Origin of the sequence: Pseudomonas sp. B2021, from assembly GCF_018135665.1 — a bacterium.
GTDB lineage: Bacteria > Pseudomonadota > Gammaproteobacteria > Pseudomonadales > Pseudomonadaceae > Aquipseudomonas > Aquipseudomonas lactis.
The window spans coordinates 3,345,707-3,402,811 of the sequence record NZ_SMOF01000001.1 but is presented as its reverse complement, the minus strand read 5'-3'; the positions used below and the strand labels follow the sequence as shown (position 1 = coordinate 3,402,811).

51 protein-coding genes (1 of these 51 running past the window's edge) are annotated in these 57,105 nt (G+C 61.2%); 21 read left to right on the top strand and 30 right to left on the bottom strand.

Features of this window, described 5'->3' with window-relative positions:
• From E1K68_RS15170 to dctM, 8 genes are all read left to right on the top strand, one after another.
• Positions 1-588, top strand: the 3' portion of a protein-coding gene (locus tag E1K68_RS15170) for a MaoC family dehydratase N-terminal domain-containing protein (protein WP_212614338.1). 231 nt of this gene lie to the left of the window's left edge; the window shows 588 of its 819 coding nt (coding positions 232-819); its start codon lies off the left edge, out of view; the stop codon is at positions 586-588.
• 28 nt (positions 589-616) lie between these two features.
• On the top strand, positions 617-1,780 hold the full coding sequence (locus E1K68_RS15165) for an acyl-CoA dehydrogenase family protein (RefSeq protein ID WP_003191034.1): 1,164 nt from the start codon (positions 617-619) through the stop codon (positions 1,778-1,780).
• Between the two features lie 11 nt (positions 1,781-1,791).
• Positions 1,792-3,159: an MmgE/PrpD family protein gene (locus E1K68_RS15160; RefSeq protein WP_120247991.1), complete on the top strand. Its 1,368-nt coding sequence runs from the start codon at positions 1,792-1,794 to the stop codon at positions 3,157-3,159.
• Complete coding sequence (locus tag E1K68_RS15155; protein ID WP_003191037.1) at positions 3,152-4,345, top strand: CaiB/BaiF CoA-transferase family protein; 1,194 nt, start codon at positions 3,152-3,154, stop codon at positions 4,343-4,345. Before E1K68_RS15160 ends, E1K68_RS15155 begins: the two co-directional genes overlap by 8 nt.
• A gap of 14 nt (positions 4,346-4,359) precedes the next feature.
• The gene (locus tag E1K68_RS15150; protein ID WP_003191038.1) at positions 4,360-5,175 is read left to right on the top strand and encodes a CoA ester lyase; all 816 of its coding nucleotides are present in this window, start codon (positions 4,360-4,362) and stop codon (positions 5,173-5,175) included.
• 219 nt (positions 5,176-5,394) lie between these two features.
• Complete coding sequence (locus tag E1K68_RS15145) at positions 5,395-6,378, top strand: TRAP transporter substrate-binding protein (RefSeq protein WP_034135545.1); 984 nt, start codon at positions 5,395-5,397, stop codon at positions 6,376-6,378.
• Between the two features lie 200 nt (positions 6,379-6,578).
• The gene (locus E1K68_RS15140; protein ID WP_137203818.1) at positions 6,579-7,211 is read left to right on the top strand and encodes a TRAP transporter small permease; all 633 of its coding nucleotides are present in this window, start codon (positions 6,579-6,581) and stop codon (positions 7,209-7,211) included.
• Entirely contained in the window at positions 7,211-8,491 is a 1,281-nt protein-coding gene (gene dctM, locus E1K68_RS15135; RefSeq protein ID WP_003191042.1) for a C4-dicarboxylate TRAP transporter large permease protein DctM, read from the top strand. The genes E1K68_RS15140 and dctM overlap by 1 nt, the downstream gene beginning before the upstream one ends.
• 47 nt (positions 8,492-8,538) lie before the next feature.
• On the opposite strand, the gene E1K68_RS15130 is transcribed toward dctM, so the two are convergent.
• Complete coding sequence (locus E1K68_RS15130; RefSeq protein ID WP_003191044.1) at positions 8,539-10,173, bottom strand: methyl-accepting chemotaxis protein; 1,635 nt, start codon at positions 10,171-10,173, stop codon at positions 8,539-8,541.
• A gap of 226 nt (positions 10,174-10,399) precedes the next feature.
• On the opposite strand from E1K68_RS15130, the gene E1K68_RS15125 reads away from it, so the two are divergent.
• Positions 10,400-11,230, top strand: coding sequence for an undecaprenyl-diphosphate phosphatase (locus E1K68_RS15125; RefSeq protein ID WP_212614206.1), 831 nt, complete (start codon positions 10,400-10,402; stop codon positions 11,228-11,230).
• Positions 11,227-11,610 (top strand): DUF1294 domain-containing protein, encoded by a 384-nt coding sequence (locus tag E1K68_RS15120; RefSeq protein ID WP_003191046.1) that lies wholly within the window; start codon positions 11,227-11,229, stop codon positions 11,608-11,610. Before E1K68_RS15125 ends, E1K68_RS15120 begins: the two co-directional genes overlap by 4 nt.
• On the opposite strand, the gene E1K68_RS15115 is transcribed toward E1K68_RS15120, so the two are convergent.
• Together E1K68_RS15115 and E1K68_RS15110 are read right to left on the bottom strand one after the other, a co-directional pair.
• Entirely contained in the window at positions 11,599-11,955 is a 357-nt protein-coding gene (locus E1K68_RS15115) for an MmcQ/YjbR family DNA-binding protein (protein ID WP_073453291.1), read from the bottom strand. The genes E1K68_RS15120 and E1K68_RS15115 overlap by 12 nt on opposite strands.
• Complete coding sequence (locus E1K68_RS15110; RefSeq protein WP_003191049.1) at positions 11,952-12,860, bottom strand: LysR substrate-binding domain-containing protein; 909 nt, start codon at positions 12,858-12,860, stop codon at positions 11,952-11,954. Before E1K68_RS15110 ends, E1K68_RS15115 begins: the two co-directional genes overlap by 4 nt.
• 125 nt (positions 12,861-12,985) lie before the next feature.
• On the opposite strand from E1K68_RS15110, the gene E1K68_RS15105 reads away from it, so the two are divergent.
• Complete coding sequence (locus E1K68_RS15105; RefSeq protein WP_034127345.1) at positions 12,986-13,597, top strand: FMN-dependent NADH-azoreductase; 612 nt, start codon at positions 12,986-12,988, stop codon at positions 13,595-13,597.
• Between the two features lie 191 nt (positions 13,598-13,788).
• Entirely contained in the window at positions 13,789-14,826 is a 1,038-nt protein-coding gene (locus E1K68_RS15100) for a dienelactone hydrolase (protein ID WP_034135546.1), read from the top strand.
• Here the strand turns inward: E1K68_RS15100 and E1K68_RS15095 are convergent.
• The 3 genes from E1K68_RS15095 to E1K68_RS15085 form a co-directional block, all read right to left on the bottom strand.
• Positions 14,820-15,992, bottom strand: a complete 1,173-nt coding sequence (locus E1K68_RS15095; protein ID WP_003191055.1) for an MFS transporter — start codon at positions 15,990-15,992, stop codon at positions 14,820-14,822. The two genes, E1K68_RS15100 and E1K68_RS15095, sit on opposite strands and share 7 nt — an antisense overlap.
• Positions 15,993-16,398: 406 nt before the next feature.
• Complete coding sequence (locus E1K68_RS15090) at positions 16,399-17,985, bottom strand: ABC-F family ATPase (protein WP_003191057.1); 1,587 nt, start codon at positions 17,983-17,985, stop codon at positions 16,399-16,401.
• A 142-nt stretch (positions 17,986-18,127) separates the two neighbouring features.
• Entirely contained in the window at positions 18,128-19,366 is a 1,239-nt protein-coding gene (locus E1K68_RS15085) for an MFS transporter (RefSeq protein ID WP_003191061.1), read from the bottom strand.
• A gap of 154 nt (positions 19,367-19,520) precedes the next feature.
• Between E1K68_RS15085 and E1K68_RS15080 the strand changes: the two genes are divergently transcribed.
• Complete coding sequence (locus E1K68_RS15080; RefSeq protein WP_212614207.1) at positions 19,521-20,333, top strand: class I SAM-dependent methyltransferase; 813 nt, start codon at positions 19,521-19,523, stop codon at positions 20,331-20,333.
• A 318-nt stretch (positions 20,334-20,651) separates the two neighbouring features.
• Here E1K68_RS15080 and E1K68_RS15075 read toward each other — a convergent pair whose 3' ends face one another.
• A complete protein-coding gene (locus E1K68_RS15075; protein WP_120247994.1) occupies positions 20,652-21,038 on the bottom strand; it encodes a TIGR03067 domain-containing protein in 387 nt (128 codons plus the stop codon).
• A 340-nt stretch (positions 21,039-21,378) separates the two neighbouring features.
• Here E1K68_RS15075 and E1K68_RS15070 point away from each other — a divergent pair, with 340 nt between their 5' ends.
• Positions 21,379-22,704, top strand: a complete 1,326-nt coding sequence (locus tag E1K68_RS15070) for a Wzz/FepE/Etk N-terminal domain-containing protein (RefSeq protein WP_003191065.1) — start codon at positions 21,379-21,381, stop codon at positions 22,702-22,704.
• Between the two features lie 253 nt (positions 22,705-22,957).
• Complete coding sequence (gene lpxO, locus E1K68_RS15065) at positions 22,958-23,857, top strand: lipid A hydroxylase LpxO (protein ID WP_212614208.1); 900 nt, start codon at positions 22,958-22,960, stop codon at positions 23,855-23,857.
• Positions 23,858-23,875: 18 nt separating this feature from the next.
• On the opposite strand, the gene ligD is transcribed toward lpxO, so the two are convergent.
• Together ligD and E1K68_RS15055 are read right to left on the bottom strand one after the other, a co-directional pair.
• Positions 23,876-26,416: a DNA ligase D gene (gene ligD / locus E1K68_RS15060; protein ID WP_212614209.1), complete on the bottom strand. Its 2,541-nt coding sequence runs from the start codon at positions 26,414-26,416 to the stop codon at positions 23,876-23,878.
• 24 nt (positions 26,417-26,440) lie between these two features.
• Positions 26,441-27,280, bottom strand: coding sequence for a Ku protein (locus E1K68_RS15055; protein ID WP_003191069.1), 840 nt, complete (start codon positions 27,278-27,280; stop codon positions 26,441-26,443).
• A gap of 185 nt (positions 27,281-27,465) precedes the next feature.
• Between E1K68_RS15055 and E1K68_RS15050 the strand changes: the two genes are divergently transcribed.
• Together E1K68_RS15050 and E1K68_RS15045 are read left to right on the top strand one after the other, a co-directional pair.
• A complete protein-coding gene (locus E1K68_RS15050; protein WP_003191071.1) occupies positions 27,466-27,777 on the top strand; it encodes a hypothetical protein in 312 nt (103 codons plus the stop codon).
• Positions 27,778-27,789: 12 nt separating this feature from the next.
• Positions 27,790-28,947 (top strand): PQQ-dependent sugar dehydrogenase, encoded by a 1,158-nt coding sequence (locus tag E1K68_RS15045; protein WP_034135553.1) that lies wholly within the window; start codon positions 27,790-27,792, stop codon positions 28,945-28,947.
• 176 nt (positions 28,948-29,123) lie between these two features.
• On the opposite strand, the gene E1K68_RS15040 is transcribed toward E1K68_RS15045, so the two are convergent.
• Positions 29,124-29,603: a nuclear transport factor 2 family protein gene (locus E1K68_RS15040; RefSeq protein WP_003191073.1), complete on the bottom strand. Its 480-nt coding sequence runs from the start codon at positions 29,601-29,603 to the stop codon at positions 29,124-29,126.
• Positions 29,604-29,657: 54 nt separating this feature from the next.
• Entirely contained in the window at positions 29,658-30,221 is a 564-nt protein-coding gene (locus tag E1K68_RS15035; RefSeq protein WP_003191075.1) for a TetR/AcrR family transcriptional regulator, read from the bottom strand.
• Between the two features lie 125 nt (positions 30,222-30,346).
• On the opposite strand from E1K68_RS15035, the gene pssA reads away from it, so the two are divergent.
• A complete protein-coding gene (pssA, locus tag E1K68_RS15030; protein WP_003191076.1) occupies positions 30,347-31,690 on the top strand; it encodes a CDP-diacylglycerol--serine O-phosphatidyltransferase in 1,344 nt (447 codons plus the stop codon).
• A gap of 71 nt (positions 31,691-31,761) precedes the next feature.
• On the opposite strand, the gene efeO (E1K68_RS15025) is transcribed toward pssA, so the two are convergent.
• From efeO (E1K68_RS15025) to efeU, 4 genes are read right to left on the bottom strand one after another with little or no spacing between them, the layout of a single operon-like run.
• Complete coding sequence (gene efeO / locus E1K68_RS15025; RefSeq protein WP_212614210.1) at positions 31,762-32,577, bottom strand: iron uptake system protein EfeO; 816 nt, start codon at positions 32,575-32,577, stop codon at positions 31,762-31,764.
• 25 nt (positions 32,578-32,602) lie between these two features.
• The gene (efeB, locus tag E1K68_RS15020; protein ID WP_120248198.1) at positions 32,603-33,907 is read right to left on the bottom strand and encodes an iron uptake transporter deferrochelatase/peroxidase subunit; all 1,305 of its coding nucleotides are present in this window, start codon (positions 33,905-33,907) and stop codon (positions 32,603-32,605) included.
• Positions 33,908-33,921: 14 nt separating this feature from the next.
• Positions 33,922-35,124 carry an iron uptake system protein EfeO gene (gene efeO / locus E1K68_RS15015; RefSeq protein WP_003191079.1) on the bottom strand — a complete coding sequence of 401 codons (1,203 nt, stop codon included), beginning with the start codon at positions 35,122-35,124 and terminating at the stop codon, positions 33,922-33,924.
• 10 nt (positions 35,125-35,134) lie between these two features.
• Positions 35,135-35,980 carry an iron uptake transporter permease EfeU gene (efeU, locus tag E1K68_RS15010; RefSeq protein ID WP_212614211.1) on the bottom strand — a complete coding sequence of 282 codons (846 nt, stop codon included), beginning with the start codon at positions 35,978-35,980 and terminating at the stop codon, positions 35,135-35,137.
• Positions 35,981-36,148: 168 nt separating this feature from the next.
• Here efeU and E1K68_RS15005 point away from each other — a divergent pair, with 168 nt between their 5' ends.
• The gene (locus tag E1K68_RS15005) at positions 36,149-37,171 is read left to right on the top strand and encodes an AraC family transcriptional regulator (RefSeq protein ID WP_169911997.1); all 1,023 of its coding nucleotides are present in this window, start codon (positions 36,149-36,151) and stop codon (positions 37,169-37,171) included.
• A 147-nt stretch (positions 37,172-37,318) separates the two neighbouring features.
• Here the strand turns inward: E1K68_RS15005 and E1K68_RS15000 are convergent, their stop codons facing one another.
• The 5 genes from E1K68_RS15000 to E1K68_RS14980 all read right to left on the bottom strand — a co-directional run bounded on the left by E1K68_RS15000 (position 37,319) and on the right by E1K68_RS14980 (position 44,749).
• Complete coding sequence (locus E1K68_RS15000) at positions 37,319-38,734, bottom strand: TolC family protein (protein WP_212614212.1); 1,416 nt, start codon at positions 38,732-38,734, stop codon at positions 37,319-37,321.
• Entirely contained in the window at positions 38,731-41,910 is a 3,180-nt protein-coding gene (locus E1K68_RS14995) for an efflux RND transporter permease subunit (protein ID WP_212614213.1), read from the bottom strand. The genes E1K68_RS15000 and E1K68_RS14995 overlap by 4 nt, the downstream gene beginning before the upstream one ends.
• A 12-nt stretch (positions 41,911-41,922) precedes the next feature.
• Positions 41,923-43,164, bottom strand: a complete 1,242-nt coding sequence (mexE, locus tag E1K68_RS14990; RefSeq protein WP_003191088.1) for a multidrug efflux RND transporter periplasmic adaptor subunit MexE — start codon at positions 43,162-43,164, stop codon at positions 41,923-41,925.
• Between the two features lie 217 nt (positions 43,165-43,381).
• Positions 43,382-44,278, bottom strand: a complete 897-nt coding sequence (locus tag E1K68_RS14985; protein WP_003191089.1) for a LysR substrate-binding domain-containing protein — start codon at positions 44,276-44,278, stop codon at positions 43,382-43,384.
• 87 nt (positions 44,279-44,365) lie between these two features.
• Positions 44,366-44,749 (bottom strand): TolC family protein, encoded by a 384-nt coding sequence (locus tag E1K68_RS14980; RefSeq protein ID WP_275959718.1) that lies wholly within the window; start codon positions 44,747-44,749, stop codon positions 44,366-44,368.
• Between the two features lie 106 nt (positions 44,750-44,855).
• Between E1K68_RS14980 and E1K68_RS14975 the strand changes: the two genes are divergently transcribed.
• Together E1K68_RS14975 and E1K68_RS14970 are read left to right on the top strand one after the other, a co-directional pair.
• On the top strand, positions 44,856-45,173 hold the full coding sequence (locus tag E1K68_RS14975; RefSeq protein WP_003191097.1) for a helix-turn-helix transcriptional regulator: 318 nt from the start codon (positions 44,856-44,858) through the stop codon (positions 45,171-45,173).
• Positions 45,166-46,455 (top strand): type II toxin-antitoxin system HipA family toxin, encoded by a 1,290-nt coding sequence (locus E1K68_RS14970; RefSeq protein ID WP_212614337.1) that lies wholly within the window; start codon positions 45,166-45,168, stop codon positions 46,453-46,455. Before E1K68_RS14975 ends, E1K68_RS14970 begins: the two co-directional genes overlap by 8 nt.
• A gap of 487 nt (positions 46,456-46,942) precedes the next feature.
• Here E1K68_RS14970 and E1K68_RS14965 read toward each other — a convergent pair whose 3' ends face one another.
• The 10 genes from E1K68_RS14965 to E1K68_RS14920 all read right to left on the bottom strand — a co-directional run.
• Positions 46,943-47,518: a TetR/AcrR family transcriptional regulator gene (locus tag E1K68_RS14965; protein WP_003191099.1), complete on the bottom strand. Its 576-nt coding sequence runs from the start codon at positions 47,516-47,518 to the stop codon at positions 46,943-46,945.
• Between the two features lie 11 nt (positions 47,519-47,529).
• A complete protein-coding gene (locus tag E1K68_RS14960) occupies positions 47,530-49,170 on the bottom strand; it encodes an AMP-binding protein (RefSeq protein ID WP_212614336.1) in 1,641 nt (546 codons plus the stop codon).
• Positions 49,171-49,239: 69 nt separating this feature from the next.
• A complete protein-coding gene (locus tag E1K68_RS28070) occupies positions 49,240-50,532 on the bottom strand; it encodes a PAS domain-containing protein (RefSeq protein ID WP_212614335.1) in 1,293 nt (430 codons plus the stop codon).
• 18 nt (positions 50,533-50,550) lie between these two features.
• Positions 50,551-51,795, bottom strand: a complete 1,245-nt coding sequence (locus tag E1K68_RS14950) for a GTP-binding protein (RefSeq protein WP_003191102.1) — start codon at positions 51,793-51,795, stop codon at positions 50,551-50,553.
• A complete protein-coding gene (nthB, locus tag E1K68_RS14945) occupies positions 51,792-52,448 on the bottom strand; it encodes a nitrile hydratase subunit beta (RefSeq protein WP_003191103.1) in 657 nt (218 codons plus the stop codon). The genes E1K68_RS14950 and nthB overlap by 4 nt, the downstream gene beginning before the upstream one ends.
• A 50-nt stretch (positions 52,449-52,498) precedes the next feature.
• Positions 52,499-53,083: a nitrile hydratase subunit alpha gene (nthA, locus tag E1K68_RS14940; RefSeq protein ID WP_169911992.1), complete on the bottom strand. Its 585-nt coding sequence runs from the start codon at positions 53,081-53,083 to the stop codon at positions 52,499-52,501.
• A 75-nt stretch (positions 53,084-53,158) separates the two neighbouring features.
• A complete protein-coding gene (locus E1K68_RS14935) occupies positions 53,159-54,673 on the bottom strand; it encodes an amidase (protein ID WP_003191105.1) in 1,515 nt (504 codons plus the stop codon).
• A gap of 169 nt (positions 54,674-54,842) precedes the next feature.
• Positions 54,843-55,709, bottom strand: a complete 867-nt coding sequence (locus tag E1K68_RS14930; protein ID WP_003191106.1) for a transporter — start codon at positions 55,707-55,709, stop codon at positions 54,843-54,845.
• A gap of 84 nt (positions 55,710-55,793) precedes the next feature.
• Positions 55,794-56,852, bottom strand: coding sequence for a phenylacetaldoxime dehydratase family protein (locus E1K68_RS14925; RefSeq protein ID WP_212614334.1), 1,059 nt, complete (start codon positions 56,850-56,852; stop codon positions 55,794-55,796).
• 42 nt (positions 56,853-56,894) lie between these two features.
• Positions 56,895-57,105, bottom strand: a 211-nt coding sequence (locus tag E1K68_RS14920) for a hypothetical protein (RefSeq protein WP_212614936.1), incomplete at its 5' end; no start/stop codon positions are given.

Genomic DNA, 57,105 nt, shown 5'->3' with positions numbered 1-57,105 from the left:
CGCATGTGGGCCGGTGGGCGCCTTGAGTTTTTGCACCCACTGCGGGCTGGCGAGGCGGCCACGCGCGTATCCACCATCACCCAGGTCGAAGAAAAAACTGGGCGCACCGGTTCACTGTTATTCGTCACCGTGCGCCATGACTACTCCCAGGGCGGTCGCCTGGCCATCCGCGAGGAGCAGGACATCGTCTACCGCGAACCTACGCCACCCAAGGCGGGCAGCGGCGACGCGCTGGCCCAAGGCGAATGGACAGAGGCGGTCGAACCGACGCCGACCTTGCTGTTCCGCTACAGCGCCGTGACGTTCAACGGCCACCGCATTCATTACGACTACCCCTATGTCACGGGCACCGAAGGCTATGCCGGCCTGGTGGTGCATGGCCCGCTGATCGCCACCTTGAGCCTGCGTGCGTTCTGCCGGGCGCACCCCGAAGCGACCCTGCGCCGCTTTGCCTATCGCGGTGTGCGCCCACTGACCGCGCCACAGCCTTTTGAGGTCGGCGGGCGCATCACCGCAACCGGCGTCGCAGACCTCTGGGCTGGCAACACTGAAGGCCTGGCGCAAAACGCTCAGGTGCATTTCGAATAACCCAATAACAACAGGCGGAGAGCCGTTAATGAATGCCCACGACACTGAAGAACTCAACGCCATCCGCGACGGCGTGCGTGCCTTGTGCGCCGAATTCGATGCCGCTTACTGGCGCAAGATCGATGAAGAAAAGGGCTTCCCCGAAGCCTTCGTCAAGGCGCTGACCGACGCCGGTTGGCTGTCGGCAATGATCCCCGAGGAATACGGCGGTTCCGGCCTGGGCCTGGCCGAAGCCTCGGTGATCCTTGAGGAAGTCAACCGCTGCGGCGGCAACTCGGGCACTGTGCATGGCCAGATGTACAACATGTTCACCCTGCTGCGTCACGGCAGCGAGGCGCAAAAACGCTTCTACCTGCCCAAGCTTGCCAGTGGTGAATTGCGCCTTCAGTCGATGGCCGTCACCGAACCCACTACCGGCACCGACACCACCAAGATCAAGACCACGGCGATCAAGCGCGGCGACAAATACGTGGTCAACGGCCAGAAAGTCTGGATCTCGCGGGTGCAGCATTCCGACCTGATGATCCTGCTGGCACGCACCACGCCCTTGGCCCAAGTGCAGAAAAAATCCGAAGGCATGTCGATCTTCCTGGTGGACCTGCGCCAGGCCATCGGCAACGGCCTGACCGTGCAGCCCATTGCCAATATGGTCAACCACGAGACCAACGAGCTGTTCTTCGACAACCTGGAGCTGCCCCTGGACAGCCTGATTGGCGAGGAGGGCAAGGGCTTCAAATACATCCTCGATGGCCTGAATGCCGAGCGCACCCTGATTGCCGCCGAGTGCATCGGTGACGGCCGCTGGTTTATCGAAAAGGCCAGCGCCTATGCCCGCGACCGTGTGGTGTTTGGCCGGCCCATCGGGCAGAACCAGGGCGTGCAGTTCCCGATTGCCGAGGCGCATATCGAGATTGAAGCGGCGGACCTGATGCGCTGGCGTGCCTGTGAGGAATACGACAGCGGCAAAAACGCCGGGGCCAGTGCCAACATGGCCAAGTACCTGGCGGCCAAGGCGTCCTGGGAAGCGGCCAACGCCTGCCTGCAAACCCACGGCGGCTTTGGCTTTGCCTGCGAGTACGACGTGGAGCGCAAATTCCGCGAGACCCGCCTGTACCAGGTGGCACCGATCTCCACCAACCTGATCCTGTCCTACGTGGCCGAGCATTTGCTCGAACTGCCGCGCAGCTTCTGAGGGCGTTGAGCATGCATCATACCCAAGCCCTTTGCCGGTTCCTGGCCGAGCTGACTTACGCGCAGTTGCCCGAGCACGTACTGGCGCGCACCGAAGAGCTTTACCTGGATTGGCTCGCATCCGCCTTGGCCAGCCAGGGCGCGCACCCGATTCCCCTGTTTGAGCGCTACGCACAGAAGATGGGCCCGAGCAGCGGCCCGGCCCAGGTGATCGTCAACGGCACCGGCACCAGCGCGTATTTCGCCGCACTGGTCAACGCTGCCTCCTCGCACTTGGTGGAGCAGGATGACTTACACAACAGCTCGGTGCTGCACCCGGCCACCGTGGTGTTTCCCGCCGCATTGGCCGCCGCCCAGGACCTCGGCAAGTCTGGTCGTGAACTGTTGCTGGCCTCGGTGGCCGGCTATGAGGCGGGGATTCGCATCGGTGAGTTCCTGGGGCGTTCCCACTACCGCATCTTCCACACCACGGCCACGGTCGGCACCCTGGCGGCAGCGGTCGCGGTGGGCAAGTTGCTCGACTTCAACGAAGAGCAATTCATCAACCTGCTCGGCAGCGCCGGCACCCAGGCCGCCGGGCTCTGGGAATTTCTGCGCGATGCCGCCGACTCCAAGCAACTGCACACGGCCAAGGCCGCGGCGGACGGCCTTCTGGCGGCTTACCTTACGGCCGATGGGCTGACCGGCGCGCGCAATATTCTTGAAGGGGACCAGGGTTTGGCGGCGGGCATGTCCAGTGATGCGCAGCCGGGCAAATTGTCTGCCGGCCTGGGCAGCCGTTGGGCACTGGTGGAAACCTCGTTCAAGTTCCACGCTTCCTGCCGTCACACCCATCCCGCTGCCGATGCGCTATTGGACTTGATGCAGCGTGAAGGTTTGAGCGCTGCACAGATTTCCCAGGTGCAAACCCACGTGCACCAAGGCGCCATCGACGTACTCGGCCGAGTGACGGTGCCGGCCACCGTGCACCAGGCCAAATTCTCCATGGGCACCGTGCTTGGATTGATCGCTGTGCATGGCCACGCCGGGTTGCCTGAGTTCCATGACCTGGCGTTGAGCGATCCTGCGGTCGCGGCGTTTCGCGACAAGGTCTGCATGAGCCTGGACCCCGAGGTCGACAGCGCCTACCCGCAACGCTGGCTGGGCCGCGTCACCGTCACCACCACCGATGGCCGCACGCTGCACGGTGCCATTGATGAACCCAAGGGCGACCCGGGCAACACCCTGAGCCGCGCCGAGCTGGCGGATAAGTTCCAGCGCCTGGCCCACTTCAGCGGCGCCCGCACCCCGTCCCAGGCCAACCGCCTGATCGAGCAGGTGTGGAACCTGCGCACTACCGCGTCCATGGCCCATTGGCTTGGAGGGAATTGTGATGACTGAACAACGACCGCTGGACGGCATCACCGTCGTCAGCCTGGAACACGCGATTGCCGCGCCATTTTGTACGCGCCAGTTGGCCGACCTTGGTGCCCGGGTCATCAAGGTGGAGCGCCCCGGCACCGGCGACTTCGCCCGTGGCTATGACGAGCGGGTGCGCGGCCTGGCGTCGCATTTCGTCTGGACCAACCGCTCCAAGGAAAGCCTGACCCTGGACCTCAAGCAGGACGAGGCGGGCGCCATTCTCGACGCGTTGTTGGCCGATGCCGATGTGCTGGTGCAAAACCTTGCCCCCGGCGCGGCGGCGCGCATGGGCTTATCGTTCGAGGCGCTGCACGCGCGCTTTCCACGCCTGATCGTCTGCGATATTTCCGGCTACGGCGAAGGCGGGCCCTACGAGAAAAAGAAAGCCTACGACCTGTTGATCCAGAGCGAGGGCGGCTTTCTCTCGGTGACCGGTGGCCCAGGTGAAGAACAGATGGCCAAGGCCGGTTGCTCCATCGCGGACATCTCCGCCGGCATGTACGCCTACAGCGGCATTCTGTCGGCGCTGCTGCTGCGCGGCAAAACCGGCCAGGGCAGCCGTATCGATGTGAGCATGCTCGAAAGCCTGGTGGAGTGGATGGGGTACCCGATGTATTACGCCTTCGACGGCGCGCCGCCGCCACCGCGTGCGGGTGCCGCGCATTCGACGATTTACCCTTACGGGCCGTTTCCCACTGGAGGCGGCGGCACGGTGATGCTCGGCTTGCAGAACGAACGCGAATGGGCGGCGTTCTGCGACAAAGTGCTGCTCAGCCCGTCGCTGGCCACGGACGAGCGCTTCAGCGCCAACTTCAAGCGCTCGGCCAACCGCGAGCTGCTGCGCCAGATCATCGTGGAGCGCTTTGCCCCACTGGACGTCGAGGCGGTGATCCAGCGCCTGGAAGACGCGCAGATTGCCAGTGCGCGGGTCAACGACATGCAAGGCGTGTGGGACCACCCGCAACTCAAGGCCCGCGACCGCTGGCGCGAAGTCGACAGCCCAGCGGGGCCGTTGCCGTCGCTGCTGCCACCGGCGCGTAACGCTGCGTTTACCCCGCGCATGGACGGCGTGCCAGCGCTGGGGCAACACAGCCAAGGCATCCTCGACCAGCTGGGTTATTCCGTTGAGGCCATTAACAGCCTGCGCGAGCGCGGCGTTATCTAATCAGGAATCAAGTGATGCCAAAGCCATTAGTACGTTCTGCGCTGTTTGTGCCGGGCAGCCGCCCGGAGCGGTTTGCCAAGGCCCTGGCCAGCGGCGCCGACGCGGTGATTGTGGATTTTGAAGACGCGGTGGAAGAACCGCTCAAGCGTCAGGCTCGGGATAATCTGGGCGCGTTCCTGCATGCGCATGCCGAAGCCCAGGTGTGGGTACGCATCAACGCGCCCCAGCATGCCGAGCATTTTGCCGATGTCGCCTTCTGCAAGTCCCATGCAAATGTGGCGGGGGTGTTGCTGCCCAAGGTCGAAAGCGCGGCCCAGGTGGCGGTGGTGGCCGCGACCGGCAAACGTATCTGGCCGATTATTGAAAGCGCACGGGGTTTGCTGGCGCTGGCGCAGATTGCCCAGGCGCCCCAGGTAGAGCGCCTGTCGTTCGGCGGTTTGGACCTGGCGCTGGACCTCAACCTGAGCAGTCACTCCCACGCGGCCGAACTGGCCCTTGACCAGGCGCGCCTGGCGCTGATCGTGCATTCGCGCGCGGCGGGCCTGGCGGCGCCGCTGGACGGCGTGCACCCGGCCATCGACGACCCCGAAGGCCTGCACCGCTCGATCCGGCACGCTTATGAGATGGGCTTTGCCGGGGCATTGTGCATTCATCCCAAGCAAGTCGCGGTGATCCATGCCGCGCTGGCGCCGAGCGCCGAAGAGCTGGCCTGGGCCAGGCGCGTGGTGGAGGCGGGTGCCCATGGGGCAGGGGCTTATCAGATTGACGGGCAGATGGTGGATGCGCCGGTACTGCTGCGCGCGCAGCGGCTGCTGGCCGCGCAACTGTAACTGACAAAACCGGGAGCAAAATGTGGGAGCAGGCTTGCCTGCGATAGCGGTAGAACAGTCAATGTTTGTGTTGCCTGACACACCGCTATCGCAGGCAAGCCAGCTCTCACACTGGACGCGTTCGGCCAGGCCGAACGCAGGTATCTAAAATTCGAAATTCACGACACGCGTTACATCAGGCACCTTGCCTTACAACACAACAATAAGAAGGTGATTCCCATGCTCAAGCTTTCCCGGGCGCTGCTGTGCGCCGCCACCTTGTTTACCGCAGGCCTGGCCCAGGCGGCAGACCCGATTGTGATCAAGTTCGCCCACGTGGTGGCCGAAAACACTCCTAAAGGCCAGGGCGCGCTGCTGTTCAAAAAACTGGCTGAAGAGCGCCTGCCCGGCAAGGTCAAGGTTGAGGTGTACCCGAACTCGTCGCTGTTTGGCGATGGCAAGGAAATGGAAGCGTTATTGCTGGGCGACGTGCAAATGCTCGCGCCGTCCCTGGCCAAGTTCGAGCACTACACCAAACAAGTGCAGATCTACGACCTGCCGTTCCTGTTCAACGACCTGGCCGCCGTCGACCGTTTCCAGGCCGCTGAGGGCAAGCTACTGCTGACCTCGATGCAGGATAAGAACATCCTTGGCCTGGCCTATTGGCACAACGGCCTCAAGCAACTCTCTGCCAACAAGGCCCTGCATGAACCCAAGGACGCCCGTGGCCTGAAGTTCCGCGTGCAGGCTTCCAGTGTGCTCGAAGAACAGTTCAAGGCGATCCGCGCCAACCCGCGCAAGATGAGCTTTGCCGAGGTCTACCAGGGCCTGCAGACCGGCACCGTGAATGGCACCGAGAACACCTGGTCCAACTATGAAAGCCAGAAGGTCAACGAAGTGCAGAAGTACTTCACCGAGTCCAACCATGGTCTGATCGACTACATGGTGATCACCAATGCGAAATTCTGGAACGGCCTGGCGCCGGATGTGCGCAGCACCCTGGAGCAGATCATGGCCGAGGTCACCGTGGAGGTGAACAAGCAGGCTGAAGCACTGAACCAGTCGGCCAAGCAGAAGATCATCGACGCCAAGACCAGCGAAATCATCGAGTTGACCCCCGCGCAACGTGCGCTGTGGCGCGAAGCCATGCGCCCGGTGTGGCAGAAGTTCGAGGGCGAGATTGGGGCTGACCTGATCAAGGCGGCGGACCAGTCCAACCAGTAACCCCCTGTGGGAGCGGGCTTGCCCGCGACTGATCGTTCCCACGCTCCGCGTGGTAATGCATCCCGTGACGCTCCGCGTCGCCTTACGCACGGCGTGATACAGGACGTGGAACGTCCGGGGCGGCATTACCACGCGGAGCGTGGGAACGATCTAGCAGGTTGACCTGGCTTTTACCTATCTCTGCCTCGCGAGGTTTTGCCATGCAAACGCTAAGGCGCGTCTGGGAGCACCTGGAGGAAGGCTTCATTGCTTTCCTGCTGGCCGCCATGACCCTGGTGACATTCGTCTACGTCATGCTCAACAACGTCTACACCCTGTTCTTTGCCCTGGCCGACAAGTGGGCCTGGAGCAGCGCCTTCTTCAATGCCCTGGGCGACGGCACCATGACCTTGGCCCAAGAGATGACCTGGAGCGTGGCGCTGACCAAGGCCATGTTCGGCTGGTTGATTTTCTTCGGCATTTCTTACGGCGTGCGCACCGCTGGCCACCTGGGCGTGGACGCGCTGGTCCGGCTGACCCGGCGCCCGGTGCAACGCCTGCTCGGCATGCTCGCCTGCCTGTGCTGCCTGGCCTATGCCGGGCTGTTCATGGTGGCCAGCTACAAGTGGGTGAGTGCGGTAATGACCGCGCATATCGGCGCCGAAGACCTCGACCAGTTCGGCATCGATGTCGGCGACATCGTGGTGATCGTGCCCATTGGCTTTGCCTTGGTCTTGATCCGCTACCTGGAAATTTTCTACCGCATCTTTACCCACCGCCAGGTGGGGTTGGGGTTGGCCGACGAGGCCGGTGAGGCCAGCAAGTTGGCCGGCAGCCATGAGGAGCGTCACTGATGGCCGTGCTCTGTCTGTTTCTACTGTTATTCGTGTTCATGTTCCTGGGCGTGCCGATTGCGATCGCCCTGGGGCTGTCCGGTGCGGTGTCGATCCTGATGTTCAGCCAGGACTCGGTGAGCTCCCTGGCGATCAAGTTGTTTGAAACCAGCGACGCCTACACCTTCCTGGCGATTCCCTTTTTCCTGTTATCCGGCGCCTTCATGACCACCGGCGGCGTGGCCCAGCGGCTGATCGACTTTGCCAACGCCTGTGTCGGGCATATCCGCGGTGGCCTGGCGATTGCGGCGGTGCTGGCGTGCATGCTGTTTGCGGCGCTGTCCGGCTCATCACCGGCCACGGTGGCGGCGGTGGGCTCGATTGCCGTGGCGGGCATGGTGCGTTCCGGTTACCCGAAGGAGTTTGGGGCAGGCATCATCTGCAATGCCGGGACCTTGGGCATTCTGATTCCGCCGTCGATCGTGATGGTGGTGTATTCGGCGGCGACCGAAACCTCAGTAGGCAAATTGTTCATGGCCGGGGTGATTCCGGGTTTGCTGCTGGGCCTGATGTTGATGGTCGCGATCTACATCGTCGCCCGCATCAAGAAGCTGCCAGCGCAACCCCGGGCGACATTCCGTGAGTGGCTGAGCTGCGCACGCCGGGCGTTCTGGGGCCTGTTGCTGCTGGTGATCATCCTTGGGGGCATTTACAGCGGCATGTTCACCCCGACCGAGGCGGCGGCGGTGGCGGCGGTGTATTCGGCGTTTGTCGCGCTGTTCGTCTACAAGGACATGAAGCTGCGTGACTGCCCCAAAGTGCTGCTGGAGTCTGGGCGGTTGTCGATCATGCTGATGTTCATCATCGCCAACGCCATGTTGTTTGCCCACGTGCTGACCACCGAGCAGATCCCGCAGGAAATCACCGCTTGGGTGATCTCCGAAGGGCTGACGCCGATTGGCTTTTTGATCATGGTCAACGTGGTGTTGCTGATTGCCGGCAGCTTTATGGAGCCTTCGGCCATTGTGCTGATCCTGGCGCCGATCTTTTTCCCGATTGCGATGAAGCTGGGCATTGATCCGATTCACCTGGGCATCGTGATGGTGGTGAACATGGAAATCGGCCTGGTGCATCCGCCGGTGGGGCTGAATCTGTTCGTGACCTCGGCGGTGACGGGGCTGACCCTGGGGCAGACCATCCGCGCGGCGATGCCGTGGCTGATGATCCTGTTGGTGTTCCTGATCATGGTCACCTACCTGCCGTTCATTTCCCTCGCGCTGCCGCAGTGGCTGGGGATGTGAGGCCGCTAGGCGGTGGGAGAGGGCAGCCCTCCCACCGCTGAGGGGCTTTAGACCTTGAACTGACGCAAAAGCCCATCAAGCTGCTCGCTCAAGCCACGCAACTGTGCACTCGCCACGCTGGATTGCTCCGCCGCCAGCGCGGTGCTGTGGGACAGCCCGGCCGCTTGGGTGACGTTCTGGTTGATGTCTTCCACCACGTGGGCCTGTTGCAGGGTGGCGCTGGCAATCGAGGCGTTCAGGCCGTTGAGGTTGTGCAGCGCCTGGCCGATGGCGGTGAGGCTCGCGCCCGCCTGGCCGGCTTGTTCGATGGTTAGTTGCGAGGCGCTGTGGCTGTCGCTGATCACCTTGACCGCCGCTTCCGAGTGGCCTTGCAGGCGCTCGATCATCACCTGGATCTCGGCGGTGGATTTCTGCGTGCGCTGGGCCAGCAGGCGCACCTCATCGGCGACCACCGCAAACCCACGGCCTTGCTCACCGGCGCGGGCGGCTTCGATGGCGGCGTTGAGGGCGAGCAGGTTGGTCTGGTCGGCGATGGAGCGGATCACCTCCAGTACCCCGCCGATCTGCGTGCTTTCGCTGGAGAGCGTGCGGATCACCTCAACAGCCTGACTAATAGTGGTGGAGAGCTGGTCGATCTGCTGCAAGCTGCCGTCGATATTGACCTGTCCCTGTTGGGCCTGGGCCTGGGCATCGCGCATTTCGCTGGCAGCGTGCTCGGCATTTTTTGCCACGTCCTGCACACCGTAGGTGACTTCGTTGATGGCGGTGGCCACCAGTTCCATCTGTTGCGATTGCTGCTGGCTGCGGTCATGGGCCTGGCTGGCGTTGTGGCCCAGTTCGGTGGACGACTGGCCCAGGGCGTTCGCGCACACCTGCAACTGGCCAACCACCTGGCGCAGTTTAGCGGTGAAGCTATTGAAGTGCTGGGCCAGTTGCGTCAATTCGTCACGGCCGTGGGTGTCGAGGCTGTGGGTCAGGTCGCTTTCGCCGCTGGCGATATTGCCCATGGCATTCACCGCCGCCTGCAACGGCTGCACGATGCTGCGGGCAATCAGCACCACCAGCACGGCCATCATCAGCGCAATACCCAGGCCAATGGCCGAGGCTTTCCACACCTGGCCCCTGAATTCGGCCTGCACATCGTCCACGTAGACGCCGGAGCCGATGATCCAGCCCCAGGGTTCGAACAGTTGGATGTACGAGGTTTTCTCTACCGGCGCTTCGGCGCCAGGCTTCGGCCAGCGGTAGTTGACGATGCCGGCACCCTTGGCCTTGGCCAGGCTCACGAATTCGTTGAACACGGCGAAACCGTCCGGGTCGCGAATCGCCGAGAGGTTCTGGCCGTCGAGCTTGGGGTTGGCCGCGTGCATGATCATCACGGGGGTGAGGTCGTTGATCCAGAAGTAGTCGTCGTGGTCATAACGCAGGCCGCGCACCGCGCTCAAGGCCTGTTGTTGCGCGGCGTCGCGGGTCAGTACGCCGGTTTTTTCCAGGTTCTGGTAATAGCTGAGTACGCCACTGGCGGTCTGTACCACGTGCTGGGTCTGCTGGCGCTTGGCCTGGTAGAGGTCGCCGTGGATCTGGTTGAGCATCAACAGCCCCAAGGCCAGCAGCATCAACACGGCGACTATCAGGATCAGCCAAAGGCGGCGGCTGATCGACATGCTGCGCAAACTGTTCATCGTCCTGTCACTCCCTGCTCTTTATAATTGTGGTGCTGCTTCGAGATTTCCGGCGTGTCTGATAGGCTTTCGGCCCGGAATCGAAAAACCTGAGTACTGCCTGATTTTTCACGGAATTTTTGCAGACCGGCGTTGAGAATCAACCGCGGGCGCTTGTGTGCGCTCGTCGTCAGTGAACTTAAAAAAGACTAAGAGGCATGCCCCGCGCATGACCTTTGGAGACAGCATGGATTTTTGGACCGCCATACAGGCATTGCTTCTCGGCATCGTAGAGGGGCTTACGGAGTTCTTGCCGATCTCCAGCACCGGCCACCAGATCATCGTCGCCGACCTGATCAACTTTGGTGGCGAGCGTTTCGAAGCCTTCAACATCATTATCCAGCTGGGCGCGATCCTGGCGGTGGTCTGGGAGTTTCGACGCAAGATCTTTGACGTGGTTATCGGCCTGCCGACCCAGCCCAAAGCCCGGCGCTTTACCGTCAACCTGATCATCGCCGTATTGCCCGCGGTGGTACTCGGGGTGATCTTCGCCGACCTGATCAAGCACTACCTGTTTAACCCTATCACCGTGGCCACAGCGCTGGTGGTGGGCGGCGTGATCATGTTGTGGGCTGAACGCCGCCAGCATGCGGTGCGGGCTGAGAGCGTCGATGACATCACTTGGAAAGACGCCCTGAAAGTCGGCCTGGCCCAGTGCCTGGCCATGATCCCCGGCACCTCGCGTTCCGGTGCGACGATCATCGGCGGCCTGTTGTTCGGCCTGTCACGCAAGACGGCCACCGAGTTCTCGTTCTTCCTGGCGATGCCGACCATGGTCGGTGCGGCGGTGTACTCGGGCTATAAGTACCGGGACCTGTTCCAGCCCGCGGACTTGCCGGTGTTCGCCATTGGCTTTGTCACCTCGTTCATCTTCGCGATGATTGCGGTCAAGGCCCTGCTCAAGTTCATCGCCAGCCACAGCTACGCGGCGTTTGCCTGGTATCGGATTGCCTTCGGCCTGGTGATCCTGGCGACCTGGCAGTTCGGCTGGATCGACTGGACTGCGGTCAAGCCATGAGCATCCAGCATCCACGCCTGAAGGCGCTGCTCTTTGTGCTGCTGTGTGCCGCGCCGCTGCTGGGCTCGGCCTTGCTGTGGTATCGCGGCGAAACGGTCATCCCGTTGATGGCCTACGGTGTGGTCAGCGTGGTGGCGTTCTTCCTGTACTGGAGCGATAAGCGCAAGGCCCAGACCGAAGGCTGGCGCACCCCGGAAAACATCCTGCACGCGGTGGAGCTGGCGGGCGGTTGGCCGGGGGCGTTGATCGCCCAGCAGGTGTTCCGGCACAAGACGCGCAAGGTGTCTTACCAGGTGCTGTTCTGGGTGATTGTGCTGTTGCACCAGGTGTTCTGGCTGGACCAGTTGTTCCTCGGCGGCACCTTGCTGTCAATCCTCTAGCCACAAGCCAATCTGCGTGCGCTTGGGCAGCTTGCTGACCACCAACTGGTGGGAGCGCTGCAACAAGCCGCGCAGTTCCTCAGCGCCCAAAGGGTAGGGCGTGTTCATGATGACCCACTGTGCCCTCGCCAGGTAAGGCGCCGGGTGAATGCCCGGCCGGTCGACGTGGCCCAGGAACAGCTCCTTGTCGACCTTGAAGGCCAGCGACTCACCGCGCAGGTTCTGCAAGGCGAACATCTTGTTGCCGGCAATCGAAAACACCCGCACGCCGCCCCACTTATAGTCTTCCCGTGCGCCTGGCAGGCTCAGGCAGAAACGCGCGACTTGTTCTTCTGTCATGCTCATAACAGCCGATCTCCACAGCCTTTGAAGCCTTCTTCCAGATAGTCGATCCAGGCCCGGATGGCCGGCAGCACGCCGCGCCGGTGCGGGTACACCGCCTGCAGCCAGCCGCCCGGCAATGACCATTGCGGCAGCAGTTGCACCAGCCGGCCGCTGGCCAGTTCTTCTTCGCAGTACATCATCGGCAGTATCGTAAAGCCCACGCCCATGATGGCGCTGGCCTTGCGCACGATAAAGTCCTCGATGCCCAGGCGCGCTTCCATCACCAGCTCATGGGTATTGCCCTGGGGATCGATGATGCGTTGATGCACCATTCGGTCGGCCTCAAGTGCGCCGAGTATGGGCAACTGTTTGAGGTCTTCCAGGGTTTCGACCTGCCGATCACGCATGAACGCGGGGCTGGCCACCAGCACGGTGTGCGCCTGGCGCAGGCGCTTGGTGACCAGCAACGGGTCTTCATCGCCTTGTTCGCGAACGCGCAGTGCCACATCAATGCCTTCGGCCACCAGGTCGACGCGGCGGTTCACCAGGGTCATGTCCAACTGCACCAGCGGGTGAGCGGCCAGAAAACCTGCCACCAACTCCGGCAGGATGTGTTGGGCCAGCCCCACCGGGCAACTGACCCGCAGCCGCCCACGCGGCTCGCTGGACATACTGGCCACGGCCTCGTCAGCCATTTCCGCTTCCAGCAGCATGGCCTGGCAGTGGCGCAGGTAGCGCTCACCCACGGCGGTGAGGGTCAGTTGCCGGGTGGTGCGTTGCAGCAGGCGTGCGCCCAGGCGGTCTTCCAGCTCGGCAATGCGCCGTGACAACCTGGATTTTGGAATCCCGAGCAGCCGGCCAGCCGCAGCAAAACCGCCGGCTTCGACGACTTTAGCGAAATAGTAGAGGTCGTTGAGGTCTTGCATGGTGGGCCTATTGTCCTGTCAGTGGGACAAACTATCGCATTTCAGATGGCTTATCGACCATTGGTTTCATGCGTAGCATCACCACCATCTGATCGCCACTGTCGATCCCACCTCGGAGATCCATCATGAAACTGTTGCACATCGATTCCAGCATCCTCGGCGACAACTCGGCCTCCCGTCAGCTCAGCGCCGGTGTGGTCAAGGCGTGGCAGGCCGCTCAGCCGGGCGTGGAAGTGACTTACCGCGACCTCGCCAGCGAAGGCATCAACCATTTCTCCGGCGCTACCCTGGGCGCCTTGGGCACTGCCGCTGAACTGCGCGATGCGGCGCAAAAGCACGAGGCTGAACTGAGTGCATCGTCGCTGGCTGAGTTTCTCGCCGCCGATGCTGTGGTGGTGGGTGCGCCGATGTACAACTTCACCATCCCAACCCAATTGAAAGCCTGGATCGACCGCATCGCGGTGGCCGGCCAGACGTTCCGCTACTCCGAAGCCGGCCCTGAAGGCCTGTGCGGCAACAAGAAGGTCATTATTGTCTCCACCGCTGGCGGCCTGCATGCCGACCAAGCTTCGGGCGCTGCCCATGAAGGCTACTTGAAGCTGCTGTTCGGTTTCCTCGGCATCACCGACATCGAGATCGTCCGCGCCGAAGGCCTGGCCTACGGTGATGAAGTGCGCAGCAAAGCCATGAGCGACGCCAACGTGCGCATCAACGAGCAACTGTTCGCCGCTGCGTAAGGCTTATGTAAATTTGCCCTGTCCTCGGTTTCATTCTGAAACCGAGCGCCTAAACTCTGTATTCTGATCGCCTGAACGCGAGCGGAGTACGGAGTTTTTTCGTTGTGGCCCGGGTTATGCAAACATCCATTCGATACCCTGGACTTTTTATTCGACAGGCCGGTTCTTGTGCAGCAAAGGTGGACATCCCCATGATGCGTCTTTGTGCTGTTTTGGTTCTTTCGCTGTTGGGCGGCCTGCTTTCAGTGCACGCCGCGCCGGCACCGCGCCCCCATTGGAGTGTGGGGTTTCATCGCATGAGTTTTCTCGACCCGCTGGATGCGCAGCCGATGAAAGCCATCGCGTTCTACCCCTCCACCGATGCCGAGCGCACCACCGCGCTGGGCGCCTACCATGTGGCGGCCAGCGAAGATGCCAAGGTGGCGATCGGGCGATTCCCGATGCTGATGTTGTCCCACGGCAATACCGGCACGCCGCTGGCCCTGCATGACCTGGCCACCGCCTTGGCGCGCAAGGGGTTTGTGGTGGTGGCGGTGCTGCATCCCGGTGACAACTACAAGGACCACAGCCGCCTGGGCACCGTGAGCAATTTGTACGGTCGGCCGATCCAGATTTCCCAGGCGATCACCGCCGCCTTGGCCGAGCCGATGCTGTCGCCCTTTGTGGATATTGATCAGATCGGCGTCATCGGCTATTCAGCCGGTGGCGAGACGGCATTGATCCTGGCCGGCGCCAAGCCTGATTTCGAACGTCTGCGCCGCTACTGCCAAGAGCGCCCCGAAGACCGCGACGCGTGCACCACCAAGGGCGAGCTGGTGGTCGACCGCGACGATTTGCAACCCCAGGCCGATCCGCGCATCCATGCCTTGATGCTGATGGCGCCGCTGAGCTTGATGTTTGGCCGCCACACCCTGGCGGACGTGCATGTGCCGGTGCTGCTCTACAGTGGCGATGGCGACCAGTTGGTGGCCGTGGACAAGAACGCCGCCGCCCTGGCGCGCAAGTTGCCGCAGCCCCCGGATTTCAAACTGTTGGCCGGGGCCGGGCACTTCGTGTTCATGGCCCCGTGTGACAGCGATCAACTGGCGAGCATGCCCGCCATTTGCACGGATGCCGATGGGGTTGATCGAGAAGGCATCCACCGCGATCTGGTCTCCGAGGCCGGGCGTTTTTTCAGCCATACCCTGGGCGAGGCCACCCGCGCCGGCTTGCAGACCGCTGATCAGTAGGCGCGACGCCGGAGCAATACGGTCAGGCCGAGCGCGCTGACCGACAGCAACGCCGCGCAGAAGAAGATCCAGCCATAGCCGAGGTTCAGCGCCACGGCGCCCATCAACGGCCCGGCAATCGCCAGTGCCAGATCGAAAAACACCGCATAGGCACTCAGCCCCGCGCCGCGGCTGCTGTCTGGCACTTGCTTGATGGCTTCCACGCCAAGCGCCGGGTAAACCAGTGACAAGCCAAAGCCGGTCAACCCTGCGCCGATCAAGGCCACGCCGGTAGACGGCGCCAGCCACAACAGCGTCAGGCCCAGGGTTTCGATGAGCATGCAGGCGATGGCGGCGGTGAATCCACCAAACCGGCTGATGGCCGAAATAAACACCAGGCGCGACAGGATAAAACACACGCCAAATACCGTCAGGCAATATGCCGCACCGGTCCAGCCACGATTGAGGTAATACAGGGTGATGAAGGTCGTCAACGTGCCGTAGCCAATCGAGGCCAGGCACAGGCTGGTGCCAAACGGCGCGATACGCCCGAACACCGCCCAGAATGGCAGCCGCTCGCCACGTACCACTGGCACCGACGGTTTATTGCGGATCAGCACCAGGCCCAACGCCGCCAACACCGCCAGGGCAATACCCAGGCTGGTGTAGCCGTAGTCAGCCACCATCACCACGCCTAACGGCGCACCAATGGCAATGGCGCCATAGGAGGCGATGCCATTCCAGGAAATCGAGCGTGCGGTGTGCTCGGCGCCCACTGCGCCCATGCACCAACTGATGGTCCCCACGCCAATCAGGCCCTGGGCCACGCCCAGTAACAGGCGACCGGCGATCAGAATACCCAGGCTCAAGCTCGGCAGGCTGTCCAGCAGCGTGGCGATAAAGGTCAGTACGCCGCTGATCAGAATGCCGGCCAGGCCCAGCACGATCGCGCGCTTGGTACCGACGTTATCCGACATCCGCCCAGCCATCGGACGGCTGAGCAGCGTGGCCAGGTACTGCGAGCCGATTGTCACCCCGGCCACCACGGCGCTGAAGCCCAGTTGCTCATGCACATAGCCTGGAATCACCGCAATCGGCAGGCCGATGCAGATAAAGGCAATGAAGGTATAGAAGACGATGGAAACGATCTGCAGGGTGATCGACAGGGAGGAGGGGGCGGCAGGCATGAATACTCAATCGCTGGCGGGCGGTAAAGCATCATGGCATATCCCGCCTCCCTGTAGGAGCGAGGGACGCCTACCGTCGATCCCTGTGGGAGCGGGCTTGCCCGCGAAGGCGGTGTGTCAGCCGGTGAGTCTATAACTGAACCACCGCTATCGCAGGCAAGCCAGCTCCCACACTGGTTATGCATGGCCCACAAAATCAGCGTCTGGCACAGTTTCCTGTGGGAGCGGGCTTGCCCGCGAAGGCGGTGTGTCAGTCAGTGAATCTATAGCTGAACCACTGCTTTCGCAGGCAAGCCAGCTCCCACATTGGTTATGCATGGCCTACAAAATCAGCGCCCGGCACAGTGCTGATGCAAAAAAGCCCCGTCACAGGGGCAGGGCTTTTGCTTGCAGCTAAGTGCTGCTCTTAGAACACCACACCCTGGCTGCGCAGGTAGTCGTCATAGGTGCCGCTGAAGTCGATCACGCCGCTAGGGCTCAACTCGATAATGCGGGTGGCCAGGGACGATACGAACTCACGGTCGTGGCTGACGAAGATCAGCGTGCCCGGGTAGTTCTCCAGCGCCAGGTTCAGCGCTTCGATGGATTCCATGTCCAAGTGGTTGGTCGGTTCGTCCATGATCAGCACGTTGGGCTTTTGCAGGATCAGCTTGCCGAACAGCATGCGACCTTGTTCACCACCGGAGATCACTTTGACCGACTTCTGGATCTCGTCGTTGGAGAACAACATGCGGCCCAGGGTGCCGCGAATCATTTGCTCGCCTTGGGTCCATTGGCCCATCCAGTCGAACAGGCTCACGTCGTCTTCGAAGTCGTGGGCGTGGTCCTGGGCGTAGTAGCCCAGCTCGGCGGCGTCGGTCCACTTGATGCTGCCGGCGTCCGGGGTCAGTTCGTTGACCAGGGTGCGCAGCAGGGTGGTTTTGCCGATACCGTTCGGGCCGATGATCGCCACGCGCTCGCCCGCTTCAACCTGGAAGCTGAAGTCCTTGAACAGCGGTTTGCCGTCGAAACCCTTGGCCATCTTCTCGACCATGACCGCCTGACGGTGCAGCTTTTTGTTCTGCTCGAAACGGATGAACGGGCTCACACGGCTCGATGGCTTGACCTCGGCCAGCTGGATCTTGTCGATCGCCTTGGCACGGGAGGTGGCCTGTTTGGCTTTGGAGGCGTTGGCCGAGAAGCGGCTGACGAAGGATTGCAGTTCGGAGATCTGCGCTTTCTTCTTGGCGTTGTCCGACAGCAGTTGCTCGCGGGACTGGGTCGCCACGGTCATGTACTCGTCGTAGTTGCCCGGGAACAGGCGCAGCTCGCCGTAATCCAGGTCAGCCATGTGGGTGCACACGCTGTTCAGGAAGTGACGGTCGTGAGAGATGATGATCATCAGGCTGGAGCGCTGGGTCAGGATGTTTTCCAGCCAGCGGATGGTGTTGATGTCCAAGTGGTTGGTCGGTTCGTCGAGCAGCAGCACTTCAGGATCCGAGAACAGCGCCTGGGCCAGCAATACGCGCAGCTTCCAGCCTGGGGACACTTCGCTCATCGGGCCGAAATGCTGTTCCAGGGGAATACCCAGGCCCAGCAGCAGCTCACCGGCGCGGGATTCGGCGGTGTAGCCGTCCATCTCGGCGAACTCGGTTTCCAGCTCGGCCACGGCCATGCCGTCTTCTTCACTCATTTCCGGCAGCGAGTAGATACGGTCGCGCTCGGCCTTGACCTTCCACAGCTCTTCGTGGCCCATGATCACGGTGTCGAGCACGGTGAATTCTTCATAGGCGAACTGGTCCTGGCGCAGTTTACCCAGGCGCACGTTCGGCTCGAGCATGACCTGGCCGCCGGACGGGTCGAGGTCGCCACCGAGGATTTTCATGAAGGTCGACTTGCCGCAACCGTTGGCACCGATCAAACCATAGCGGTTGCCGGCGCCGAACTTGACCGAGACGTTCTCGAAGAGCGGCTTGGCGCCGAACTGCATGGTGATGTTAGCTGTGGAGATCAATTACTTTACCTATCAATGGGTTGCGAGCGTGACGGCAGGTGCCTTCAGGCATGCGTCAACAGCGACATCAAGGCGCGAAACCCGGTCGCTGAACACAAAATTTTGGATGTGTGTTGGAATTTGGCGCGCATTGTCGCATATGTCAGGCGACAGTTGTATGGCGAGCGAAGGATGGTTTTGCCAAGGTCTCCGGCATGGCCAGCCACAACAGCATCAAGGCAACGGCTGCAACCGCCGCCAACGTCAGGAACGCCGCGTTGTAGCCAGCCTGCTGCACCACGAAACCGGCCAGGCTGCTACTGAGCGCCGCGCCGAGGCCAAATACGGTGGAGAGGGCGCCCAGGCTGACGTTGAAGCGCCCGGTGCCTTGGGTCAGGTCCTTGACGATCACCGGGAACAGGGCGCCGAAAATGCCGGCGCCGATACCGTCGAGCATCTGCACGGCCACCAGCCAGTAGGGGTCGCTGGACAAGGTATAGAGCACGCCACGCAGCGGCAGTATCAGGAAACCTACAAGCAACAGCGGCTTGCGCCCCCAGATATCGGCTTTGAGCCCGACCAGCCAGGCCATTGGCACCATCACCAACTGTGCGGCGACAATGCAGGCTGAAGTCAGCGGGGTGGCCATCTGCAGATTGATCTGCGCCAGTTTCTGGCTGACCAGCGGCAGCATTGCGGCATTGGCCAGGTGAAACAGCGCGCAGCAGATGGCGAACAGTAGCAGCGGTTGGTTGGCCAGCAATGCTTTCAGGCCCGAGGGCTGTTCATGGTCGGTGTGATGGGCTGGATCGAAACCACGGGCGACCTCATGGTCAATCGCCCTGGCCGGCACGCAACTGACCGCAATGACACTGGCGACGGCCATGAACGCCATCAGGTAGAACACCACCACCGGCCCGAACAGGTAGGCCAGCCCGCCGGCCAGCAACGCGGCCACGGCATTGCCGGCGTGGTTGAAGGTCTCGTTGCGCCCGGTACGCCGGGTAAAGGCGCGCGGCCCAGTGATCCCCAGCGAAATGGCGGAAATTGCCGGGGCAAATACCGAGGCGGCTACAGCACTGGCGGCCTGGGTCAACGCCACCCAACCAAATGAACTGACAAAGGGCAGCATCAGGCAACTGCCCGTCACCAACAGCGCGGCAAGGGCTACCACCGCACGTTTGCTGCGAGTGCGGTCGATCAGCGCACCTGCGGGGCCTTGGGTCAACAAGGCAGCGATGCCGGCCAGGGTCATGACCACGCCAATGCTGGCCGGCTCCCATTGATGCACGGCCAGCAGGTAGATCGCCAGGTACGGTCCGAGACCGTCGCGCACATCGGCGAGAAAGAAGTTCAGGCTGTCCAGGGATAGAGCGATGCGCAGGTCTGAATGACGGGCCACGGTACGACCTTCAAGAGCGGCGTTCAGGGGCTGAACACGCGTTGGATTAATGACCGGTGGGCTGGGTGATAAGTTTCGCGGTGGGCCAGGGTTTCCTCCTGCGCGCATTTAATTTACTTTCCAAAGCCCACTGGACTGAATTTCTGGAGAAGCAATGGACATGCCCTCAGCGCAAGAGGCGATCGCCAGCAATAGAAATGCCTGGGACGAATCCGCCGGGTTGCACAAAGACACCGCGACCTGGGCGGCACTGCTGGCCTCGGTAGCCGAGCCTGATTTTTCCTGCCTTGACCCGACCATCACCACCTTGCTGCAAGAGGTGGGTGTAATGGGCAAGGATGTGGTGCAATTGTGCTGCAACAACGGGCGCGAAAGCCTATCGCTGTATGGCTTGGGCGCGCGTTCGGTGGTGGGGGTCGATCAATCCGGGGCGTTTCTTGAACAGGCGCGGGAATTGGCCGAGGTCTCGCCGCATAGCCCTGAGTTCATTGAGACCGATATCCACCATTTGCCCGAGCGTTTGCAGGCACGCTTCGATATTGCCCTGGTGACCATTGGCGTGCTGGGTTGGATGCCGGATGTGGCGCTGTTCATGCGCCAGGTTGCCAGTGTGCTGAAGCCCGGCGGCACGCTGGTCATGTACGAAACCCATCCCTTTCTCGAGGTGTTTGACCCCTGTGGGGCCAACCCGATGCTGCCTGCCAGTTCTTACTTTCAGCGTGAACCCGTTGTGCTGCAGGAGGCAATTGTCTATGAAGGGAAGGATGAGCGGCCCGGGCCGACCTCCTATTGGTACGTACATACCCTGGGCAGCGTGGTCAGCGGGGCTATCGCAGCGCAGTTGCGGATCGCTCATTTGCAGGAGTACCCGCATTGCAACCGGGAAGAACTTTACGAACAGTATGAGCATCAGGTCGCGCAAATGCCCCTGTGCTTTACCCTGACAGCGATCAAGCGTGATGGCTGATCAAGGTTTGCGCTGGCAAAAAAACGCCCGCGAGGAGAGGGCGGGCCAAGTGATTCACTGGAGTAGGTAGGCCTGACCTTATAGGTGGAAAAGTGAAGGCCTTGTGAAAATGCCGTGATCAAATCGGATAATCACGTCTTATGTGTCCACCTGTGGCGAGGGAGCTTGCTCCCGTAACGGCCTGCCAGCCACCGCCTATCTGCCTGACGCCCCTCGTTCCAACATGTGGGAGCCGGCTTGCCTGCGATAGCGGTGTATCAGTGACAGATTAGTTGACTGACCCACCGCTATCGCTGGCAAGCCAGCTCCCACATTTGATCAAGAGCGCCGTACGAAGGTGCGCATGGTTTGCCCCGGGCCGGTGCTGAACACGGTGGGCCTGGGCATGCCTTCATCCGCTGCGATAAATACGAAATCATCGCCGTCGAGCCGGTAACTGGCGGGGAGCTGCTTGCCTGCGTCATCACCTATGTCGTCCGTCCAGGTAATGCTTTTGGGCGTGGTACTGGCGTCCAGTACGAAGCGTCCTGCCAATAATACTTCGCCACCGACCGTGGTCACTTCGAAGCGATCCCCTGCAATTGTCGTTATCGCTCCCGGCGCGCTGTGGGCATCCACGGGGTTGAGCACGCCACTGTCTTCAAGGGCGGTTTGTTCCCAAGTGCCTTGCAGTGCGTGAAAGTCCGAGGCTGAAAGCGGTGACATGCAAACTCCTTATTGCTGTTCAAAAAAATGTTCAATTGTATTGAGGCTGACACTGTTCCACCTGTAGGCGAAATTTTTTTCTTTATAAGACAGGTATTTGACAGCTTTTTCATGTTGTATTGACTACGCTTGCAACCAGATCAGTCTGACATGGCTGTGTCATTTGGCTTACTCACCGAAATGAAACCGAAATAATCCCTAAGTTTGTGGGATATTTCAGGGGACTGAGTGGTCACATCGCCATTGGTCTGCCGTATCCAGGGCGTTGTCCCTGATTTTTGAAGTCTTTTAGACTTCTGAGAATGATGGCCTTTTAGTATTATTTTAAGGTGTTCTTATTTTGAATCGTACTTCCCCGCTTCCACCTTCCGCAGCGTCTGATGAAATTGATTTATTTGAATTGTTTCACGCCATCTGGCGACAAAAAAAGCTGGTGGTCGGGTGTACGCTTCTGGCCGGGGTATTAGGCGCAGGTTATGCCTTTCTGGCACCCAAGACCTATGAAGTCAGCAGTGTGTTGCGGCCTGCTGCAATCAACGAGCTAGACGCCTTGAACCGTTCGGAAGTGTATAAGTTGCCGCCTGCCGATGCGTTGCTCAAAGTAGGTGCACAGCTGGACTCTTATGATGCGCGCCTGGGGTTCTTCAAGGACCATGAGGAGTTGTTCAAGGCGTTCAAGAAACCGGGGCAAACCCTTGAGCAGAGCTTTGAGGCGTTCAACCGCAATTCGGTCAATCTGATTTTGCCCGATCCGAAGAAATCCGATTCGTTGAGCAGCTATATTCGTCTGGAGCTGCAATACCCGACCGACGTCGACGGTGTTGCGATTCTCAACGGTTTTGTGGACTACGCCATTGCCGCCGAGCGTCAGCAGGTGGGTGCTGACCTGAAGGTGATCGTCAATAACCGCTTGAGCGAGCTCAAGGGCAAGATCGACGCCGCCCGCGCCAACTACGATACCGATAAAGAATCGAAAATCGCCAAGCTGCTGGAAGCCGACCGGCTCAAGCGTGCCCAACTGCAGGACGAGCTCAGCGCTTTGCGCTTGCAGATGAAGATGGAGCGCACCAACCGCCTGGCCGAATTGGCCGAAGCGATCAGCATTGCCAAGTCCATGGGCATTCGTACGCCGACAACGCCGTCCTCTATGGCCGACTCCACCCGCACGGGTTCGAGCCAGGTCATGCGTACCGAGGTGAACAACCAGAAGATCCCGCTGTATTTCATGGGGACCGAGGCGTTGGAAGCCGAGCGCGCTGCATTGCAGCAGCGTACCAGTGATGACTTTACCAACCCGCGCATTGCCGAGATCGGCAAAGAGCTGCAACTGCTGGAAAGCAACCGCGAGGTTGAGGTGCTGCGCAAGCGTGGCAATGAAGACATCTTCTTGCAGGACGTCGAGCCGCTTCGCGCTGAAGTCGCCAGGTTGCGTGGTTTGAACATCGACATGAGCAACCTCAAGCTGGTGACGATTGACCGTCGAGCCCAGGAGCCTCTGTCGCCGATCAAGCCGAAAAAACCGCTGGTCATCGCGCTGAGCCTGGTCGGCGGGCTGTTGCTGGGCCTGATGATTGCGCTGATCCGCTACTTCGTTCGCAGCCGCACTCAGGCCGTCCCTTATACGGCATTAGGCGATCGCCGCGAGGATAAAGACACACCGCTGTAACCCTTCAAACAGGCAGGCTCACGGGCCTGCCTGCGCCTACCCCCAGCACACTCAGTAGACAGCTTTTCACAATTCTTAGTTAACCTTTGGTTACAAAGTGTGGCTAAATAACTGCCAATGGACGCACGCAGGCGATTATCCGCCGGGCGTGTCGCCTGTATGTGAATTGTGATTTCAGGTGCTGCTTATCCATCCTCGGCCGTTGTGGGCCCGCAGGAGCAGCCTGTTCTCTCCCTGACGTGTGACGAATCCCTTGAAACTCATCATTGTTGCTCTCTACGTTGCTTCCATTGCGTATGTACACCTGCGTGGTCGGGTGCGACACAAGCTGGGTCGCCAGCTTAGTGATCACTCGACGTTCCTGGCGCCGATCAACTGTTTCCTGTACCTGTTCTCCAAGCAGCCCAGCCGTCCCTACCTCTCGCCCAGCGACTTTCCAGACCTGAGCCCATTGCAGGAGCACTGGGAAGAGATCCGCGAAGAAGGCCAGAATCTGATGCGCGCGGGTGAGATCAAACGCTCGGAGCAATACAACGACGTAGGGTTCAACTCGTTTTTCAAGACCGGCTGGAAGCGTTTCTACCTCAAGTGGTACGGCGACAGTCACCCCTCGGCGATGAAGCTGTGCCCACGCACCACCGAGTTGGTGCAAAGCATCGGCTCGATCAAGGCCGCGATGTTCGCCGAACTGCCACCGGGCTCCAAGCTGGTGCGTCACCGCGACCCGTATGCTGGCTCGTACCGCTATCACCTGGGGCTGGATACGCCTAACGATCCAGGCTGTTACATCAATGTGGACGGCGAAAGCTATTACTGGCGCGACGGCGAGCCGGTGATGTTCGACGAGACCTACATTCACTACGCGGAAAACGCCACCCAACAGAACCGCATCATTCTGTTCTGTGATATCGAACGGCCGATGAAGTACCGCTGGGCGGCTGCGTTCAACCGCTGGTTCAGCCGCAATGTGATGGCGGCCGCGGGTTCGCCCAACGATGAGGGTGACAAGACCGGCGGCCTCAACCGTGCCTTCACCCGGCTGTACAAGATTCGCCTGCGTGGCAAGGAGCTCAAGAAGCGCAACCGCACGCGCTACTACCTGGAAAAGTGGGCGATCTTTGCCGGTCTGGCGCTGATCTTCATTCTTATCTGACCTGGCTCAGGGCGCGGATCACCCAGGGGGTTGCGCGCCCAACTTGTCCCACATCTTTTTGCTGATCTTCTGCCGATTGGCATACCCCGCCCACGGGTCGTCCTTCAAGGCCTGCAACCGCTGGTGCAGGTTCGCCACCGTCCACTGCTGGGCGCCGCGCAGCCCTTTCAAATCGTCTCGACTCACCGGCACCGACACGGGTAGGCCCGGGCGTGCCCGCACTGAGTACGCCGCCACGGTACTGGCGCCACGGGCGTTGCGCAGGTAGTCGATAAAGATCTTGCCCACGCGGTTCTTGGGGCCGCTGGTGGCGGTAAAGCGTTCGGGCAGTTGCCGGGTCATGAATTGGGCAATGGCTTTGGCAAATGCCTTGACGGTGTCCCAGCCATCGCGCCGCGCCAACGGCACGATCAGGTGCAAGCCTTTGCCGCCGCTGGTCTTGACGAAAGCCTGCAAGCCCAGCTCATCCAACACTGACAGGGTCAGTTGGGCCGCTTCCAGCATGGCTTTCCAGGGCAGGGCCGGGTCCGGGTCGAGATCGAGGACGAACAGGTCAGGCGTCTCAATCTTGTCCGTGGTGGCGCCCCACGTGTGAAATTCGACCGTACCCATTTGCACGGCACCCACCAGGGCGTCCACGCTATCTACCTCCATCAGGCGCGCATGGCCTGGGTCCAGCGCCGGGTCCAATTGCTTGATGTGGGGGATGGTCATGCGCTCAGAGTGCTTCTGGAAGAACTGCTCACCTTCAATGCCTTCTGGCGCCCGCAGCAATGACACGGCGCGCCCGCGCAGAAAGGGCAGGATCCATTCGCTGATATCGGTGTAGAACTGCGCCAGTTGCTGTTTTTGCGTGCCGCTGTGCTTGTCGATAATGCGCTCGGGGTGGGTGATTTTCACGTTCTTCACCGTTGCCTGGGCTTTACCGGCTTTCGATGCCTCGGGTGCCTTGACGGACTTGACCGACTTGACCGACTTGGCCGCACGCGGCTGTTCGTGAATGATCTGCGAGGCTGGCTTGTCGGTACGCAGGCCCACAAACGCGGCCTGGCGCACCACGCCTTCACGGGTCCACTCGGCAAATTGCACTTCGCCGACCAGGCTCGGCTCAACCCAGTGCACGCCTCGGGCCTGGGCACTGGTCAACGGCTTTTGCAGTGGCGAGTCCTTGCGCTCAAGCGCGGTGAGCTTGGCATAGACACTTTTCAGCGCCGCCTGATCAAATCCCGTGCCTACGCGCCCGGCATACACCAGGCCTGCCTCATCGTTGACCGCCAGCAGCAGCGCCCCAAAGCCGCTGCGCGAACCTTGGGGGCGGGTATAGCCCACAATCACGAATTCCTGGCGCAGGCGGCATTTGAGCTTGATCCAGTTGTCACTGCGCCGCGACACGTAGGGGCTGCCGGCACGCTTGCCGATCACCCCTTCCAGGGCCAGGTCACAGGCGCTTTCGAAAATATCGCGCTGGCTGGCGGCAAAGGCTTCGGAGAAGCGCAGCAGTTTGCTTCGGCTGCCGGACAGCGCGGATTTAAGCGCAGCACGACGCTCTTCGACCGGGTCTTCGCGTTGGTCGCGACCGTTCAAAAACGGGGCATCGAACAGGTAATAGACGATGTCCAGGCTGCAGCCGATATCGAATGCGTTTTGCAGCGCCTGGAAATCCGGCAGCCCGTCGCCATTGAGGCTGACCACTTCGCCATCTAGCCAACTGTCCTTGAGCTTGAGGGCTTGTAAGGCTTTGCACTGACGCGGCAGGCGCTCGGTCCAGTCGTGGCCGTTGCGGGTGAACAGGCGCACTTCGCCGTCGCGAATGCGCGCCATGATGCGGTAGCCGTCGAACTTGATCTCGTAGCGCCAGTCACCTTCGGGCGCCCGGTCCACCAGGGTTGCCAATTGAGGGGCGAACTCATCCGGCAGGGCAGCGGTACGCTTGGGCGCTTTGGCTTTTGGCGCTGCCTTGGATTTGGCCTTGGCCTTGGCCGTGGCTTTTGGCTTACCCACCACCGCATCGCTGAGCACGCTGGCGGGCTTGGCCTCGACAATATCGAACTCAGAGGCCGGGCGCGCCTGCTGATCGTTTTCCTTGATCAACAGCCATTGCTCTTTGTCGCCACTGCCCTTGAGCCGGGTGCGTACCAGCGCCCAGTCACCGGAGAGTTTTTCACCGACCAAGGTGAATTTGAGTTTGCCCGCCGCGTAGGCCTTGCGCGGGTCATCGTGGGGTTGCCAGATGCCTCGATCCCACACGATCACATCCCCCGCACCGTATTGGCCGGCGGGAATGCTGCCCTCGAAACTGCCATAGCTCAGCGGGTGGTCTTCAACATGCACGGCCAGGCGCTTCTGGCTCGGGTCCAGGCTCGGGCCCTTGGGCACCGCCCAGCTCAACAGCACGCCATCAAGTTCCAGGCGAAAGTCGTAATGCAGGTTGCGCGCATCATGCTTTTGGATCACAAAGCTTAAGGCCGAGGCTTTACGTTTGCTGGATGAGCTGCCGGCGGGTTCGGCGGTGATCTTGAAATCACGCTTGCGGTTGTACTCGCTCAGGGGCTTTGCCATGTTGTTCTCCCGTCAATGGCAGGCTCAAGAGGCCTTGTTATTGGACTTTTTCGCGGTGCTCTTTTTCGCCGCAGGTTTACCCGCCAGGCTGCGTTTGAGCAGTTCGGTCAGGTCGATGACATCCGCAGATTTGCGCTCTTCGCCGCCTTCGGCGGTTTCCACGTCTTCGATCTTGCCGGCCTTGGCCTTTTTCGCTACCAGCGCCCGGATCTTGTCCTGGAAGCTGTCACGGTATTCATCGGGCTGCCAGTCGGCGCTCATGTCTTCCACCAGGCGCTTGGCCATGTCCAATTCACCTTTGGCCAGGGTCGGTTTTGTCACATCGCTGCCCAGTTCCAATTCGTCCAGGCTGCGCACTTCGGCGGGCCAGCGCAGCATGACCAGCACCAGGGCCGACTCCAGTGGCATCAACGCAGCCAGGTGTTGCTTGGTGTGCAGCACCACGTTGGCCAGCGCGACCTTGCCGGTTTTTTTCAGCGCTTCGCGCAGCAGTGCATAGACCTTGCCGCCGCGTTTATCCGGGGCGAGGAAGTAGGGCGTGTCGATGTTTTGCAGGGGGATCTGGTCGCTGGCGACGAAGGCGATGATTTCGATGGTCTGGGTGGACTTGGGGTGGGCCGAGCGAATCTCGTCTTCGCTGAGCACCACATAGCGCCCTTTTTCAAAGGCCACGCCCTTGACGATATTTTCCTTGGTGACTTCCTTGCCGGTGGTTTTGTTGATGCGCTTGTAGCCCACCGGGTCCATGCTGCGCTTGTCCAGCCAGTCAAAGTCGACGCCTTGTGAAGAGGTCGCCGAGACCAGCGATACCGGGATGTGAACCAAGCCAAAACTGATGGCGCCTTTCCAGATTGCCCGTGGCATAGGTGTGATTCCTCAACGAAGAGCCTGTGTGCTGGTGACTCGCAGCGCAGGGCAAAAGTTTCGGCGGATAGATGCTCGGACAGATCGTGTTACACCTGATGAGAAACTATTTAGTGTCACCACCCGAACCCACGGCGTAGCGTGTTATCGAAAGCACGTAGTACCTGGCATAGAGAGGTTTGGCCATGAACCCTTGTGTACGTCATCTTGCAGCATTGGCGCTGGGCCTGGCCGTTGGGCCATGGGCTCAGGCGCAAAACCTGCCGGGCCGCAGCAGCGACCACGGCCCGATTCACCGGGCCAACCCCAACAGCATGCAGGGCACCCAGCCCAATGCACCTGCGGTTCCCAGCATTCAGCCTGTCCCGGCCAACCCGCGGCCGACCCTGGAAAACGGCGGCATCGGCAACCGCTACCCCAAGCAGGAGGCGGCCCCCAGCCGCCCGGCCACCGCACCCAAAGTGCCCACCTATGATGCCAACGGCAATCGCCGCTGAGGATTTCGCCTTATGTTTGTACGTAAAACCCTGATGGCCGCCCTGTGCGCCACCGCGTTACTGCCGTTGAGCGCGGTGTATGCCGCCGATAGCCAACAGTTCCCCAGCGAGCAAGGTAGCATCACCGCAACACCGATCGCCAAGGGTCTGGACCATCCGTGGGCGCTGGCGTTTTTGCCCGACCAGCAAGGTTTTCTGGTGACCGAACGGCCTGGAAACCTGCGGTTTGTCAGCCCGGACGGCAAGCTCTCTGCGCCCTTGAAGGGCGTGCCGCAGGTGTGGGCCAAAGGGCAGGGCGGGTTGCTGGATGTGGTGCTGTCGCCAGACTTCAAGCAGGACCGCCTGGTGTACCTGTCGTACGCCGAAGGCGGTGGTGAGGGCGGTAAGGCCGGCACTGCCGTAGGGCGTGGGCGCCTGGCGGCTGACTTGAGCGGCTTGGAGGACTTCAAGGTGATTCTGCGCCAGGAGCCCAAGCTATCTACGGGCAATCACTTCGGTTCGCGCCTGGCCTTTGACCGTGACGGCTACCTGTTCGTGACCCTGGGTGAGAACAACGACCGCCCCACGGCCCAGGACTTGGACAAGCTGCAAGGTAAAGTGGTGCGCATCTACCCGGATGGGCGCGTGCCGGATGACAACCCCTTTGTCGGTCAGCCCGGCGTGCGTCCGGAGATCTGGTCCTATGGGCAGCGCAACCCGCAAGGGCTGGCCTTGAACCCCTGGAGCGGCACGATCTGGGAAAATGAACATGGGCCCCGTGGCGGTGATGAAGTCAATATCATCGAGCGCGGCAAGAACTACGGCTGGCCGTTGGCGACCCATGGCATCAACTATTCCCTGCTGCCGATTCCCGAAGCCAAGGGCAAAACGGCCGAGGGCACAGTGGCACCCCATCATGTGTGGGAGAAGTCGCCGGGCATCAGTGGCATGGCGTTCTATGACGGCGACCGGTTCAAGGCCTGGCAGCACAACCTGTTTATCGGTGCGCTGGTCAGCCAGGAGCTGATTCGCTTGCAGTTCGAGGGTGACAAGGTGGTTCACGAGGAACGCTTGTTGGGCGAATTGAAAGCGCGGATCCGCGATGTGCGGCAGGGGCCGGATGGCTTTCTGTATGTGCTGACGGATGAGGATGACGGTGTGTTGTATCGGGTGGGGCTGAATCAGGACTAAACGTGTGGGAGGGCGCTGTTAGCAGAGGTTGATCCAATTGATGCCCCGCGATCCAAGTGTGGGAGCTGGCTTGCCTGCGAAGGCGGTGTGTCAGGCGCTGAATCTGTTACTGCACCACCGCTTTCGCAGGCAAGCCAGCTCCCACATTGGATCTCACGCTGCCTACAGAATCGGGGTTATAGCCCCAGCTCTGACAGGCCGGGATGATCATCCGGGCGCCGGCCCAGCGGCCAATGGAATTTGCGCTCGCTTTCCTTGATCGGCATATCGTTGATGCAGGCAAAGCGGTTGGCCATCAAGCCGTTCTCATCGAATTCCCAGTTCTCATTGCCGTACGAGCGGAACCAGTTACCCGAATCATCGTGCCATTCATAGGCGTAGCGCACGGCGATGCGGTTATCGGTGAAGGCCCACAGTTCCTTGATCAGTCGATAATCCAGCTCCTTGGCCCATTTGCGGGTCAGGAACTGCTTGGCTTCTTCGCGGTTATGGGCAAATTCGGCGCGGTTACGCCAGTTCGTATCCAGCGTATAGGCCAGGGACACGCGCTGCGGGTCGCGGGAGTTCCAGCCGTCTTCGGCCAGACGGACTTTTTCGATGGCAGACGTGCGGGTAAACGGCGGCAGGGGCGGGCGGACTTCTTCTTGGGCTGACATGGGCGTCTCCTCAAAGCAATAAAGGTTGGGTCGAAAGTTGCCTGGGCTGTGGGTTCACAGTTGCAGTAAGGTTCGCGCCATGCATTGCGCATTATCGGCAGCTGTTGAATCACCCATGACCAGGGCAACGGTAATGGCGCCATCGATCAGGATCAGCAGTTGCGCGGCCTGCTGCTCCGGGTCGGGGGTGCCATGTGCTTGGCACAGTTCAAGTGCGTACTCGAACAGTTTGCGTTTATGGGCCTTGGCCAACAGGCGCACGGGGTCTTGGGCGTCACCGGTTTCACCGCTGGTGTTGATAAAGGCGCAGCCGCGAAAGTCTGCCGAGCCGAACCAGCCTTTGAGCGCGCTGAAAAGCCCCAGCAGGCGCTCGCCGCTGTCGTCGCGGCGTTCCACTTCGCTGCGCAGCCACTGCATCCAGCGTTCGTCGCGGCGTTGCAGGGCGGCCACCACCAACTCATCCTTGTTGGCGAAGTAGCGGTAGATACTTTTTCTCGACACACCGGCGGTTTTCACCAGTAAGTCCATGCCGGTGGCAGCGATGCCGTGGCGATAGATCAACTTCTCGGTGACGTCGAGGATAATGTCGCGGGTTTCATTCTGGGTTATATCGTTCATGTCGAGTACAGTAGAACGATCGTTCTTCATGGTCAACAGCGTTTTTTAAATTACCCACCGCGAGACCTGAGCAGCCTCATGGTGTAAGCTTTGGGCCTCTTCGGATTCGACCCATTGCGAGCCCTATGCCGTCGTTCTTCAAACGCTCCCTGTTGCCCAAGCTGCGCGGTTTTCCGTTGTCCAACGAGGCCATTGAGGTGCTGCCCAGCGCCGACGCCTATCGTCGCTGCCTGCTGGAGAAAATCGCCCAGGCCACGCGGCGTATCTACATCGTTGCGTTGTACTTGCAGCAGGACGAGGCGGGGCAGGAAATCTACGACGCACTACACGCCGCCAAGGCCGCACGGCCTGAACTGGAGATCGTGGTGATGGTGGATTGGCTGCGCGCCCAGCGCGGGTTGATCGGCGCGGGCAAGCAACCGGGCAACAGCGCCTGGTACCAGGCGATGACCCAGCGCCACGCTACCGAAGTGCCGGTGTACGGCGTGCCGGTGCAAACCCGCGAGCTGTTCGGCGTGTTGCATCTCAAGGGTTTCGTGATCGATGACAGCGTGCTGTACAGCGGCGCCAGCCTGAACAACGTGTACCTGCACAAGTTCGACAAATACCGCTTCGACCGCTACCACCTGATCCATAGCCAACCCTTGGCCGATTCGATGCAGCACCTGGTGGAACACGGCCTGGTGGCATCCAAGGCAGTGCATCGCCTGGACCTGCCAAACCCGCCCACCACCCGCAGCCTGCGCAACGATATCGGCGACCTGCGCAGCCGTCTCAAGCATGCGACCTACGACACCACAGCCGGGCAGTTGCCCAATGGCCATCTGTCGGTCAGCCCCTTGCTGGGCGTCGGCAAGAACAACCCGTTGAGCCGGGTGATCCTCGAACTGATCGCCAGCGCCCAGCAGCAACTGACCATCTGCACGCCGTATTTCAACCTGCCATTGCCGGTGACCCGTGAGATCAACCGCGCCCTGGCACGCGGCGTGAAGATCGACATCGTGGTGGGCGACAAGACTGCCAACGACTTCTACATTCCGCCCACCGAGCCTTTCAAGGTGATTGCGGCGTTGCCGTACTTGTACGAGATCAGCCTGCGGCGCTTTGCCAAGCGGCATCAGCCGATGATCAACAGCGGCCAGTTGAACCTGCACTTATGGCGCGACGGCGATAATACTTATCACCTCAAGGGCATGTGGGTGGATGAGCGCTACACCTTGCTCACCGGCAACAACCTCAACCCTCGGGCGTTTCGCCTCGACCTGGAAAACGGCTTGCTGATCGACGACCCTCAAGGCCAATGGCTGGAGCCGCGAAGCGCCGAGCTTGCGAATATTTTCCAGCACACCACGCGTATCCAGGGTTACCAGCAATTGCAGACACTGGTGGATTACCCGCCCGCTGTCGGCAAATTCCTGCGGCGTGTCAGCCGGGTGCGGATCGAGCGCTTGCTGTACCGCATTCTCTAGCCGAGCAACTTATCGGCAAAAAAACACCCGGGCCCTTGGACAGGGACTGGGTGTTTTTTTGTGCGCGGCCGTTAGTTCAAACCCAGCTTGCCGCGCAGGGTCGAGAGGTCTTCGGCCAGGGTGTTAACCGGGCCGACCAGGGCCTTGCGGTCGTTGTCCTTGACCTTGTCATAGGTCTCGAAGCCGCCATCCTTGGTTTTGTACTTGGCCAGGATCTTGTCGACGCTGGCAAAGTTTTTGTCGACCTTGGCCAGGAAGGCCTGGTCTTGCTGCCCGATCTGGCCACGAAACAGCTCGACGATTTTTTTCGCGCCGTCGATGTTGCCCTGGAAGTCGTACAGGTCGGTATGGCTGTAACGGTCTTCTTCACCGGAGATCTTGGTGGCCGCGACTTCTTCAAGCAACGCAGCAGCACCACCGACGACTTTCTCCGGCGGGAAAGTCAGGCCATCGACGCGGGTCTTGAGGTCATTCACATCGGCGTTGAGCTTGGCGGTCAGCGCTTGCAGGCCCTGGGTCGAGTTCTGCGAGAACAGCGCGTATTCAATGCGGTGAAAGCCGGTGAAGTCTTCGGCCGTCACGCCTTTTTCATGATCGTCCACACGCGAATCGATGGACGCGTCGAGGTCGCTGAACAGCTCGGCGATCGGCTCAATGGACTCATAATGTACGCGAGTCGGCGCATAGAGCTTCTTGGCCGTGGCCAGGTCGCCCTTATTGATGGCGTCGGTGAACGCCTGGGTCTGGGTGACCAGTTCGCCGATTTCTTCGGTGACGTAGATCTTGTAATCCGACACCGGGCCCACCAGGTCCAACGGCGCAGTAGCGGCGAAGCTTGCCAGTGGCGAAAGGCTGAGTAACAACAACGCGATAGACGACTTCTTCATGGGAGACATTCCGCTCTGGTGTGTTTTAGGTCTTGGCAGGATTTTGAGAGTGCGTTGCCGCGAGCAGCGTGCGCCCGATGAAATCCTTAGGGCCGGTGACCCCGGGCAACGTGAAGAAATACCCGCCACCCACGGGCTTGAGGTACTCCTCCAGCGGCTCGCCGTTGAGTCGGGTTTGCACGCTGATAAAGCCTTTCTCCAGGTCAGCCTGGTAGCAGATGAACAACAAGCCCATGTCCAGTTGACCGTTTTTGTTGACGCCGTTGGAGTAGTTGAACGGCCGCCGCAGGATCAGGTTGGCCTGGGTCTGCGGGGTGCGCGGGTTGGCCAGGCGGATGTGGGCATCGAGCTTGGTCAACTTGCCTTCAGGGTCCTTGCTGTAGTCCGGGACCTGGGTTTCATGCTGGCCGTCCATGGGCGCGCCCGTGGGTTTGATACGGCCGATGATGCTTTCCTGTTCTTGCAGCGGGGTGCGATCCCAGCGCTCGACAAAGTTACGGATGATGCGCACGGCCTGGTAACTGCCATGGGCGGCCCAGGCCGGTTCGTCGCTGGTGGGCTGTACCCAGACGATTTGGTCCATGGCCTTGTCATCGTTGGAATTGGGGTTGGCCGAGCCATCGCGAAAGCCCAGGAAGTTGCGCGCACTCTGCGCCGGTTCGCCGGGCTTGGACGGTGCCTGGGGCGGCACGCTGCCTTCTTGCTTCCAGCGCACCAGCAGCAGGTCGGGCAGGTTTTTGACGATGTCACGCAGGGCGTGGATATTGGTGTCTGGCGTGTTGGAGCTGAACTGCAGGCTCAGGTCGCCATGGCACTGCGCGGGCTCCAGCGCATCGTTGGGAAAACCGACCATGCGACTCAGGCGCTTGGGTTTGGCCGCCGCTAGGCCAAAGCGCTCATCGAACAACGATTCGCCGACCGACACGGTGATGGTCAGGTTATCCGGCGTGACCACCGGGCCAAGGATGCCGGAATCGGTAGGCGGCAATTTCGGGTCGACCTGGGGCACGGTGCCGCCGGTCATCAGGAACGCGATGCGCTCGTTGAGGGTGCGGAACAGGCGTTCCAGGTCTTCGCGGTCGCTGGCCAGTACATCGAACGCCACGACCATGCCGCAGGCCGGGCGCGGGGTGACGATGCCGCTTTGGTGCTTGCCGAAAAACGCTTGGTGGTCCTGGGTCTTGTCGCTACGCGGGGCCGTGGTGACTTGCTCGGCCACTGCTGCCATCGCCGGGCAGGACAGGCTGCTGCCGGCAATCGCCGCGCCGGTGGCCGCCATGCCCAACAGGACGCGGCGACGTTGGAGGTCAAACTGTTCTTTATCACTCATGTATGCGGTCGTCTTCACTGCAGGCCGGAAAGGCCAAGGGCGGGGTCGATTCCATCGAGTGCAACGGCCAGTGCCTTGGCCTTATCGGCGATCTGCTTGCGCTGATCGGCTGTAACCTTGTCGTAGGTTGGGTAGCGGTCATTCACCTTGAGCCCCTCGAGTTCGGTGTCGAAGGCGTTGAGCGCGCTGTCGATAGTGGGCAACAGGTCGGCGGCGGACTTGCCCAGCAACGGGCGCATCAGGTCGACCACTTTGTGCGCGACCTGCAGATTGGCGGCAAAGCCGTTCAAGTCGATGTGGCTGTAGCGTTCTTCTTCACCGCTCGCCGCACGCACGTCCGCCAGGCTATTGAGGTTGCGCACCACAATGCTCACCAGTTGCTCCGGTGGCAGGGACTGGGCCAGTAACTGTTGCTTGAGCGTGGTGACGTCGGTAACCAGGCGCTGGGCGACCGGCGCCAGGCCATCGAGGCTGTGCTGCTGGAACAGGCTGTATTCGAGGCGGTGGAAGCCGCTGAAGGCGGGGTCCTGCTCGCGCTTTTCAAAGTAGTCGGCGCGGGCGTTGATCGCGTTATCCAATTCGGCCAGGCGTTGAGAGGCAGGCGCCAGGCGCTGATACGCCTCACGGGCCGGCACATACATGGCCTGCGCCTGGGCCAGATCACCGGCGGCGATGGCCTGTTGCAGCGCCGTTACGGCCTTGACCAGGGCACTGCCTTGGCCGCTCAGGTATACGCGAAACTCAGACAACGGGCCGATAAAGGCCACCATCGACGGCTTGGCCTTAGCCTGGGCGTCGGACTCTGCCGTGGGCGTGACATGCAAGGTGCCACGCGGGTTGCTCAACAGGCCACAGGTAATGGCGTAGTCGCCGGGCAACAGGTTGGCGTTGATCACCTGGCTCAGGCCTGGGGCAATATTTTCCCGTTCCTCGACCACCAGCACGCCGTCGAGGATTTCCCACTCCACCGCACGGTCGGAGCGGTTGATGATACGAAAGCTTGCGCGCCCGGCCGGCACGGTGAGGGCGTTGGGCTCGCAGGCGTGACTGTGAATCGTGACCGCGATTTCATTGTGGTTGGTCTGGCGCTTGGTCGCGGCCAATTGCGAGGCGTAGTAGAACAGGCCACCGGCGGCGATCATCACCACCACCGAGCCAGCCACGCCCCAGCGCAAGGCGCGGGACGGCGGGGCCGATTGAGGGGTTGGGTTGGACAAGAGACGGTCCTTACTGGCTGGAAACGGAAGAGGTGTTGGCAGCGGGCTGGCTAGGGGCCGAGGGCAGGAAGAACATCACCAGGGCCACCACCAGGTAAATCACATAGGCGCCCAGGGTGCTGACAGTCGGCGCCTCCTGGTAACCGAACATGCCGGCCAGTACCGAGCCGAGCGGGCTGTCCATGGGTAATGCAGCGCTGAAATCGAACAGCACGGTCTGCCAGTGGTTCCACACACCGGCTTCGTGCAAGGCTTGCACCGAGTTGGCGAGAATGCCGGCCGCGACCACCAGGATGAACAGGCCAGTCCAGCGGAAAAACGCGCTAAGGTTCAGGCGCATGCTGCCGGAATAGATCAGGAAACCCACGACAATGGCCAGGACCAGGCCGAGCAGGGCGCCCACCGGAGCGCCCGGGCCTTCGCTTTGCTGAAACACGGCTAACAGAAAGAACACCGTCTCCAGCCCTTCGCGGGCCACGGCAAAAAACACCATGGCGATCAGGGCGAACACCTGATGCCTGGAGCCGGCCAGCGCATGGTCGAGGGATTCATGCAGCGAGTGTTTAATCGAGCGCGCCACTTTGCGCATCCAGAACACCATGGAACTGAGGATGCCCACGGCCACCAACCCGACGACACCTTCAAACAATTCCTGCTGCTTTTGCGGGAATTCCGCACTGACCAATTCCAGGCCGCCGCCCACCAGCAGCGCCAGCGCTGCCGCAAGGAATACGCCGATCCAAACCGCAGGCATCCACTGGCCACGCCCGGTCTGTTGCAGGTAACTGGCGATGATGCCAACGATCAAGGCGGCTTCAATGCCTTCGCGCAGCATGATTAAAAAAGGAACGAGCATCGGGCACCCAGGCGCAACTAGTTAGGGAGCTAATTTGTAACATAATGATACTCATTGCTAAACAAGAAATATTGACCTTTGCTGAACGTGGGCTGAACAGTGGTGGCGAAGCGCAACCGCCCTTATGATGCAGGCCAACCACACCGCAGCCGGACAGCTCAACGCCCCATGTCGGAAAAAGACACCATCTCCATCCACCTCGTGCGCGAAGCGTTGTTGCACAGTTGCGCGCCGGGAGCCGCCACCGTTGAGGCATTGAGCAAAGTCGGGATTGCCCCGGCGTTGCTTGAGCAGCCCGACGCTCGCGTGGCGGCCACCGCCTATGCACGCCTGTGGCGTTTGCTGGCGCGGCGCAGGGACGATGAGTTCTTTGGCATGGACCCGCGCAAGCTCAAGTCCGGCAGCCTGGCGTTCCTGTGTCGCGCCGCCATGGCGCAACCGAGCCTGGCTGCGGGCCTGGAAACTGGCTTGGGGTTTCTCTCGCTGATGCTGGAGCACCTTCCGGCCCAGCTGGTGCGCCAACAGAGCCTGGCGGAGATCGTCCTGCTCGAACCTGAGCATGAACCCAAGCGTGCGTTTACCTACTTCACCTACTGGATGATCGTCCACGGCGTCGCCTGCTGGCTGGCGGGGCGGCGTATTCCGATCCTCGCCATTGAACTGCGCTGCGCTCAGCCGGACTTCTGTGACGATTATCAGGTGATGTTCTCTGACAACCTGCGCTTTGATCGACCACGCACCCGCATGATCTTTTCAGCCGACTGCCTGGACCTGCCGATCAAGCGCAGCCCGCAGGAGCTCCAACGTTTTCTCGCTCATGCACCGGCTAACATCCTGGTGAAATACCGCGACCCGGAAAGCCTCGCCACGCGCATCAAGCACGACCTTCGGCAGATGCCCCCCGACACCTGGCCGGAAACCGAGGGGCTTGCCGCCAGGTTGTGTATTTCTGCGTCCACACTACGCCGCCGCCTGGCGGAAGAAGGGCAGACCTATCAGGGCCTCAAGGACAGCGTGCGCAAAGAACTGGCGATTGTGTGGTTGGCCGAACCCCAGATCAGCTTTGCCGAGATAGCCACGCGGTTGGGGTTTGCCGATGCGAGTTCGTTTTATAAGGCGTTTCGTAAGTGGGTGGGATCGAATCCGGGGCATTATCGGAGTTTGATTTTGAGCGAGACGAGTCGCCTCTAACTTCCACCCTGCGGGATTAGGATGTTTCTCACTTGATCGTTCCCACGCTCTGCGTGGGACGATCGGTGGCAAAAAAAAGCCCCACGACCGAATGGACCGCAGGGCTAAAAATTGGCTGGATGCGACCAACCAAAGGAGCTCTTTACCTCACTGGTTGCTGGCCACCACCGTATCCGGCTGCCAGCCACCACCCAACGCCTTGTAGATCGCCACAATGCCGCGATACAGATCCACTTCGGCCTGGGCCTGGGAATCTTCGGCGGCCAGGCGTTCGCGCTGGGCGTCGAGCAGTACCAGGAAGTCCACGGTGCCTTCGCGGTAGCGGATCGCGGCGAGGTCGGCGGCGGCGCGGCTGGATTCGCTTTGGCGGATCAGCGAGACCAGGCGTTGCTGGCGCTTGCCGTAATCGCTGAAGGCGTTCTCGGACTCTTCCAGGGCCAGCAGCACTTGCTGTTCATAGGTCGCCAGCGCGCCATCGGCTTCGGCATTCGCACCGCGCAAACGCGCACGCACGCTGCCCAGGTCAAACGCGGCCCAGGTGATGCTCGGGCCCAGGGACCAGGCATTCGCCGCGGCCGAGCCGATCTGCGAACCGCGCCCGGCAGTGAAGCCGAGGAAGCCGCTGAGGCTCACCCGTGGGAACAGGTCGGCCTTGGCCACGCCGATACGTGCGGTGGCGGCGGCCAGTTTGCGTTCGGCGCTGAGGATGTCCGGGCGCCGTTGCAGCAGTTGCCCCGGGTCGCCAATCGGCAACGCCTTGGCAATCGCTGGCAGGTCTTTCGGGCTCAGGTCCACGCTCAGCTTGTCGGGGCGCTGGCCGAGGAGGGTGGCGATGCGGTTGCGCTCGCGCACTTGTTCGGCCTGCAGTTGCGGCACGCTGGCTTCAACCGCTGCCAGGCGGGCGTCGGCGCGTTCGACGTCGAGCTGATCACCCACGCCGGCGTCGCGCAGGCTGACGGTGATGGTGCGCGATTCCTGCTGGTTCTTCAGGTTGTCCAGGGCGATGCGTTCACGCAGTTGCGCTCCACGCAGTTGACCGTAAGCATCCACCAGTTCGGCAATCATGGTGACTTGCAGTTGGTACAGGTCGGCTTCGGCGACTTGTTGGTCGGCGTCGCTGGCTTCCAGGTTGCGACGGATACGCCCGAACAAATCCACTTCCCAGGCCATGTCCAGGCCCAGGTCGTAGCGCTCGCTGTTGACACGCTTGGTGGTCTGCCCTGGAATCTGGCCCTTGCCCACATCGCTGCTGGCCCGGGAGGTGACCACCGGCATGATATCGTTGGCCGCATCATCACGGATGGCCCGTGCCGCCCGCAGACGGGCGAAGGCCACGCGCAAATCACGGTTGCCGCTCAGGGACTGGGTCACCAACTGGTTGAGGGTCGGGTCGTCAAACTGCTGCCACCAGATGCCTTCGTATTTGGCGTGGTCGTAGCTTTTGGTGTCGGCGGCGGCCGTGATGTTGGCCGCCTCCAGTTGCTGGGTCTTGTAGTCCGGGCCTACGGCACAGGCGGCGAGCGCCAGTACCAGCAGGCTCGGCAGGAATATTTTCACACTCATTGCTGTGTCTCCAGCTTCAAGGCCTTGGCCGCTTTGCGCGCTTCACTGCGCTCGACATAGCGACGGATCAGTACGTAGAACACTGGCGTCAGCAACAGACCGAAGAAGGTCACACCGATCATCCCGGAGAACACCGCCACGCCCATGGCATGGCGCATCTCGGCACCGGCACCGCTGGAGAGCACCAACGGCACCACACCCATGATGAACGCGAATGAGGTCATCAGGATCGGCCGCAGACGCAGGCGGCAGGCTTCCAGTACCGCAGCGAGCGGGTCGAGGCCTTCCTGCTGTTTATCCTTGGCGAACTCGACGATCAGGATCGCGTTCTTGCACGCCAGGCCCACCAGTACGATCAGGCCGATCTGGGTGAAGATATTGTTGTCGCCGCCCGAGATGATCACCCCGGTAATGGCCGACAGCAGCGTCATCGGTACGATCAGGATCACCGCCAGTGGCAGGCTCCAGCTTTCGTATTGGGCCGCGAGCACCAGGAACGCCAGCAGTACGCAGAGCGGGAACACGAACAGCGCGGTATTGCCTGAGAGGATTTGCTGATAGGTCAGGTCGGTCCACTCGTAGGTCATGCCGTTGGGCAGTTCATCTTTGAGCAGTTTTTCAATCGCGGCCTGGGCCTGGCCGGAGCTGTAGCCCGGCGCGGCGTTGCCGTTGATTTCTGCGGTGATGAAGCCGTTGTAGTGCATCACGCGGTCCGGGCCCGAGGTGTCGCTGACCTTGATAAAGGTCGCCAGGGGGATCATCTCGCCTCTGTTATTGCGCACTTTCAGCTGGCCGATCTGGTCGGAGTCCTGGCGGAACTGTTGCTCAGCCTGCACGTTGACCTGATAGGTGCGCCCGAAGCGGTTGAAGTCGTTGGCATACAACGAGCCCAGGTAGACCTGCAGGGTGTCGAAGATGTCACTGATCGCCACGCCGTGGGTCTTGGCCTTTTCGCGGTCGATAGCCGCGTCCACTTGCGGCACGTTGACCGTGTAGCTGGTGAACAGGCCGAACAGTTCAGGCACGCTGTGGCTCTTGGTAATCACGTTCTGCACTTCTTTATACAGCTCGTCATAGCCGAGGTTGCCACGGTCTTCGATTTGCAGACGGAAGCCCCCGATGGTGCCCAGGCCTTGTACCGGCGGCGGCGGGAAGATCGCCATGTAGGCTTCTTCGATATTGGCGTATTGGCCGTTCAGTGCACCGGCAATCGCACCGGCAGACATGCTTGGGTCTTTACGCTCATCGAAGGGCTTCAAGGTCACGAACACGATGCCGCTGTTCGGGCTGTTTGTGAACCCGTTGATCGACAGGCCGGGGAAGGCAATTGCAGCTTCCACGCCGGGTTGTTTCAGGGCGATCTCCGACATGCGCTTCATCACGTTTTCGGTGCGGTCCAGGCTTGCGGCGTCGGGCAATTGGGCGAAGGCCACCAGGTACTGCTTGTCCTGGGCCGGTACGAAACCGGTCGGCGTGTGGGCAAACCCGAAGAACGTCAGCACCATCAAACCTGCGTAGACGAACAACGCAATACCGCTGCCGCGAATCACTCGGCGCACGGTGCCTACGTAGCCATGGCTGGCCTTTTCGAAAAAGCGGTTGAAGGGACGGAACAGCCAGCCGCCGAAGACCTTGTCGAGGAACTTCGAGAACCGATCCTTCGGCGCGTCGTGACCGCGCAGCAACACAGCGGCCAGTGCAGGAGACAGGGTCAGGGAGTTGAACGCCGAGATCACGGTTGAGATCGCGATGGTCAAGGCGAACTGCTTGTAGAACTGCCCGGTCAAGCCACTGATAAAGGCGGCCGGAATGAACACCGCACACAGCACCAGCGCCGTGGCGATGATGGGGCCGGTCACTTCACTCATGGCTTTTTCGGTCGCCGGGAAGGGCTCCAGACCCAGCTCGATATTACGCTCGACGTTCTCCACCACCACGATGGCGTCGTCCACCACGATACCGATGGCCAGTACCAGGCCAAACAGTGACAGGGCGTTGAGTGAGAACCCGAACAGGTGCATCACCGCAAACGTACCGATCAACGATACCGGCACCGCCACCAAGGGGATGATCGAGGCGCGCCACGTCTGCAGGAACAGGATCACCACCAGCACCACGAGGATCAGTGCTTCAAACAGGGTATGCACCACCGCTTCGATGGAACCGCGTACGAAGATGGTCGGGTCATAGGCAATGCGATAATCCATCCCCGCCGGAAAGCTCTTTTTCAGCTCGGCCATCTTGCTGCGCACATCGTTGGAGATGTCGATGGCATTGGAGCCGGGACGCTGGAAAATCGGAATCGCGACGGCGGGCTGGTTATCGATCAGCGAGCGCAGCGCGTATTGGCTGGAGCCCAGCTCGACCCTGGCGATGTCCTTGAGGCGCGTGATTTCACCGTTGGCACCCGCGCGAATCACGATGTTCTCGAACTCTTCTTCAGTGACCAGGCGGCCCTGGGTATTGACCGACAACTGGAAGCTGGTGTCGCTCGGCGCGGGCTGGGCGCCCAGGGCACCGGCAGCCACCTGGCGGTTCTGCTCGCGGATCGCTGTGACCACATCGGTGGCGGTCAGGTTGCGCGAAGCGGTTTTGTTCGGGTCGAGCCAGACGCGCAGAGAGTAGTCGCCCATGCCGAACAACTGCACGTCACCGACGCCGCCCAGGCGGGCCAGTTCATCCTTAATATTGAGGATCGCGTAGTTGGACAGGTACAGCATGTCGTAACGCTGATCCGGGGAGGTCAAGTGCACCACCATGGTCAGGTCGGGGGAGGCCTTGTCCACGGTAATACCGATGCGCGTCACTTCCTCTGGCAGCTTGGGCTGGGTGCGCGTCACACGGTTTTGCACCTGCACCTGCGCGTTGTCCAGGTCGGTGCCCAGAGCGAAGGTGATGGTCAGGGTCAGCTTGCCGTCGGCGGTGGACTGCGAGGACATGTAGAGCATGTTCTCGACGCCAGTGATGGCTTGCTCCAACGGCGCGGCCACGGTTTCACCGATGACTTTGGGGTTGGCCCCCGGGAAGTTGGCGCGCACCACCACGGTCGGCGGCACCACTTCCGGGTATTCGCTGATCGGCAACTGGAACAGCGAGATCGCACCGGCGATCAGGATCAACAGCGACAGCACCGCTGCGAAGATCGGCCTTGATATGAAGAACTTGGAAAAATTCATCTTGAGTATCCCTTAACCGCGTGGAGTCGCGACGCTTGCGAGCTTGGGCGCGGGTTTTTCCGGCGCCATTTGCTCCAGGTTGCTGGCTTCAAGCGCTTGTCGTTGTTGGGCCAAGGCGGCGAGGGTTTCCTTGCTGGCCATCGGGATGGTTTCCGGCGCGACCGGCGAGCCTGGGCGCACACGTTGCAGGCCCTTGACGATCACGGTGTCGTCCTTGGTCAGCCCACTGCGCACGATGCGTAAACCTTCGATTTTCGGCCCCAGTTCCACCGCGCGATAAGCCGGCTTGTCGCCGTCCATCACCAGTACGAATTTCTTGCCCAGGTCGGTGCCGACCGCTTCGTCATTGATCAACACGGCCGAATAGGTGCCGCTGCCGACCAGCTTCAAGCGCGCATACAGGCCAGGGGTGTATTCGCCCTTGCTGTTGTCGAACACCGCACGGCCACGGATGGTGCCAGTGGCCGGGTTGACCTGGTTGTCGACGAAGTTCATCTGGCCCAGGTGCGGGTTGCCGGTTTCGTTGGACAGCCCCAGGTACACAGGGGTGGTTGCGCCACGCCGGCCTTCGCGGGCCAGTTCGGTGTACTTGAGGAACACGCGCTCATCGGCGTCGAAGTAGGCGTAGACCTTATCGGTGGAGACCACGCTGGTGAGTGCAGTGGTATCGGCGGTCACCAGGTTGCCGGCGGTGATTTCGGCACGGCTGACGCGGCCACTGATGGGCGAGGTCACGCGGGTGAAGCTCAGGTTCAGCTTGGCCAGGTCCAACTGCGCCTGGATCCCGGCCATGGCCGCGCGGGCTTCCTGGGCGGCGGTGGTGCGCGAGTCAGCCAGTTCGGCGGAGATCGCATTGCTCTGGCGCAGGCGCTCGCCACGTTGCGCTTCGTTTTCACTGCGGGTGGCGGCGGCTTTCGTTTGTGCAAGCTGGGCTTCGAGGCGGCGCACTTCGGCCTGGAACGGGCGAGGGTCGATCTGGAACAGCAGGTCGCCTTTCTTTACCAGCGCGCCTTCGGTGAACGCCACCTGGTCAATCTGGCCGGACACTCGCGGACGAATCTGCACGGTTTCCGGCGCTTCAAGGCGCCCGGTGAACTCGTCCCATTCGTTGACCGGTTGTTCTAACACCTTGGCCACGCTGACCTTGGCAGGAGGCATGGCGGCCGCTTGTTCCGGGGACTTGCCGCACGCGCTCATCACCACCACGGCCAAGATCGCCAAGGGGAAGCGCAAATGTTTAAGTGACTGTTCCATGAGGTGCATCCGCCAATGTATTTGAGATGGGCGGATCATGCGCGGGGAGGTGCTAGGTCACGAATCGAATGAAGCAAAGGTAACTATCATTCGGAATGATATAAGCGCGGAGTCAGCCCTCTAGCATGGGGGTTTTGTTAGGGAGCTATCAATGTGATTGATGACAAAAGACTGTTGCTCAGGGTGCAAGGAACTTTCCCAGCAACGCGAGGGCGCATCACGGCGCCTCAAACGCCTCGCCCAGAAAGTCGATCAAGGACCGCACCGACGGCATCAGCCCACGCCTGGAAGGGAACACGGCGGTGATCACGCCTTCAGCGGGTTGCCATTCAGGCAATACGGCAATCAGGCGGCCATCGGCCAGTTCGTCTTTCACGACGACCTGCGGTAGGTTGGCGATGCCCACGCCCGCCAGTGCTGCGTTTTTCAGGGTGGACATGTCATCACTGACCAGGCGTGGCGTGTGTACTACCTGCGCCGTGGCGCCGTCCGGCCCGGTCAGGTCCCACAGGTACTGAAGCAACGGGTTGCCCCAATGGATAGTCGCCAGCCCGGCAAGGTCAGCTGGTAGCGAGGGCAGGGGAGCACCCTGCAAAAAAGTCGCGCTCGCCACCAGCACCTGAGGACTTTTAGCCAATACCTTCATGACCAGCTCACTGCTTTCCAGCGGCGGGAAACACAGGTTCAAGGCCATGTCATAGCCTTCGCTGATGATGTCGACCTTGCGGTTGAAACTCTTCACGTTCAGTTCGACGCTGGCGCATTGCGCCATGAATTGGGCCAGCATCGGCGCCACCCAATAGTTGAGCAGCGCAGTGGTGCAGCTCAAGCGGATCACGCCGCGCGGCTCTGATTTGTTGAAAGCAATCACATCTTCGGCCGACTCGGCCTCGGCAATCATCGCCACGCAGTGGCGGTAGTAGGCCTGGCCGATATCGGTGACTTGGAACTGGCGCGTCGAGCGCTGTATCAGTCGTGCCCCCAGCCTGGCTTCAAGCTGGCTGACTCTGCGGCTCAAGGTCGATTTGGGCAGGTTCAGCGCACGGCCCGCCGCCGCAAAGCCGCCGTGCTCGACCACCTTGGCGTAGAGGAAGAGTTCGTTGAGGTCGAACATGGGCAGTGTTCCATTTTTGAGATGCCCAAGCTTAATCCAAATCAGCCCTCACGTTGAGCGAATGTCAGCGCACTACTGACCAGTGCGTCAGTTCAGCGTATGACTGATATCCCGCAGGCGCGCGTCGCTCAGGTTGCCGGTGGAGGCCAACAGGTGCAACTGGGCCATCAGGATCGCATAACGTTGTTGGGCCAGGCGTTGCTGGGTATCGGTGACTTTCTGTTGGGCATCCAGTACATCGGTGTTGATACGCGAGCCGGCTTCGAAGCCGTGGGTCACGGCGCCAAGGTTGATCTGGCTGGAGTTCAAGGCCTGCTTGAGTGCCTGATATTGGCTCATGCCGTTGGTGACTTGCAGGTAGGCCTGACGTGCCCATGCGGGCCAGGTGCGCCTGGTCGGAGAAACCGCCGTCGGCAGCGTCGTCTGACTTAATGTCAGATAAATCCAGTATGTTGTGGCTAAGACGTACATTTTGGTGACTAAGGCCCTAACTCAGGGAGTTATCGGCTTGATAGGCGTTGCTGCTAATTCTATAATTTTGGGCACTAACTGGCGCAACAAGGGATAAGTACAGGTTATGTTGGATTTAAGCTTCAGCAAGCCGAGCGAAGTCGTCAAGCGCCTCTGTGATCGCTTGCGCACAGAGCGCTTGGCGCTGGACATGACACAAGCCGAACTGGCCGGGCGCGCTGGCATTGGCACCAACACCGTGTCCAACCTTGAAGCCGGGCGAAATGTGGGGTTCGAGAACGTCGTTCGGGTGGCCATAGCGCTTGGCCGAACCAAGGAGCTCGAAGGCCTGTTTCTGCCTAAGCTAGACAGCATCGAGGATATTCGGCGCTACGAAAACAGCGCCAATCGTCTGCGCACAAAGAGGAAGCCCGGCAATGCTTGAGCAGGTAAATGTCTTCTACGAAGGCTGGGGCGAGCGATGGCAATGGGGCTCGCTGGTCTCCACCACCGCCTTGACCGGTCGCCCGCTGATCGTGTTCGAGTACAGTAACGAAGCCAGACAAAAGGGTTTGGAACTGTGCTCATACATGCTGCCGTTGGAGGGGGCTCAGTTGCGTAGAGATTTTCCAGACCACCAACTGCATTTGCCAGGGCCTATCTACGATGCGTTGCCGGATGGCTGGGGCATGTTGTTGATGGACCGCATGTTCAGGCGCCGCGGGCTCACCACGGCGCGCATCGGACCACTGGAGCGGCTGGCGTACATCGGTAGCAACGCGATGGGCGCCGTGACGTTTGAGCCCGTGGCGCCCGAAGGGCAGGCGTCTGAAGCCCACATCCCGCTGGAACAGCTTGCCGCCCAGGTGCAGCAAGTACTCCACGGAGACGGGGGCGAGTTCCTGCACACGTTGCTGCTGGTGGGTGGCTCGCCTCAAGGAGCACGGCCCAAGGCCCTCGTGTATCGCGACCCCGTAACCGGTGGTTTTACCACCGCCGTCACGCCAGGCTTTGAAGCGTGGTTGATCAAGTTCCCTGCCAAAGAAGAGCATGCCGAGGTATGTGCCATCGAAATGGTCTACGCCGAATGCCTGCGCTTGTGCGGTATAGACACCCCCGACACGCAGTACTTCAGTCTGCCTGATGGGTTGGCAGCGTTTGCCAGTAAGCGATTTGACCGACGCGATGGTCTGCGCGTCCCGATGCAAAGCCTCGCGGCGTTTACGGGCGCCAATTACCGCTCCCCGGGAGTGCTGGACTACGTCAACTTCCTGCGGGCAACGCAGATGTGTACAAATGACGTGCGCGAGATGGCGCGGGCCTTCGAACGTGCCGTCTTCAATGTGGCGTTCAACAACAGAGACGATCACCCCAAGAACTTTGCCTACATCATGTCGCAAGGCGGTCAGTGGAGATTATCGCCGGCTTACGACGTGACCTTCTGCGAGGGGCCAGGTGGTTATCACCAGATGGATGTGATGGGAGAAGCCCTGTCGATTTCCCGCACACAACTGCTTCGACTCGCCGAGGAGGCCGAGGTGCCACCGGACTTGGCTGGCAGCATGATTGATGGCATTTGCGAGGTGGCGCGCCGGTTTTCGGCGATCGCTGAGAACTTATACCCTCAGGATATTACGCGAGACACCTTGCGCCTGATTCAGGGCCGCATTGATGAGAACGTAGCTCGGCTAGTTCAGGGACGAGCGGGGCGAGAGGCGTCAGGCTGAACAGTCGGAGCAACGCCTGCTAGAGGTTATTCGCGTCGTCAGAAACATTTTTGGCGGGGCTCTGGTGTTCAAAATTCGAAAAACCGCTATATGCATAGGTATCTACACAACTTCGGCATGACGCCGAGCCTGTGGCGAGGGAGCTTGCTCCCGCGACGGCCTGACAGCCGACACCTACCTGACACCCTAACGATCCAACTGTGGGAGCTGGCTTGCCTGCGAAGACGGCCTCACAGTCGACACCGTTACACTGAGTACATATCCATTCCTGCGGTAACGGCCACTTAGGGTTCCGCTCTGACAGCGGCTCACTTTTGAAAAGAGCCCAAAAGTAAGCAAAAGGCTCTTGCCCTACTACTCGGCACCTCGCTTGGGCTCGGTGTGCCCGTAATCCGCCAGCGTGGTTTAACGGGGCGCTTAAGATCAAGATCAAAAGCAGATCAAGAGCGGCTCGCTTCGCGTCGTGGTTACCGTTGGGTGTAGTCACTCAAGGTAGGGAATTAATGGCCTTTATGACCGCATCGGCGATGGTCTTTGTAATAAGCCGACGCTGACGGTGATCAATCTTTGGGCTCAGCCATGTGGGCAGGCTGTTCAGCACGGGCAGAATCGCCGTGAGCGCGCCCTCGCGCAACGGCCCGCCGGGCTGATGGCCCAGTTGGCCGACCACCTTCATGAGTTCCGACTCATAGGCTAGCCTCAATCGCTCAACGCTCGCTTGCATCGGGGCGCCCAGGCAGTTGGCGTCCATGACCGCCAACTTGAAGTGCCCGGTCATCTGTTCATGCAATTGAAGATGGCCTTCGATCAGCTTTGCCAGGCGTTGCGCGGCCGTCAATCTACGGGTGTTGATCCGATCGACGTGCGACAACAGCGCCTGATACAGCTCTGTCAGCCACTCAAACAGCATGGCTTCCTTGCTCTCTACATGGTGATAAATCGCGCCCGGGCTGATGCCAACATGCGCGGCCAATTCGCGCATGCTGACCTGGCTGAAACTACGCTCCTTGAACAGCTCCAGGGCTCTGCGCTGGAACTCCGAGCGGCTGAGCGGGGGAGCCATACGCCCGTGAGTCATGTGTCGAGTGCCTGCTGTTTGGCAATTTCCTGGTTGCGCAGAATGAACCGCTGCAACTTGCCACTGGGGGTCTTGGGCAGTTGCTCAACGAACTCGATTTCCCGTGGGTATGCATGCGCAGCCAGGCGCTGTCGGACATGCAGGCGCAAGACTTCCGCCAACTCGACACTGGGCAGGTACTCACGGTTGAGCACGACAAACGCTTTGATCAGCTCGGTACGTTGCGGGTCGGGTTTGCCGATCACCGCGGTTTCGACCACTGCCGGATGTTCGATGAGCGCGCTCTCTACATCGAAAGGCCCCACGCGGTAGCCGGACGTGGTGATCACATCGTCGTTACGGCCGACAAAGCTGATACTGCCGTCCTCATTGAGCTCCACGATATCGCCGCTCAAGTAGTAACGGCCCACAAACGCCTTGGTGGGCATGTGAAGGTAGCCATTGAACCAGCACAGGGGCGAGCGCTCGCGATCCACCGCCAGTACGCCCGGCTGGCCTGTCGGTAATTCCCGCTGCGCATCGTCCAGCACGACAATCCGGTACCCCGGCACCGCATAACCGGCAGAACCCTCACGTACCTGATGGCGTAACCCATGGTGATTGCATAACACCATGCCGATTTCGGTTTGGCCGTAATGGTCGTGAATGACCACGCCGAGCTGTTCGGCGAACCAACGGATGACTTGCGGGTTGAGCGGTTCGCCGGCGCTGCTGACGATACGCAGTTGGCCACGCACCGCGTCGGCGAACTCGGCCCCGGCATCTATCAGCAGGCGAAAGGCCGTAGGCGAGCCGGCCAGGTTGCTGATCCCGTACTTGGCGATAATCCGGCTGGTGCTTTGCACGGTGAAAGGGCCGTCATGGAACAGCGTGGCCCGGCCGCATGCCAGTGGCCCGGTCACGGCGTAATACAAGCCATAGGCCCAGCCGGGGTCGGCGAGGTTCCAGAAACGGTCGTCTTCGCGCAGGTCGATTGAATCGCGCATATAACTTTTGAAGGCTAGGATGGCGCTCACAGGCACCTCCAGCGGCTTGGCCGGCCCTGTGGTGCCCGAGGTGCACATCAGCAGGAACGGCGCACGGGCGTCCAGCAGCTCAGGTGTGCAGTCGGGTTGTTGATGCTCCAGCACATCCCAAAACGCGTAGTCGCTGGGGCGCTGTGAGGTGGCGTCGGTCACGATGACGTGGGGGCAGTCGAGGAGCTCGTCCAGCTTGGGACGGTTGTGGGCGTCGGTCACGATCCAGCGCGCGTTGGAACAGTCCAGTCGCTGTTCAATGGCCTTGGGACCGAATGCGGTAAAGAGCGGTTGGTAGACCGCCCCGATGCGCCAGGTTCCCAGGATGGCGATCACCAGTTCAACCGTGCGTGGCATCAGGCCGGCGACCCGATCCCCCGGCTGCACGCCATGGGCTCGCAGGAAGTTGCCGAAGCGCGCCGCGTGCGCCTGCAGTTCGCTGAAGGTGTACTGCGTGGCGCGGCCATCGCGCGTTTCGCAATACAACGCCACGGCATTGCCATGGGCGTGCCGGTCGCAGCATTCAATGCAGGCATTCAAGGCGCCGAGTTCGCCGTGCAAGTCCTGGGCAGCCAGCTGTAGATAATCGAAGGAAGAGACTGCTGAGTCGTAATCGCGCATAACGTACCTGATTATTATTGTTGGAATATGACCTGTGCCCACGCAGGCTGCGCGGGCGCCTGGATGTCGCTAGTGGTCCATCATCTGGGCCGCTTGCTGGGTCGCGTGGCTGGTCCGCGTGGCCAGCTTACGCACTTCATCGGCGACCACCGCAAACCCGCGACCGGCTTCGCCAGCTCGCGCCGCTTCAATGGCGGCATTCAATGCCAACAGGTTGGTCTGGCTGGCAATGCCCTGAATGGTGGCGACAATCTGCGTCAGCTTGGTGAGGGTTTCCTGCATCACTTGGTGTTGTTGCGCCTGCGCCTCGCGCATCGCACTTTCTTCATGGTGGGCATGGATATCGGTGATGGCACCCACCACCCGTTGCGGCGAGCCGTCCGGTGCGCGGCGGGTTTGCCCCCGGCCGCGAAACCAACGGTGAGTGCCATTGGTGTGTTTGAGTCGATACTCCACATCGAATGGGGTCTTGCCGCTGCGGTCGTCCACATGGGCGACGAACGCGCCGATGGCTCGTGCGCTATCCTCGGGATGCAAGCGCGAGGTCCAGCTTTCCAGGGTGTTGGGGAACTCTTCCACCGTGTTGCAGCCCAGCAGCCGGCGCATCTGCGAAGACCACCAAATGGTATTGTTCGGGTTCGCCGGGTCGCCGGCCACCACCTCGATATCCCAGAGCCCGTCGTGCAGCATTTCTCGGGAAATGTCGAAACGTGTGGCCGCCAGTTCGAGCGCCTCGTGGTGCAGGTACTGTTCATGAATGTCACGCACGGTTCCCCCCATGGCAAGCGCTGTGCCCTGCGCATCGCGTCGGGCGGCTCCGCTGATCCGGCACCAGCGATAGTCATTGCCGAGTGCCGACTTCATCCGCACGTCGAGCGCAAAGGCCGTACGCCCGCTGCGATCGGCAAGGTGCCGGGCGAGCGCCTTCCGATGCGCTGGCTGGTCATCCGGATGCAGTTGTTCGCTCCAGCCGCCAAACTGGTCAATCGCCTGGGCCAGGTTCGACGCAGACCCCGTCCACGTCATCGCAGCACCCGGTGCGGGGGCGGCGGCGCCATCCAGTTCCAGCTCCCAGAACCGTTCACCTGCACCCTGTGTGATCAGGGTCCAGCGCGCCTCCCACTGCCGCACCAGCTGGTCACGGCGGGCCAGGCGCTCCTCCAACTGGCGGATTTCCAACGTCAGCGCGCGGGACTGCTCTTTGAGGGTTCGCCGTTCTTGCAGCAGTTGTTCGACGCTTGCCAGGATGCGGCGTAACAACGGGTGGCTTGACGACAGCGGTGTGCCTGGCTGGTCAGGCTGCTCCAGTCGGTCGGCGAGCGGCGCCAATACGCAGCGGGTGGTTCGGTTGAAAAAGAGCATGGGGCACCTCTACCTCGGTCAAATAGGGTCAGCCTGCAAGGACGGCGTCGGCGCCGATAAGGCCTGAGAGTCAAAGATTGCTGCCCCCGGCAGGGCTTGCCAGGCCGAGGGGCCGGCGGCGATTTCCTGAGTACTCAGCAGGCAGTTGTCGAGTGCGCGCTGCAGCGCTTGGGTGTCCAGGCCCTGGCCGATAAAGACCAGCTCCTGCCGGCAATCGCCGACAATGCTGTCCCACTTGGCCATGATGCTCTGCAACCGATATTCATCCTGCGGCCATTGCGACTGCTCGATGAAGTTCCACCAGTGCCCGACGTAGTCCCACTGGAACTGCCTGCCGCTTTGCACCAGCAGGCCGGTTTCCAAGTGCCTGCTGGCGAGCCAGAAGTAACCTTTGCTGCGCAACAGGCGCCCGTTGTGCCAGGGCTGCTGGAGAAAATCGAGCAATCGCTGCGGGTGAAACGGGGCACGCTCGCGGTACACCCAGGAGGTCACGCCATAGGTGTCCGACTCAGAGGCCGGCGTGTCGTCGGCCTGCATTTTTTTCATCCAGCCGGGCGAGGCCGCGAGGCTAGGTAAATCAAACAGGTGGGTACCGAGTATTGCGGATAACTCCACGTTACCCTGAGCCATCGGCATGATCCGCGCGCTCGGGTTAAGGCCGGCGAGGATCGCGTGCACGGCCTGGTAGCCGGGCTCGTCGATCAGGTCCAGTTTGTTGACGAGAATGACGTTGGCGTATTCCACTTGCTCGATCAGCAGGTCGGTCAGATGGCGCGTGGGTGCGTCGTCGCGGGCCACGATGCCCGGCGATTCGAGCAATGCTTCAAAGCGACTGCCATCGACCACCGTCACCAAGGTGTCAAGCCGCGCCAGTTCGCTGAGGCTGAAGCCCTGCGCGTCGAGGAAGGCGAACGTCTCGGCTACCGGCATCGGCTCGGAGATCCCCGTGGACTCAATCAGCAAGTAGTCGAAACGTTGCTGGCGTGCCAGGGCGCTGATCTGCTCGAGCAAGTCGGCGCGCAGCGTGCAGCAGATGCAGCCATTGCTCATCTCGATCAACTCATCGCGGCCCCGGTGCAGCGCCACGTCGCGCTGCACCTGCTCGGCATCGATGTTGATCTCGCTCATATCATTGACGATGACCGCCACGCGCAGGCCGTCGCGATTGCGCAGGATATGGTTGAGCAGGGTGGTTTTGCCGGCGCCGAGGAAGCCGGAAAGCACCGTCACCGGCAGTCGGCCTGTCAGGGCGCCGTCCATCATGCGTTCACCGTGCCATCGGCGTGGTCCAGGTAGCTTTCGAACAGGTCGACCACCACGAAGCCATCATCTGCTGCGTCGCCCCAGAGATCTTTCACGCGAAACTCGACGTGATAGGTCGGCTGATGCGCCGCGCTCAGATCACCGTGGCCGATCGCGTCAGGGAAGGGCCACTTTTGCGCGGTGCGGTGCACCACCACGCCTTCTTTGCCGCGTACGTAGGCCGGCATGCGGGTATGCCCCGCCACATACTCGTTGCGCACCACCACCCGGTCGCCCACTTCAAAGGGCGGGCGGCCGCTGATCGCCGGGCGCCCGCTGGCATGCGCGGGGTTCGCCAGCTTGAAGTGCGAACCCAGGGCCTGGTCGAGTTCCGCCTGGGTGATCACTCCGGTTTCGACCAGCAGGGTGGCGGTGGCGATGACATAGCGTTCGTAGTATTGGGTACCGACATGTTGGCGCACATCCAGGCGCTCGACGGCGTGGCGCACTTCGTCCACGCTGAACTTTTTCAAGTGATCGGCGCCGACAAACATCAGGCTGTAGGCCAGGTGCTCCCAGTCCTGCTTGAACACGGGTTGGTAGCTCAGGCTGTTGATGGTGTGAGGGACTTTGCCAAAGCCTTGAAACCCACCGAGATCGTGAAAGCCATCCATTGTGAATACCTCTGAAAAGTGCAAAAAACAAAGGGCACCGGTTACGCCACCTAAGGCAGCGCCACGCCGATAAGGACATCCTTGGTGATCAGTTTTCGCAGGGCCTCTTCATCCATCGATTCGCTGCCCTTGGGCCGTACAGGCAGCACCAGATAGCGGGTTTCGGCGCTGGTGTCCCAGACCTTGACGATGACGTCGGCCGGCAGCTCGGTGCCCAGTTCCCGCAGCACGGTGCGCCCTTCGCGCACCAGTCGGGCGCGGAACTCGAAGCCCTTGTACCACTCCGGCGGCAAGCCCAGGACAGGCCAGTTGGTGCAGGAGCACAGGCTGCACACAATCACGTTTTTCACGCTGGGCGTGTCTGGCAGCGCAACAATGTATTCACCCTGCGGGCCGGTATAGCCAAATTGGGCGCACGCCGCGGTGCCGTCTTTGAGCAGCAGTTCGCGAAACTGCGGGTCTACCCAGGCCTTGGCCACCACCCGAGCCCCGTTCTCCGGGCTCCATTGGTGTGCCATCAGCTGTGTCATGTGTTCGATGTAACCGTCGGGGATCAGATCCTTCTGCTTGAGCACTTGCAGTAACGCTTGCGCGCGTTCGCCCGGTGTAGATGTGCTTGCTTCGTGTGCGCTCATAAGTTGACTCCTCATCGTTGAGCTTCTGGGCAGCGCCTGGCGGCTTATTCTTTTTGCGCTGCGCGGGACTACCGGCTAACAGTTTTTCCAGTCAACCGACGCCTCGAACGCTGCGGCAGCCTGGTAAATCGTGCCTTCGGCATAGTGCTTGCCGACCAGCATCAGCCCGACAGGTAGACCGTCTACCAGGCCGCAGGGAATCGACATGGCCGGATGGCCGGTGATGTCCTGGGCGCAGGCATTGCCGATCATTTCCAGCGCACGGGCCACGTACTCGGTAACCGAGCAACCCGGCTGCGGGTGGGGCTGGGCGACGATCGGCACGGTGGGCATCACCAGCAGGTCATAGCGCGCCAACGCGGCGTCATACCCGGCGCGTGCCACGCGCCTGAGGTTTTGTGCCTTGGCGTAGAACCGCCCGTTGTAGCGCTCCAGACCGTATTGCCCGACGAACATGCACAGCTTGAGAGAGGCGGACAGCTCATTGGCCTGATCGCGCCACCCGGCTTGCTGGTCCAGCAAACCGAGGTCATACAGCCCTTGCCAGTTAAAACCGGCCCCATTGCCGTGCATCATCTGCATCATCAAACCTTCACAGCCGATGGGGTGCCACAGCGAACCGGCAATGCTGTGCTCAGGCACCGACACCTCCTCGACCTGCGCGCCCAGCCGCGCAAACGCTGCAATGGCTTGGCGTACGCACGAGTCCACACGCGGGTCTTGGTTGGCCAGTTCAAAACCTTCGCGCAGGATGCCGATCCTCAGCCCGCTGACACCGCGCTCCAGGTAATCGCTGTAAGCGTCGACCTGCGGCGCGGCTTGTCGCGGATCAAGCCCATCGGCGCCGGCCATGACCTCCAGCATCAAGGCGTTGTCGCGTACGTTTGCGGTGATGGGGCCGGCGTGATCGATAGTCGCCTCGATGGCCATGATGCCGGTGTAGGGCACCAGGCCGTGGGTCGGCTTCATGCCGTAAGTGCCGCAGAAGGCGGAAGGGATGCGGATTGACCCGCCCTGGTCACCGCCGACAGCCAGGTCGACCTCGCCGGCGGCAACCAGCGCTGCGCTGCCGGAAGACGAACCACCCGAGGCAAACCCTTGGCGATAGGGGTTGTGCACCGGTGCAGGATCGGAAGTGTGGCTGCCGCCGGACAGGCAGTAGTGTTCGCACGTTGCCTTGCCGAGAATAGTCGCGCCGGCATCCAGCAAGCGGGTGACAACCGTGGCATCGAAGGCGGGGACGAAGCCTTCAAGCGGCTTGGCACCATTCATCATGGGCACGCCAGCCAGTGAAATATTGTCTTTGAGGGCGACCGTTTTACCTGCGAGCTTGCCTTCGCGCGCACCGTTGACTTCGGTGCGGAAGTACCAGGCGTTGAGCGGGTTGTGTGCGGCCGAGGGACGGTAGCCTGAGCTGCGTTCATAACGCACCGGCGGGATGAAGTCCGGCAGCTCGTCAACCAGGTCATAGGCGTCGAAGCTTGCCTGCATAAGTGCCAGGTATTCATCGGCTTGCTGCGCACTGAGTTGCATGTGCAGGCTGCTCGAAATAGCCAATAGCTGTTCAAGGGTGGGGCGAGCGATTGCCATGGTTGGCTGTCCTTATCGTAAATGGCCGAAGAGCACTGCATGCTCACTATCAGCGGGCCTGGGGCTCAAGATAGTCCGCGCATCCAGGCGGTGGCTTGGTTGAGAAAGACATCGACTTGGCTGAGCGGGACACCTTGGCGCCAGGGGCGCGCGGTCGCAGTTTCTGGCGTTAAAAAATGTGCGCGTAACGCAGGTTCATGCGGAAGTCTTCGCGGGTGCCGTTGTCCACCGAGAGGTCTTTGCCCAATTGCAGTTGCACCTGGTCGGTGGGGGTGACGAATTTGGTGGCGGTGAGACGCACGTTGGTGGTGCCCAACTCGTTGTCTTGATTGACATGCTCGATGTTTGTCTCGCCTCCCCAGGTACGCCCCAAGCCGATAGCAAAGGTGGTGGTGGCGTCCGGCATGTAACGGCCCATGATCTGCGCTGCGTAGGACACGTCCTGCTTCAGGCGGTCGGCATTTGCACCGTAATCGGTGTTGTCGCCATACCAGGTCGCGCCGCCGACCAGGTCCATCGCCCATTTCTCTGTGAAGTGCTTGACGTAGGCACTCTGCAGTTCGAATTTCCAGCGATTCTCCCCGAGATTGAGCGCATCGTCCTTGTCATACGTGCCCGAAGGCACATACACATAGGGGGCGATACTGAGGGTGTCGCGGGCTTCGTTGAACCGCCATTTCACCGGCGCGGTGAGGATCAAGTCGCCCACGCCGCGAGTACTGCCCAGTGCTGAGGCGTCACCTGCGCCGGAGACGTGGCCGAAAGGCAAAAGGAATTGCGGGTCGATGGTGACCGTGTCGCTGAGGGCATACACATGGAGCAGACGCAGGATGCCCACGTCCGAGGTCACCCTGAAGTCAGAGCTGGCCTTGTGGCCGTTGGCGTAAGCCGAGTCCGTAGTGGCGTGCTGGTAATAAATCGCCCCGATAGTGGCGCCGATCGGATATTGCTCGTAGTCGCCAGGCGCGACTTCACCCGCGTTCGCGTGGAGGGCGGGCAACAGGGTGGAGAGGGTCAGCAGGCGGATCTTATTCATCGTTTATTCCTCGCACAGGGGACCGGGCCACCTGTGAAAGGTGGCAAGGCGGCAGAAGCTGGGGGGGTTAAACGCCTAGGGCGCTCAGGCTGTGGGCGGCAGGGCGTCGCGCAACATGCCGGTTTGCGGGTGACAGTTGATGTACTCGAAGACCTGGCTTTTGGCGTCGGATACGGACACCTCGTGGTACAGCCTCAACTTCTTCAAGCCCGCGGCCACGCGAAAGAACGTCACGAAAATACGCAGGTGGGTCGGGTGGGATTCGGCCCAGCGTTCGAGTTTCTCCACTGAGCGCCAGTGACCGATGTTGTAGCTCAGGTCGAGAACGTTGCCGTCCAGGTCGATATTGCGCACGAACCTGTTGCTGTAGCAGCCCAACGGCTGGCCGTTGTCACGCAGGAAGTCCATGCCGTCCTGCAACGTCGGTAAAATTTCGTCGAGATAGAGCGAGCGTTCCAATGCCTCGGCATCCGCCCAGTCCTGGCCGGAACGAATCAGTGTGAGGTTGTCGTGCCCCAGCACCACCACGCGTCCGCCCTTGGCTGGGTCGCCCGCGACCACTTGCAGCTCGCTCGTGGGCTTCATCCAGTCGGTCTGGGAGATGGGGAAACGGTCGCGCATCGAGCCCCAGTAGCCGTGTTCTTCGATCTCGCCACTGGTGGCATCCATGACTGCGCCAACACCCGGCAGGTTCTCCTGGAAGGCGTACAGCGTCTCGAACTGCTCGGCGCGCGGCGCGGTGATTTCGCGGAAGTAACCCAGGCCTTCACCCAGGCGATCCGGCGAACTCCACCAGTCATTCACCTGGGGTGAACGCAACCAGCGGCAATGGGCGGCAGGGTCTTTCCAGTACCCGACCACGATCAGATTATCAAAGCCGCTGCTGTCAGTGTGCTGAGTCAAATCGTAGTTCTGCGGGCCGTCGACCTGGCTGAAACTGCCGACGATGTGACGCATCGCCTGCAATGCAGCCTTGCGCTGGGCATCGCCTTGATACTGCACGCCCAGATAAGCCATCACCACTTGTTGCAGCTGCTCGTCAGCGCGCGCCACCCACATCGGGAACGGCGGTTGATACTCCTCGGGCACGCGGCGGGACAGGGTGCGTGGGCATTTGAGATGTGTGTCGATTGCAGATTCCATCTTGAGCTCCTCGTTATTTTGGTTCAGGCCTACGGGGGGGCGTCAGCGCGTCGGCGGCAGGGTGCGCTTGGCGACCTGCCGTCGGTGCAGCAGCTGCATGGTTCCCCATTCAATCAACCAATAAGCCGACTCCTCAGGCGCGAGGTCGCGCCGTTGCAGAAGCCATGAACAATCAGCCAATCGTGGTGAAGAATGTCGATGCATGGCGTACCTCATCAGCGGGGTATGAGCTGCTGTGAGGTGGAAATTAGGC

Bases quoted from the DNA above. Each gene is read 5' to 3' on its own strand.
- mexE (WP_003191088.1), bottom strand. From the start codon at position 43,164: ATGGAACAGTCACTTAAACATTTGCGCTTCCCCTTGGCGATCTTGGCC.
- E1K68_RS15000 (WP_212614212.1), bottom strand. From the start codon at position 38,734: ATGAGTGTGAAAATATTCCTGCCGAGCCTGCTGGTACTGGCGCTCGCC.
- E1K68_RS15100 (WP_034135546.1), top strand. From the start codon at position 13,789: ATGATGCGTCTTTGTGCTGTTTTGGTTCTTTCGCTGTTGGGCGGCCTG.
- ligD (WP_212614209.1), bottom strand. From the start codon at position 26,416: ATGGCAAAGCCCCTGAGCGAGTACAACCGCAAGCGTGATTTCAAGATC.
- E1K68_RS14985 (WP_003191089.1), bottom strand. From the start codon at position 44,278: ATGTTCGACCTCAACGAACTCTTCCTCTACGCCAAGGTGGTCGAGCAC.
- E1K68_RS14975 (WP_003191097.1), top strand. From the start codon at position 44,856: ATGTTGGATTTAAGCTTCAGCAAGCCGAGCGAAGTCGTCAAGCGCCTC.
- E1K68_RS14950 (WP_003191102.1), bottom strand. From the start codon at position 51,795: ATGATGGACGGCGCCCTGACAGGCCGACTGCCGGTGACGGTGCTTTCC.
- E1K68_RS15075 (WP_120247994.1), bottom strand. From the start codon at position 21,038: ATGTCACCGCTTTCAGCCTCGGACTTTCACGCACTGCAAGGCACTTGG.
- E1K68_RS14925 (WP_212614334.1), bottom strand. From the start codon at position 56,852: ATGGAATCTGCAATCGACACACATCTCAAATGCCCACGCACCCTGTCC.
- E1K68_RS15130 (WP_003191044.1), bottom strand. From the start codon at position 10,173: ATGAACAGTTTGCGCAGCATGTCGATCAGCCGCCGCCTTTGGCTGATC.
- E1K68_RS15165 (WP_003191034.1), top strand. From the start codon at position 617: ATGAATGCCCACGACACTGAAGAACTCAACGCCATCCGCGACGGCGTG.
- nthB (WP_003191103.1), bottom strand. From the start codon at position 52,448: ATGGATGGCTTTCACGATCTCGGTGGGTTTCAAGGCTTTGGCAAAGTC.
- E1K68_RS15150 (WP_003191038.1), top strand. From the start codon at position 4,360: ATGCCAAAGCCATTAGTACGTTCTGCGCTGTTTGTGCCGGGCAGCCGC.
- E1K68_RS15105 (WP_034127345.1), top strand. From the start codon at position 12,986: ATGAAACTGTTGCACATCGATTCCAGCATCCTCGGCGACAACTCGGCC.
- efeO (WP_212614210.1), bottom strand. From the start codon at position 32,577: ATGAAGAAGTCGTCTATCGCGTTGTTGTTACTCAGCCTTTCGCCACTG.
- efeB (WP_120248198.1), bottom strand. From the start codon at position 33,907: ATGAGTGATAAAGAACAGTTTGACCTCCAACGTCGCCGCGTCCTGTTG.
- E1K68_RS15125 (WP_212614206.1), top strand. From the start codon at position 10,400: ATGGATTTTTGGACCGCCATACAGGCATTGCTTCTCGGCATCGTAGAG.
- E1K68_RS15160 (WP_120247991.1), top strand. From the start codon at position 1,792: ATGCATCATACCCAAGCCCTTTGCCGGTTCCTGGCCGAGCTGACTTAC.
- E1K68_RS15140 (WP_137203818.1), top strand. From the start codon at position 6,579: ATGCAAACGCTAAGGCGCGTCTGGGAGCACCTGGAGGAAGGCTTCATT.
- E1K68_RS14935 (WP_003191105.1), bottom strand. From the start codon at position 54,673: ATGGCAATCGCTCGCCCCACCCTTGAACAGCTATTGGCTATTTCGAGC.
- E1K68_RS15095 (WP_003191055.1), bottom strand. From the start codon at position 15,992: ATGCCTGCCGCCCCCTCCTCCCTGTCGATCACCCTGCAGATCGTTTCC.
- E1K68_RS15110 (WP_003191049.1), bottom strand. From the start codon at position 12,860: ATGCAAGACCTCAACGACCTCTACTATTTCGCTAAAGTCGTCGAAGCC.
- E1K68_RS15155 (WP_003191037.1), top strand. From the start codon at position 3,152: ATGACTGAACAACGACCGCTGGACGGCATCACCGTCGTCAGCCTGGAA.
- nthA (WP_169911992.1), bottom strand. From the start codon at position 53,083: ATGAGCGCACACGAAGCAAGCACATCTACACCGGGCGAACGCGCGCAA.
- dctM (WP_003191042.1), top strand. From the start codon at position 7,211: ATGGCCGTGCTCTGTCTGTTTCTACTGTTATTCGTGTTCATGTTCCTG.
- E1K68_RS14980 (WP_275959718.1), bottom strand. From the start codon at position 44,749: ATGTACGTCTTAGCCACAACATACTGGATTTATCTGACATTAAGTCAG.
- E1K68_RS14995 (WP_212614213.1), bottom strand. From the start codon at position 41,910: ATGAATTTTTCCAAGTTCTTCATATCAAGGCCGATCTTCGCAGCGGTG.
- E1K68_RS15045 (WP_034135553.1), top strand. From the start codon at position 27,790: ATGTTTGTACGTAAAACCCTGATGGCCGCCCTGTGCGCCACCGCGTTA.
- pssA (WP_003191076.1), top strand. From the start codon at position 30,347: ATGCCGTCGTTCTTCAAACGCTCCCTGTTGCCCAAGCTGCGCGGTTTT.
- E1K68_RS14965 (WP_003191099.1), bottom strand. From the start codon at position 47,518: ATGGCTCCCCCGCTCAGCCGCTCGGAGTTCCAGCGCAGAGCCCTGGAG.
- E1K68_RS14970 (WP_212614337.1), top strand. From the start codon at position 45,166: ATGCTTGAGCAGGTAAATGTCTTCTACGAAGGCTGGGGCGAGCGATGG.
- E1K68_RS15115 (WP_073453291.1), bottom strand. From the start codon at position 11,955: ATGAGCATGACAGAAGAACAAGTCGCGCGTTTCTGCCTGAGCCTGCCA.
- E1K68_RS15040 (WP_003191073.1), bottom strand. From the start codon at position 29,603: ATGTCAGCCCAAGAAGAAGTCCGCCCGCCCCTGCCGCCGTTTACCCGC.
- E1K68_RS15055 (WP_003191069.1), bottom strand. From the start codon at position 27,280: ATGCCACGGGCAATCTGGAAAGGCGCCATCAGTTTTGGCTTGGTTCAC.
- E1K68_RS14930 (WP_003191106.1), bottom strand. From the start codon at position 55,709: ATGAATAAGATCCGCCTGCTGACCCTCTCCACCCTGTTGCCCGCCCTC.
- E1K68_RS14960 (WP_212614336.1), bottom strand. From the start codon at position 49,170: ATGCGCGATTACGACTCAGCAGTCTCTTCCTTCGATTATCTACAGCTG.
- E1K68_RS15005 (WP_169911997.1), top strand. From the start codon at position 36,149: ATGTCGGAAAAAGACACCATCTCCATCCACCTCGTGCGCGAAGCGTTG.
- E1K68_RS28070 (WP_212614335.1), bottom strand. From the start codon at position 50,532: ATGCTCTTTTTCAACCGAACCACCCGCTGCGTATTGGCGCCGCTCGCC.
- E1K68_RS15120 (WP_003191046.1), top strand. From the start codon at position 11,227: ATGAGCATCCAGCATCCACGCCTGAAGGCGCTGCTCTTTGTGCTGCTG.
- E1K68_RS15050 (WP_003191071.1), top strand. From the start codon at position 27,466: ATGAACCCTTGTGTACGTCATCTTGCAGCATTGGCGCTGGGCCTGGCC.
- E1K68_RS15080 (WP_212614207.1), top strand. From the start codon at position 19,521: ATGGACATGCCCTCAGCGCAAGAGGCGATCGCCAGCAATAGAAATGCC.
- E1K68_RS15035 (WP_003191075.1), bottom strand. From the start codon at position 30,221: ATGAACGATATAACCCAGAATGAAACCCGCGACATTATCCTCGACGTC.
- E1K68_RS15145 (WP_034135545.1), top strand. From the start codon at position 5,395: ATGCTCAAGCTTTCCCGGGCGCTGCTGTGCGCCGCCACCTTGTTTACC.
- efeU (WP_212614211.1), bottom strand. From the start codon at position 35,980: ATGCTCGTTCCTTTTTTAATCATGCTGCGCGAAGGCATTGAAGCCGCC.